The organism is Leclercia sp. LSNIH8, assembly GCF_002920195.1.
Lineage (GTDB): Bacteria > Pseudomonadota > Gammaproteobacteria > Enterobacterales > Enterobacteriaceae > Enterobacter.
On sequence record NZ_PQJY01000006.1, the window covers coordinates 114,244 to 171,914 of the forward strand.

Consider the following 57,671-nt stretch of genomic DNA (forward strand, 5'->3'; position numbering starts at 1 on the left):
TTAAACGTTGCAGTTCTAAAGGCATATCAAGGATTTTAAGCTGATTGCGAATCGCTGTGCCAGACCGCTGATAGCGCATAGCAAGGGATTCAACGGTAGAGCCAAGCTTCAGGGTCTCTGCGAGTGCGTAAGCTAGTGCAACGGGATTGAGACTGTTATTCCTGTTCCCATCAAGGTTCTCTAGGTATTCTTCGATTTTATCCTTGTAGTGCATAAGTACGACTGAAAAGAGCTGGATGTCAGCTCCTTCCGCGAGAGCAAGCAATAATGCTCTGTAACGACAATGCCCTTGCCGGACAACGTACTTGGAGTCCTTCTTTACTACCTTAATTAAATCAACACGTCGCCCCTCTTTATAGGCTTGCTTGAGAGAAATAATTGCCGATTTTACTGGCTCCTGTTCGTAACAAAGATCACCGATTACCGCTTCCCGTGGATTAAATCCAGGCTCGATAATAAGATCTTTTGGGCTGATTTCAATAATCTGATAGTCGCAATGATTCATATAAGCACCTTTTTTTATTACATGATACATTAATGCTCTCAGATTCAAACAACTCTGAAGGCATAAAAAACAAAATTTCTTTTAGTGGTTAGGTATCTTACTAATTCAAAAATAGGCTGTTTTAAAAATTAAATTAAAAAGAAAATCTGAATAGTTTGAATTTATCTTTCTTAATAACTTCATGCTAACTGATATTTTTCCCGGCTGCATTCTATACAGGGTTTGTATCCAATCCTAAATTTGTAGGGCCAGAGCTCTTTCTCAGAGGGAATTTATCCCCGTTTTCCACAAGATAGATCAATTCTTTAGATCAATAGAGATCAATAGAGAACAATAAAGATCACGACCATTGTAACGTGATGATTTTTAAAAGAAATAGCAATGATCCGGCATTCAGGTGCATGCGAAAAGCATTTGATCGAATAAGAAAAGCATTTACTTGAATTGAAAAGGCATTTAGTTTAATGCGTGAAAAGCATTTGGACGAATAATCTATTCACAGCTAAATGTAGAAAGGGAAAAACATGGTGGGTAAGTTTAAATGAGTGATAACAATGAGTTAGCACATCCGTTTGATGTGACCAACACGGATACAGGGAGGACTTATCAACTGAGTCCAAACTCTTCGAAATCGGTCCAACCCATTGCTTTACTGCGCTTAAGTGTTTTTACCCCGGTGGGAACTAAAGAGAAGCGATTCAGAAATTTTGAGGTTGATGCTTCTGATGAGTTGTCGAGCATGGAACTGGCCCGGTCAGAAGGATACGATGACATCCGGATCACTGGCCTTAAGCTTTCGATGTCCACGGACTTCAAGTGTTGGCTTGGGTGCATTATGGCGTTCAGTAAATATGGATTCGCCTCCGAGAAAATAACATTGTCGTTCAATGAGTTTGCAAAAATGTGTGGTATCAGTTCTACAAATATCAACAAGCGAACCCGTTCACGATTTCAGGAAGCGCTGGCAAACCTCGCGTCCGTTGTTATTTCTTTCCGTGATTCTAAAACTGAACGCTTCACTGTCACACACCTTGTGCAGAAAGCTATGATTGACCCTAAGAAGGACACAGTAGAGCTCGTGGGTGATCCCTCGATGTGGGAGCTTTACCGGTATGATCATAAAACCCTATTAAGCTTACAGGTACTGTCGGTTCTCGCCAAAAAAGAAGCTGCACAGAGCCTGTACATCTATTTTGAGGCAATGCCTGCCGGAACGTTATTCGTTAACATGAAGCGTTTGCGTGAGCGGCTTCTTTTGACGACTCCAGTACGTACTCAAAACCAGATCATCAGAAAGGCTATGCTGGAGTTAAAATCAATAGGATACCTTGAATATCAAGAGGTTAAGAAAGGTAGAGATATTCAGTTCCAGATTTTTAAGAGAAGTCCAAAGCTTGCTCTGGCAAAACAAAGCTGATCCTCTGGTTCAGTTCGCAGAAAAGTAACTTTGGATGTAATGAGGCGTACGGGCATTCATCCAAATGCTTTTTTGGACGCCTCTGCTGATATGAATACCCTTCCCTGCTTCCCTGCTTCCCTGCTTCCCTGCTTCCCTGCTTCCTTTCTTACTTTTGCTTAAGCACCCTGGGAATTTTGAGCATTCGATCGAATGCTTTATTTAACTAATTTTCACTGAGTTAGATAACGAATACTAAGCAATTGATTTTGAATGATTTAATCAGAAGTCATTCATCCAGATGCCTTTAGATAAAACTACCCATCAACGTTTGTGCATAGTGGCTATACGTGAAAAATCCCTGTCCTTCTCATGTCACACTGAGATTTGCACAGAAAATTAAAGCCTGTAATTGTCTGGGACATGATTAGAACAGAGGCGTTTTGATAAATATCCAGTTCAAAACAGAGGTCCCATAAGTAAACATAACCTCATGAAAATAAAAGCAAATCGTTTAAAAATCCCATAGTGGTGGTGAAAAGCATTTGCTTCAATGGGGGGAGAAAAGTGACCTTTGTGAAAAGCACTTGCTTCAATGGCGACAGAAAAGTGCCTTTTGTATAAAAGCATTTGCTTGAATGAGTTTGTGTAAGGTGCCTACGTTGGAAACCCCTGGCATGAATGAGGCGGGAAGATGCCTTTAGCTGAAAAGCATTTGCATGAATGGGACAGTAAAAAGGTGCCTTTAGCTGAAAGCATTTGCATGAATGGGGCCGCAAACGGTGGCATTGGTCGAAAAGCATTTGCATGAATGGTGCAGCAAACGGGGCATTGGTCGAAAAGCATTTGCATGAATGGGATAGTAAAAGGTGCTTTTGGTTGACAGGCATTTGCATGAATGGCGCCGTAACGGTGTCTTTGACCGGAAAGCATTTGGATGAATCGACCTGAAAAGGTGCCTTTGGACTGAAAGTACCTCTCTTAATGGGATTCGATAGCTGAATTTCACCAAAAAGCATTTACATGAATGGAATAGTAAAAGTTGCCCTTGGTCGAAAAGCAACTGCATGAATGAGCCCGGAAAAGGTTCCTTTGGTCGAAAAGCATTTGCATGAATGGGTTTCGGATATGTGTCTTTGCTACAAAGGCATTTGCATGAATGAGGCTGGAAAAGGCGCATTGTTTGAAAAGCATTTGCATGAATGGGGCGACACACAGGATGTGGCTGAAAAGCACTTGTATCAATGGGAAAAGTGACTTTTTTAGAATGACATCCTTACACAGAGCTTTCTCAAATATCGGACTGGATGGTTATCACAAAAATGGTGAAGAGATAGACGATGAACTTCTTCCCTATAAAGAAAAAATAACCTGCCTCACCTTCTTCAATCCGATATACACACGGTATTCACATGTGACATTCATAGGCTAAAAAAACACCAGGCGCAATTAAGGGAAAAAAAGGGTGGTTAACAGAAAAATGAAAGAAAAATAAAAAGTATTATGCAAATGCGTTTACGTGAACTCAAATCAACACGGAGTAATTATGGAACTGACATTGAATACTAACGTTGAAAGAGAACAAACTAACGCTTTTGCATTTCTGAAGTCTAAACATGCAAAAGTGCCTTTGTTTATTCTCCTGTTTTTAGCAAGTTGCGGTTTAGCGTACGCGGGTTCCGACGACGGAGCCTTCGGCGATATCTGGGCCTACATGAGCGAAGCATTAACTGGTGCGCCGGGTAAAATCATCGCTTGCGGCATGTTGTTCTCCGTAGCTTATTTCGGCGTTGTAAAACCTAACCTTGGTTTGGCGCTGGTTTCAGCATTAATGATGCTGATTATGGCAAACGGTGAAAAAATTATCAGCACGTTCCTGGATGCTGGTATCCCGCTGTGATTTGTTAGAACAATAACGATGAGGGGGATATTCCCCCTCTCTGGAGTTTTTATGACAAGTCAGTACGAGGTACCTCCACATACCTATCGTTTCCCTTACAGAATTAATATGCCTTTGTTGATTCTATTCTGGGATGCAAAGCAATTGGGTATAACATTCGTGACTATCGCGAGTGGTAATATTTTTGATTTCTTTATAACTTCTGTAGTTGTTGCGGTTGTGTTTTGGTTTGCATATAAAAAAGCAGCTGAAGAAGGAGTTAGAGGAAAACTCAAACACAAACTGTGGTGGTTCGGCTTGTTTCCAGGGAAATCAGTGTTTAGTAGTCGTTACTTTACCGATCCATTTATCAGAAACCTCTATTCTTGATGGAGCTAAGAATGAAACTTCTCAGCAAGCTTAAAATTCCATTCATTAAAAGTGCCAGTAATGGCGATTTTGATAAAAAGGACGAGACTTCGCAAAATGGAGGCGAAGACTCAAAAGGACGCTTTCGGGATTCTAAAGCTCGCTTTAGTAAAGAGATTGAAGCTTCTGAAATTGGAATTACTTATAGTGCATTGATTAAACGTGACGAAAAACTCTTACGTGTGAATTCAATTGCTATATTAGTCATCGCAGTTTTAGTGGTAAAAAATCAATTTCTTACCGATCCTGTGACTATTGTGCTTCCGCCTAATATGACGGAAGAAGTTAAAGTTGTGGGAAATAAAGCCTCAGAGTCATATAAAACTCAATGGGCCTTATTCTTCAGTACTTTAATTGGGAACATAAACCCAACAAACATAGGCTTTGTAACAACAACCATATTGGATGCGCTTTCTCCGGATTTACAGGCGAAAACCCGTGAGTCATTACAGCAGCAGACCAATATTATGCAAGCTCGTGGTGTTGAACAGTCATTTAAACCGATCGATATGTATTATGACACCAAAAATGACATGGTCTATGTCTGGGGAACGAAATCAACGCGTTTGATTAATGTTCCGGACAAAACAGAATCATCAAAATGGACGTTTGAATGGGTGCTGGGTATGAAAAACGGACGACCACGCATAGCCTATGTAAATCAGTATTCTGGTACACCAAATATTAAGAAAATTACAATCAACGGCAAAGAACAACTGGCAACACTCGATAATCCCCCGCCGTCTACAGGTAACTAATTATGACTTCTAAAAAGGGCTTTCGCTGTCACGCGATTACAGCAATGATCTTGCTGGCAACTTCGAATGTAGTCTTTGCTGAAGACTATCAGTTACCGGCGACAGTAAATAACCCGGTTGTTATGCCTGTCGGGGCAGATGAATTTCAGAATGGTGTGAAAAATGCGATTATTAAAGAATCTGGCACCGGCCCCGCGCCTGAGACGTCACAAGCAACAAAACCGACCACTGAACTACCAAGTCTTTCACCTGCAAGTAGTGCCTCCCCAGCTGTCAATGAGATAACTGGCGCATTGTCAAAAAACCCTACGCTTGTCGGTTATCAGCAACAGGTTAAATCCGGAAATTTTGATAGTTACGGAAGACCGGCAGGGAAAGAGCCTCAACAAAATGCACAAAGCACCGGGGCCCCTTCAAAAGCAGATGAGTTATATGTAGAGGCTCGTAATCGCTACAAAGAAGTGCAGCGAGTAAACGTCCCACCGGGTGGGAATATTGTACTGCCAGTTTCACGGGGTCTGCAAAACAGAATTTCAACTTCATTTAAAAACGCATCTGTAAGTACTTCAACGCCAGGTGATGAAGCCAGTATTTTCGTTAACGGCGGCGATGTATTTATTTCAACAAACACGGATAAGCCAATTGGAATAATGCTTTCAGAAGATTCAGTGCCTGAATCGACTTATAACCTGACACTGGTTCCACTGGATGTTCCTGGTGCAATGATTTCGGTCACAACTTCTTTGAGCCCGACAATGCAGGCGAAACGTGAGACATCTTTGGATAAACATAATTATGATGAGATGCTGGCACGATCCCAGTCAGAAGAGTTGGCACCATCTGACCCTCGTCAGGATGACCATAAACAGCGGATCATTGATTTACTGACTCCGGTTGCGCTAGGTGAGGTTCCTTCTGGTTTTAGTTTACAAGAAGACCGCTTGTCACGTATACCGAGCTCAGAGCAGTCCCCGTGTAATTTCAATATGTATTCAAAGTTAGGGCAAAGACTTGTGGGATCTAGGGAATTGATAGATGTCATTCTTGTTAAAAATGACAAGCCTTACGGACAAGTTGTCGCTGATCAGCAATGTATAACTGAAGGAGTAATTGCAAGTGCTTTGTTCGATAAAGCATTTCTTCAGCCTGGAGAGGAAACCGAGCTTTACATTGTGCGGGATAAATTATTTAAAGAGCGCCAGACTCGTGTAACCACACGACCAAGCCTGATTAAAAGATAAAATGAGAAAAGCTACTTTTCTTACAGGGGTCTCATTTGGACTAGTCGTTTTTTTGGGTACCAGTTATTACTACCAAACTGAGTACATTCCAAAAGGAACAGTGAATATAGTTCCCGATGACCACCGACCGGGTGAGACAGTTGACGATGCGTTTGAAGAACATACGATAATTATAAGCGACCCTACCCTTGCGCAAAAATTCGTTGGAAGCTCAACCGAGTTTGAAAGTCGGCGCGGAGTTAAGGAAATTAAAGAAGTTGGTTCGCTTAATAATGGTAAGGATTTTGCCCCTGTTGAATCCGATAATTCAGGATTGAATTTTAAAGATAAATGGCCCAGGGCGGGTGAACCTTATATCGTGCCTCAGATGACAGAAAACGAACGAAATTTGAAAGTTAAGCGCTTCCAGCAACCAAAGAGTGGAGTTAATAATGGACATTAAAAATGCCTGGGAAAATAAAACTGTCAGAATCTCAGTAATTGGTGCTGCGTTGATTGTATTGATTATCGTTATTAGTCAATCAATTTTTTCCACTCCGGTTAAAAAAGAGAAGAAAACCCAGAAAAAAGATATGCAAACTGGGTTCCTGATTGATGATTCACAAATGACTAAGCTGAGTAACGAGGAAAGCCAGAAGACTTATAACGAAATGGTCAGGCAGAACCGCATTGATCAGAATGCGGCAAAGGCAGATCGTGATAAAGCTGAAAAGGCCCAGCAAGAAAGCAAAGTACAGATTGCCAACCTTGCTTCACAAGTCCAGCAGCTCTCGACGCAGTTGACTGACATGCAGACCTCACGAAACGGTAATCGTAATCTCGACGCAGGTGGGTCACGCAAAAACGTCAATGAGCAGGCCCCAGCAACGCCATACCAGCTAAATCCAAATGCTGCGGTGAATGGGGCTAGTTCCGGATACGCTCCGATCACACCGACCCGAAATAGCCCAATGCGGACTATCACGCAGAGTTCAATTAAGACAAATGGTTCTGATGGTGTCATTCAGGTTATGCCGATATCCGAAAGCCGGATAAGAGAGGGGCGTGAGGTCGTTGCTGGCGGTGACAAAGCCCCGACACGAACTATTCGCGGCGACGGGACCGCTCCTGTAGACAGTAAAGCTCGGCATGCGGCACGTAAAGACGAAATGTTTCTCCCAGCGACGTCAATTATCACAGGGGTGCTAATTAATGGTCTGGAAGCCCCAACGAGTCTGTCGTCTAAAGCTGAACCCATGCCAGTCACTATGCGTATTAAAAAAGACATCATCATGCCAAACAATTTCACGATGGATTTGCGGGATTGTAATTTGTTGGGTTCAGCTGTGGGTGATCTGGCGTCACAGCGAGCATACATTCGGGCAACATCAATATCTTGTGTGAACTCGAAAGGAAAAGCTTTCGACGTCAAACTGGAAGCATACGCAGTTAGTGAAAATGACGGGAAAAATGGTATTCGTGGAAATCTGATAAGTAGAAATGGAAATGCGATCGCAGGTTCTGCTTTTGCAGGAGGCCTGTCAGCACTGGCTGGTAGTCTGAGCCCATCTAAGGTGTCTTCGTTAAATATCGATCCTAACTCAACGGCTGAATACCAATCGCCGAACATCGGGGCATTAGGAGCGTTGGCCGGAGCCGGAGCAGCTCAGGGCGGTCTAAACCGTCTTGTGGACTACTACACATCAATTGCTGAGCAGCAGTGGCCAATAGTCGAAGTTAGCCCAGGGCGCCCAATTACGTTTATCGTTCAATCAGGCGCAACAATACCTACAAACCTGACGAGTCGCTGAGGTTAATTATGGAAAATAACATTGAACCAGGAACAAAAAGTGATTCTGCTGAAAACGTGAAGCTTGAGGCGGCTAAACCTGTTGGGGGTATACGTACAACCAAAAAAGTAACTTTGGAAATAGATATCGAGAAAACCCTCAAGTATTTGATGCTAGCTGGCCTAGCTGTGCTTTTCGTGATCTATGGATACAAGGGGGCGAGTTTTGTTTATGAAAGCGTCAAAGCAATGTCGAATCCGTCCTACCAAATTGCAGTACTTGATATGCAAACTTTAAGGAAAGAATTTAATAAGCAGAATCCTGAGCCGGATTTGGTACAGTCTAAAAACAACTTTGAAAATTACTTTAAAGCATTAATGAAAGTTTACCGTTCTCGTGGCTATTTGGTTATTGATGCATCATTAGCAGTAACAATTCCAGATAATGTTCAAATAGTCTCTTATATCGACCTTGGTGGAAGTTTTGGTGAGGTACAATCTCTACAAGGCGAAACAAAAGAAAGTGAGATACGATAATTGAAAAAGTTACTTTTATCTCTGCTGGTCTCTATGATCACAGTGTGTCCACCCCTTACAAATGCTGCTGAAAATGTATTAAACAACACTGATGCAGCTGCATTAATGGAAAAAGCAAAAGAAGGTGGAGTGTCCACGAAACCTTTAGAGGGCGTACTGGCGAAAATGCAAAGCTATAAGCCTAAAGATGTTATTTACATCCCGACTGGAGGTCTTTATCTGTTCCAGGATGAACGTTCGCAGTTGATGGCTGTGACCACTGATGGACGTTATACAATAACGGGTGGTAGCGTCATGGACATTCTTCAGAGAAAGTCAGTCTTATCCGTAGAAGATGTACGAAAATCCTACTTTATTAATTTAGACGACGCCCCCTTTCCTCTTGATACTGTGGCATTGATCCCTTTAGGAAACCCAAAACTAAAAAGACAAGCCGCTATTTTTATCACGCTTGATTGTGATGGTTGCCAAGATTTAATAAAAAAATTCTATGACGAAAGAGAAAAATACCGGGTTGACATCATTTTAATCCCCTCCCCCGGTGAGCCAAAGCAAGAATTACGTCAACTATGGTGCAGTAAAGAAAAAGGCAAAGTGAATGACCTTGATATCTTGCGTTGGCTTATGGGAAATAAGACCGATATAGAACAAAGGCTCCTGACAAAAAAAGAGGCAGAAACATGTCCGGCTGAGCCATTGGTAGGATCTCTGATGCTGGCAGGTATTTATAAATTACAGGGCGTACCTTCAGTTGTGAGACAAGACGGACTTGCCGGTAATGGCATACCGAAAGATTTTGATTCATGGTTAAAACAAAGTGTCGAACCCTTACTCAAAAACCCATTTGCTACTAATTAAGGTAATGAAATGAACATTAAAAAAGTTATTTTCAGCGCTCTGGTTGTTGGTTCATCTTCATACCTAGCGGGTTGTACTATCGGCAGCTCAGAATCAGAATGTCCGGGAATTGAAAAAGGGGTCGTTTGTAAAGGCCCTCGTGAAGTTATGGAACTAACGAATAACCGTGATGATCTTTCCGGCCTTGCGGAGGAAGAAGCTAATTCGGGAAAGGAGAAATCGGCTGTCAATGACAGCCAGTACCCTGCCCAAATTTCGCCGCCTGGCGCTGTGCAATACCCTAAGTCTGCCGTCTTGGTAAATAAGCCTGTGACATACAAGACGACGCAAATTAAACCTGCTGGCCAAGTCCCCGTTATGTACGATGAGACATTAAAAATGGGCGCGCCAACATCAACAATCGGGCCACGGCCGATAAGCGGCGTTCCAGTTAATTCTAATGTAAGGATGACAACGAGCTACAGCTCAACAGGTGCATCCGGTAACCCTTTTATCCATCCGACTGCTGATGTCATGAAGCAAACAACACAGGTTGTATCTCCGGCACCTGTACCGCGCTACGTTGCGCCAAATTCCGATATCAGTGCTAGTAAAGACCTTTACTCCGTTAATAATGGACAGCCTGTAAACCCTACGCTCAGCTCTGGCCAGATCCAGCAATACCGTACACAAGGGTATAAACAGGCTGTGGTAGCTCCAGAACCGCTTGCTGTACTTCAGCAAGGCCGCGTCATGAGAATCACCTTTGCACCATACACGGACGATAATGACGCTTTAAACCTGCCTGGCTTTGTCTATGTGAATGTCAAACCCCAAACTTGGATTGCGGGTAAAAATTCGACATCAAATCCGGCGCGAATAGTTCCTTTGCAAGTTCAGGATGCCGCTCGTGAAAATATGCAACAGCAACAGCGAGCAACGAAAGCAGTTTCGTCTAACGGTATTATCAGACAACTCTGAGGTCGCGAATGAAATCTGCTAACATCTATAATAAAGAATTAAGTCGCCACCAGTTTGGTGGGTTTATTCCTGTATACGACCAGATTCCTGGCACGAATTATTTTCTAATAGACGGTAATCGGCTTGGGTTTATGTTTATTTGTAACCCCTCACCTGGTGTTTTTGATAATCAGCAGGATGTGTTAGCTGAATTATTTAAAATGGATTTTCCTACTGACACTATCTGTCAGACCTCATTAACAGCACTGCCGGACCTGACCTTGCATTTAAGTGCCTGGTCGGCAGTTCGTGGTGGTCGAATGGAAGGACATGATAAGCTTAAGGGGGACTTACTCACGGCCTACCAGCTGGATTATTATGATAGAAGTCTAAATGAACCCTTAAAACCGGATCATGATAAATTAATGCTTCGTGACTTTCAGATCTGGATGTCATTTTCTATTCCGTTGAAATCTGCGCTTCCTACTGAAATTGAAATTAATCGCATCGATGCACTGTACTCTGACCTAATCAGTAAGTTGAACACACTGGGCCTTTTTCCACATAAAGTTAGCGCCGAAAACTGGCTTTATTGCATGGATAAATTAATGCATCCGGGAAAAACATCACGTTGGGCTGAAGGTCATGTTGAAGTCAACACTATGAGGCGTCTTAACGAACAGCTAAATGTTCCGGGGCGAAAATATACAGTAACTGAAAATAATTTTTCATCTACAACGCAGAGTACTGATGTTTCTGAACATCGTTATTTCAAACAATTATCTGTGGTCAAGTTCCCAGAACATGTAAATTTTGGAAGCATGTATGAACTTGTAGTGAATTGGATGAATGGGCGTAAAACTATATTTAGCCCATTTATGATAACTCAAACAGTCCATTTCGCCGATCCCTTAAAATTAGCTAGAGATAACGTCAGATATAAGGCAATTACTAACAAACAAGCTAGTATCCCAACCGTCTTAACGTTTTGTCCAAGACTGAAGGACATGGATAATGATTACATGGCGGTAACACGTGAACTGGAAGATGGGGCCCGTCTTTTACACAGTTATCTGACATTTACCGTCATGGGGAATTCAGCATTAGATGTCCAGTCTGCCGCAGACCAGTTAAAATCATTTTATCTGGAAAGTCGCGTTAAAGTGGCTGATGATTCATACATCATCTTTCCATCTTTTGTCTCTTGCCTTCCAATGTGTAATGACCCCAAGACGATACTAGATCTGGACCGTTTTGAGGTAGTCAGTAATACTGGTGCAGCGCATATGACCCCTCTATTCGGCCCATGGAAAGGTAATACTGACAGACCTGTACTTAACCTCGTCTCACGAGAGGGCCAGCTGTTGGGGCTTGATATCTTCAAGACTTCTGCCAGCTATAATATGGTTGTTGGGGCGACTTCTGGTGCAGGCAAATCGTTCTGGGTTGCATACATCATTAATAACTATCTTGGTGCAGGGCCGCGTTCTAATAATCTGATCCATTATCGTGATACTTTTGAAGGTTTCAAAAACAATGCTTATGATGCATTTGACCCTGATGGAGCCCAGATTTTTGTAGTTGACGTTGGTCGCTCGTATCAGGGTATTTCGGAGCAATATACAAATAGTCAGTTTATAGATTTTGGTAAAAAGCCTGATTTTACTCTGAATCCGTTCGCATTTTTGACCGATGTCACTGTTGCAGACCGAGTTTTTGATGAAGCGCCTGTTTTCAATGACGACTCAAATAATAACGATGAAGAAAAGGATAAAGTTGCACAGACCATTATGGTCCTGAATCAGTTAAAAATAATGGCATCTGAAAAAGGAAATATTGACGACTTTCAACAATCGGTCATGCTTCAACTGATTGGTGATGAATATAACGAATCACGTAAAGTCGGAAGTACAGGCTCTATTACAGGATTTGCACGCCGCTGTTCTGCCCATGAAGATAAGCGTATTAAAGATATCGGTGAGCAATTAGGGCAATGGTGTGAAGGAGGCATTTACGGAAATCGATTTACCGAAAAGCTCCCGCCAATAAACTTCGGTAGTCGGTTTATAGTTCTTGAGCTTGAAGAGTTGAAGGGTACCCCTCACCTCCAGACAGTCGTGCTCATGTCGATCATTCAAGCTGCTCAGCATGCAATGTTTATCAAAAAGGACGGTCGCCGCCGGTTGTTCATCCTTGATGAGGCATGGGAGTATATTCGCCCGGATAATGCTTCAGGCTCCAGTAATCAGTCAAATCAGTTTTTCTCATCTTTCCTTGAAGCTGCCTGGCGCCGATTCAGGAAAACGAACTGTGCTGGTATTTGTATTACCCAGTCCTTTGAAGATTACTTCACCTCCTCGGTAGGTCGAGCCCTGACGGCCAACTCGCCGTGGAAGATCATCATGAAGCAGGAAAAGGAGAGCATAGAAGCCATGAAGGCTAATAACTACTTCTCCACGACTGATGCTGTATATGAGCGTATGAAAAACATACGAACGATAAAGCGTGCATTTTCTGAGATGCTCGTCCGATTCGAGAATTTCCAGGAGATATGTCGCCTCTATGTAGACAGGAAAATGGAGCTTTGTTTTACGACTGACAGTACCGACCGTGGAAAGCTATGGGAAATACAAAGCCGTCTTGATTGCTCTTACGGCGAAGCAATTGAGATACTGTATGAACAGGAAGTTGCTAGCAATGCAGCTGCATAACGTTTAAGTAGTACTGGATACCTCATCTTTACTGGATGAGGTATCCGTACTTTACTCAAAATACAGGTTTTTAACTGTGTTACACTGCCCTCCCCCGCAACAATTGTTCAGGTTCAGAATTTCTGGATCGAATTAACTCCCCTAAATATCCCTAAATATCCCTAAATTTTATTTGTAGATACTGTTGATTGGCTTCTCTGGGGCTTCTACTTAAGTTGATTGGTGATGTAGCTTTTATACGGCTGATGTTTAATCATGCTCGGCCTGTGCTGAGCTAAATTTCCTGCCTTGGATACGGATGTTGTGGTTGCAAGTGATAACCAAATTTGTCGCGCTACTGTATATTAGATATAAACACTATCTTTATGGTTAGCTAAGCAACCCATAATTTCTTATGTATCGATTTAAAGTTTGGTAAGGCATTGAAAAACAAACAATAACTCATGTCTTGTTGGTTTGTTTAACAAGTTAGAGATAATATTTGTGAGTTGGTTTCTTTTTGTTTTGTTAGTCAATTTTCGTATTTGTGGTTATCTAAACCAACCATAACTATTAAGTTGCAGTTTTGTTTTGAACTAAAATGAAATGCCTTCTATTTAGGTTGGTATAGTCAACCATTTTCAGCTTCAAGTGATTACTAGAATATGGTTAATCGAGATGTTGTAACTGGTTGCTATCTGTAAAACAAGCGTAGTGCCATTTACCAAAAAACCTGAAATTCGCATCTTGAAATTGGGGAAGTTTATTCCTAATAAAACAATTTACTGACGATCCAACCAATTCGCTCCGCCGGGTATGTGCGCCTTAATCTCCAAAATTGGTATATAAACACCTTAAAGTTTATCCCGGGTGTTGAGTAACATTGCTTTGCATAATTTAGCCAAAGGGTTATAGGCTCAGATTCGGCGTGCTTTCTTAGTATTCTGAATGCCATCTTTTGGATCACGAGGTAAGCAGGAAGGATTTAGTTCATTCCTGAATGGCGCCTTAGCCGTCGAAAATTTTGCGGGGGCCTGGCATATTCTACTCTTTTGCCCGGTATTAGAGTCCAGGCTTTAAATTCCAACAAAGTTCTAGCACACCGAAACCTTATTTCGAAAACACTAGAAAAGGTAAAGGAAATTAAATGTTAGTAACATAGAGATAATTAGAACGGCCTACGAGATTTCAGAAGAAGTAATCTGCACAAGTCTCCACAACTTTTGTGAGAACGCCCTCTTATTTTGCTGCGAAGAATTAACATTATTGTCTGGGTTCACGCCGAACCACACGGTACTCTTTCAGTCTGTGCGCTTCAGACCGGACGTCGTCTAACCAGCTTCCCATAAATATGTAGATTTATGTTTGCACCATAAGTCATTACCACTAACGTTAGAGAGGTCCAACCCGCGTTTCATATTTCAACTTTGTACTTTTCAGTTCTTACAACCAAACTTTAATGTTGTTTTGCTTTTATCGTAGGTCATGTATAGATCCCTCCCGGGAACTGATTCATATAACCCCTTAATCGCCAGCTCTAGGCGGGATACTGTCCGGGTGCCGGAACACATTTAACCCCCTTAATCGCCAGCCCAGGGCGGGATGCTGTTCGGGTGCCTGTATATTTAACCCCCTTAATCGCCAGCTCAGGGCGGGATACTGTTCGGGTGCCTGAATATTTAACCCCCTTAATCGCCAGCTCAAGGCGGATACTGTCCAGGTGCCGGAACATTTAACCCCTTTAATCGCCAGCCCAGCGCGGGATACTGTCGGAGCGGCGGTACATTGAACCCTCTTAATCGCCAGCTCAAGGCCGAATTCTGTCCGGGTGCCGGAGCATTCAACCTCCTTAATCGCCAGCCCAGGGCGGGATGCTGTTTGGGTGCGGGAACATTTAACCCCCTTAATCGCCAGCCAAGGGAGGGACGCTGTCCGGGTGTCGGAACATTTAACCCCCTTAATCGCCAGCCAAGGGAGGGACGCTGTCCGGGTGTCGGAACATTTAACCCCCTTAATCGCCAGCCCAGGGCGGGATGCTGTTTGAGTGCCGGAACATTTAACCCCGTTAATCGCCAGCCCAAAAAGAGATGCTTTTGAATACAGGGGAATTGACGTTAGTTGCCACATAGCTGACTCTTGTTAAGTCGGTAGTTTGCTATCGCCAATGTTGAAAGTCATTCCTTATAACTCTCTTTTTACACATAACAAAGTAAACCGATGAGGCTGATATCCCATAATCGACGAAAAAGAAACAGAACGTTAGCGTATAGTTAGAATTACGGTTACAATTAAACGCATAAGGCACGAATGTACGCATTATGCGTAAAGTGTACATATATGCGTTTAATTTCATTATTTAGGTTAAAAGGGATCGGAAGAGAATGAATCTAATTGATAAGATCGCCCTTGTCGGTCAACGAATGAAGAGCGAGCAGATTTCCCTGAAGGAGTCATTATTGGTCTCTTCAAGGGTTTCGGTCTCGGATGATAGTGTTGAAGGTGTAGATCGCCTCATCTATAACCATTGTTTGAATAAAAAAAATCTGTCAGATTTTTTTGGCAAGTCACGCGTCACCTTTAATAAAATCCTTGCCGATCTTGAAGATAGAGGTCTGGTTGGTGCTCCTATCTTTCAGAACAAAAACCATCTCTATACCAGGTGGGACGTCCAAAAAATCATGGATGCTCTGGGCTGTCCTCGGTACAGCGACTATTACCATAGCCGTGCAATCGTAACGCAGAACCATAAGGGCGGCACGGGTAAGAGTACAACTTCAGGGGCTCTTGCTGTAGCCGCAGCGCTTGATATGCATCTAAACGCAAGGACACTTTTGATCGAATGGGACCCACAAGGCTCAATTGGTAGCGGGATGATACAAAGTGTAGCGGAAGATGATGTTTTCCTCACTGCTATTGACGCCATCTTAGGGGTTTATGAAGAGGACTCAGATTACAAAAAATACCTTGATTTAGGGTATTCGGAAGAAGAAATCATTGAGAGTATGCCTTTTTCGACACACCTACCGAATCTTGATGTTATTACAGCATTTCCTACAGATGCGCGATTTAAAGATAAATACTGGCAGTGTTCCAGAGAAGAACGAACAGAGCTATTACTTCGATTCAAAGAAGTTATTCTGCCTGTTTTGAAGAAAAAATACGGCCTGATTATCATCGATACTCCACCAGAGGATTCGCCAATCACTTGGGCAGCTGATGAAGCCGCTGATGGCATTCTTGTTGCCGTATCACCTCGTGAATACGATTATGCTTCCACAACTGATTTCATGTTGACCATCAGCGAGCGTTTCAAACAATCGCCGAGCAAGGGCGAAAATCTGAGGTGGTTCAAAGTGCTGGCTGTTAACGTAGACGATAAGAGTCCATATGAAAAAATTGTTCTGGATAAACTGGTAAGAACAGTGCAGGAACTCTTTATGTCTGCAAATATTAAAAATTCCGAAGCGTTTAAAGCCGCAGCATCAAGGGGCAGAACCGTATTGGATATTAAAAAGTCTGAAGAGCTTTGCTCACCTAAGCAGCTTGATGTGGCTGAAGAATCTGTAATGGCGGTCTACCAGCAATTTATAAATGAGATTAAGAGTTTTTCTGTGAAAGAAAGGAGTAACGCATGAGTGATGAGCAGCATATCGGGAATGACAAATCCCGTTATATTAATGCACCTAAGCGTACTGAAGTCAGCCATCGCTCCGGGCTTCCAGGCCTGAAATCACAGCCTCGACTGAGGAAGCTGTTTGCTTTACATAATGGACGTAAGCTGGAAGCTGAACACATCATTGTACCGGCTGAGAAGGTGGAACTGGAAACCGCAGTACACCCTATGAACCCACGAAACCAGGAAGCTCTCACTGTAAATGCAGTTCGAGATATCCTGGAACAAATTAAGGTACGTGGTGTTGATACAGAAGGCGTTGCTGTCAAACGAAATGGGGTGTATCTGCTTATAGAGGGCAGTCGTAGGCGTTTCTGTTGTATTCAATCTGCGAAGGATTTGCCACTATGGGTGTTGCCGGATGAATTATCCCCGGAAGATATTAATTCCATCATTACAGCAGCACAGACATCACGGAGATTTTCTTACCGTGAAGTTGGATTCCAGTATTTACAGAAAATGAAAGACCTTGGATTTGCAACTAATGAAGAGCTTGCTAATTATCTCGGAATCAGCCATGTATCTGTTTCTAAGCGTATCCAGGCGGCGAAGATAGATAATTCTCTTATTGCTCTCTTTCCTGACTATGAAGGTATTCCTAACTCGTATTACAATCGCTTATCCCGACTACAGAAGTACGTCGAAAAGAATTTATTCTCTCTTGAGGAAGTTGTAGATAATGTTCGGGAGGAAATAAGGAGCTTGGATGTAACCGATATTTCCGAAGCACAGAAGACAGTAATAGATAAAATTACTACAGTAGTTGAACAGCTTGACATAAAACCTCCTAGCAAGGGGTGGGAAACTCGTGAATTAGCCGTGTTTGATAATAAAGATAAATATGCAAGGATTAGCAAAAATGCGTCTGGAAGAAAAATTAGGTTTGAATTTAATAGAATTAATAGCGAATTGATCGCAGAAATTGAGGAGTTTATAAAATCGAAGTTGAAAGAAAAAGAATAATTAAATTTTGCATTAACCCGCATCGCAAGGATGCGGATTTATTACTATGTTGACCTTAATTTCATTCCCTCCATTATCAATACTGTAAAGCCTTAATCATTCTAGATGCGTGTAACTGCATGATCTTTAGAACAAATATCCTTATAAATGAGATTGCAGGTCCCCATGACAGGGACCTAAATTAACTATTGAATGGGTTGATGTACAGGTTCAGAAAGAAAAGGCCTGAGATCTATGTGAACTGCTGCTGCATTACTGTCATTAATTACGTTTAAAGGGGCTTTACCTGGTAAAGACATTGTTGCAACGTCGGGACCTGAAACAGTAAAGTTATTTTCCGCGCTTGGCATTACTGTGAATATTTTTATTGCAACATTCTCATGCCGATACATAGATATCCCGAACGTGGAGCCTGCTTCAGTATTACTGACATCAACTTCAACCGGTGTCCTACCGATCACTTCATTGGTCAGTATATTTTTCACAATGGCACCATCAGGTGCTGTGTAGATGCGATAAGGATAAGCAAAAGCCACCTCGCAGCAGCAAATACAGATGACGGCCAATATAGATTTCATGATTGCTCCTGTTCCAAAAATGCAAGACTTAATGATTGCGTAACTAGCGTTGTGTTTGTTTCACCCGAGCCGGGAAATTCATATCTAATACTGAACAACAATGGCAATGTGGGTCCATCACTCGACTTTTGTGAAATTTTGGTAAATGCGTTATTAATAAACGTTAATTGGTCAGTGTTGTCGTAGCAAAGGCCGAGTAAACCAACAGTCGGAACAGTAAACAATGAAACTGAACCAGGTGTTAATAACAGTTTCCCACGCGATGAATAGGTGCAACGGCTTCCGGCTAGATTTAGATCCGATAACTCAATAAATTCCTTGGTACCATTCTTGGCGAGCAGCCAGACATCAGTGCCTGAACTCTCAATCAGAAAAGTAACTTTTCCGTCGGTATAGGATTCACTTTTGTTGCTCATCACAGGGTCGAAACCTACTGAGGGGAGGTCTGCAATTTTGCTTCCAACCGACTGACAGCCAGTCAAAAGACAGATAAAAATCACTCCGGCTGCTTTAATCATTACTAGCCCTCATAATCGTTTTCTGTATGGTGCTGATATCGAATTCTTCACCTGGGTAAACCGTCAAATTTTTGGAGAAATAATTAGAACCAACGAGGAAGCTGTTACGTTTACCAACCCAAACAAACTCTGAAAACATAAAAGACCTGAGTTTATCAGTCGCTATAATCTCGTAGGTATGTGAGGACGGTAATGATGCAGTCGCGACATCTGGGATTGTGACGGAAGAGTGAATTTTTTTGGGCACATTGAGACGTAGTGCGACTTCTGGTGAAGGGTCATACTCCTTTGAAAAATCCTGTGATTTTGAAGTTTGGGGGAGGGTGAATTTTTTACCCTGGTCTGGTCCAAAAATCGCAATAACGCTTTTATTCAATTTACTTACGGACACTATCGCCTGTAATGGGGTACTGGATAGGTCATTGACGAAAGAGATTGTCAGGCTGGAACCCGGCTCTAACCATAGAATTTTTTTACCGGCTGCATCTTCATCCAGGGATACAATATTTGATAACAAAACGCCATTTTTGGCTATAACGTCAAATGCAATTTTGGGTATCACAAGGTTCAAAGGCGTAAGTGTTGACTGATTTGCGATCTGGAGATAGTTACGCTTAGTCATGCTTGTTTTAATTACAGGTCTTTGTTGACCATTAACAAGCCACATACCGTCGACATATTTTGCAGAAATAGAAATAAATTCATAGTTAGCCTCAGATTTAGCAACTGACTGCTGAGAAGTAGGCATTGGTGTTTTAGTCGATGCGGTTGCATTGATTGATGGCCACACAAATGCCAGCACCGGTAAAATTATCAGTTTTAATTTCTGCATTATAAAGCAGCCTCTATGTTGTTATCTTTTAAATCCAGGTCAAGTGGTGTTGTGTTTTGTGTGTAAATGCCGTTCTTATTAAGGATCATTTGGTGGCAAATTAGGGTTGGTGTTGAGGCCAGTATCAACTCGACCAGCGTTATTGCCGGAACTGTAGTACGAGGTATACCTGGGGCTAGTAGTGCTGGATCGCTAATTGCTGACATGAACAGCGAGCCAGTATTGATATGGAGACAGTTGCCGACGAGTACAGGTAAGTTAGTCAAAGGTAACCCATGAGCCTTTCTGATGCTATTGACCGGATTCCGACCCAGTACAACGAGGTTGACATCGCTAATATTCATTGGGCTGACTGCGTGATCCATACCAAAAAGAAACTGACTCTGAAAGATATTCACGTTTGCCTGATTAAACGCGAGGAGAGCGTTATAGGTATTGTCGAAACCCTGTCGTATGTCCGTGTAGTCGGATGGACAAACACCGATAGTAATATTTCCTTTAAAAAGCACCTTCATCACCGTGGCCAGCTGGGTGGAGAGCAGTTTGCTGATCTCCTCTTCAAGATAACTGCGGTTAATTTGTTTATGCCAACGTCCGCCTCTTGCACACCACCGTTCGTTAAGAAATGTGCTTGGGTAATAAGTCCTACGATCATTATTTGTGGGTAAGAGCTTCTTCATCATCTCTTCACCAGCCCCGGCTGCTGAGAACACTCGCACAGAACGTCCATCAAAAATACCAGTGTTTATCGCTGTCATTAACTCCATGGGCTCAGGACCATAATCAAAGAGATTCCCGGTAGGGAAAATGATTAGTTCCTCATCTGGGCTCGATATCGAATGGATAAGATTACAAAGCGTCGAATAATGTCCATGGGGGTCTGCCAGAAAGAAAACCCTTCCGGAATAATTAGTCAGGTCAATTGTCTGGACGTGCTCAGATGCCATAAATGCCTCTTCTAGAAAGTACAGTAATAATACCGGATGAGTGTCGGCAATATTTTCGTTAAGAGGGCTAATTTCTGCGCTTAGGCAAAATAGAAGTTGAATTCATCTGTAGTATCCGCACAGAGAGACTTTTAAGTGCCGTCTTTGGATAGGATTTTTTAGTGTCGTAAAGCTGAAGAAAACGTCATTTATGTGTGTTTTTATCAAGTGTACATAAAGTAGAGCAAGACAATTTTTAAAAACGAAGGATTCTTTTTTAACAATAACTTACGTGTGTTTCTTGCCTCGTTTTTGTTGACCTAAAGCAACCATTAGTGTATAAATCCCATATCAAAAGTGGTGGGTTAATTAAACCAATTCGAGGGGTTCTGCATGACTGAATTAGTAAAAACAAAACTGGCTGTAGCTGAATCAAACTCTACTGAATTAGAGACACTTAAAGTTGTTATTGATGATGGTAGTAAAGCGGCAAAACTGGTTTGTGTTAACAATCAAGGTGACCTTGTTCCCTTATTGACTCAAAATAGTTTCGTTGCAGATTTCCGGGTAAGCCATGACGGGCTTATTCCGTTTAATTACCTTATTGATGGCCTTCAACGATTCTCTCATCACAGTGAATCTAGTAATGCCCTTGAAACTACCGACGTTGCGCATCAGTACGATGAGATCAGTCGTCTGAATGTTCACCATGCTCTTCATTCCTCTGGTTTAGAGCCGCAGGATGTTCATCTCTATGTAACATTGCCACTTAGTCAGTTTTATACCGCTTTGGGTGAAACCAATGACGAAAACATCCAACGGAAAAAAGACAACCTGATGAAGCCGGTTGAACGTTATATTGATGGTAAGCGTGTTTCATTTAATGTTGTTTCAGTTACCGTGTTTCCTGAGTCACTTCCGGCGGTAACTCGTGCAGATGAAATTGAGTTAATTGAATCTTTTGAATCAAGCCTGGTTATCGATTTAGGTGGGACAACACTTGATGTAGCAAGCATTACTGGTCAGCTGGAACAGATCTCCCGAGTCAAGGGTTTTGACCGTATTGGTTGTTCTATCGTATATGATGAAGTCCGTCGTTATCTGGATTCTTCAAAGCTGAACGCAAGCTACGCGTATATTCAACACTTGGTCGACAATCGTGATAACAAAGCCTCACTAAAGGTTTCTTCCGATGATCTTGATGGTGTCTTCCAAGCCGTAAATAGTGCCGTAGCGCAACTTCAAGAAAAAGTGATCAAAGCAGTCACTCAGGTGGAAGAACGTCCGCACAATGTATTCCTAGTCGGTGGGGGTTCTTACCTGATTGAACCGGCAGTGCGTGAACATTTTGATAAATCGAAAATCATCATGGTAGATAATCCGCAATTCGCTCTCTCACTGGCTATTGCAGATACTGTTTTTGCGTGATGATGGTTTTGTAAAGGGGGGGGGGTATGACAAAAAAAACTGAGAAGGAAAACGATCGCATCCAGATTAGCGCGTTTTGGTTATCGGAAAGGCAATCTCCGTATGCCTATAATTTTCTAAAAAAAAGTGACTTAACACATCGTGGCGAACAGCTTTCCATAATAAGGTCTGCAATCACTACGGGGTTAGTGCTAAATAACCTCTTCCCCGAGCTATCAAGTTTTATTAATGGACTGAATGAGAGATTAACGGCTGCTGATCTAAATCGGTTTTTTAATGATGAATTTAAAAAGAGTGATTTAAGTAATGAACAGTTGAAAGAACAAATAAGTCTTATGCTTGATTCGAAATTCAACGATTTAATTTTAAAGATTAATAATTGCAAGAATCCTGCTGCTGTATTTTCAACTAATTGTCAAACTGATGTCAGTGATGCAGTAAAGCCTGAGACAGCAAAGGAACAGCGGTTGGAATTAATGTCTACAGAACTGGCCAAAAACTCCATGCCTGTGACTGTAGAGACCTTGCCGCCTGTTGCGATCGCAAATCAGAATGATTCAGTTCTAAAAACTAATCTTGGTTCTCCGGACGTTAACTTAGCTCAAACCGAAACCATGGCGCTCAGTGAACAAGCGCAAGTGCAGGGTGTGACAACAAAGCAGAAGAAAAGGGCAAATGCAAACCTCGCAAATCTTGCAAAGTAAATATAGAAGTATCAATTGATTAAAATTTGTAATCTCTCAAAAAAGTCAGCTTACCAGCTGGCTTTTTTGTTGGTATATTATTAGTAGATGAGGTTGGATGGTGAACCGGTTACATGTAGTTAATGGAACACTCAATGCTGCATAGCAAGTTAAATAATTTCGTAGAATTATAGATCCAACTCAAAAACTCATTATGAACCTCTTTGGTTGTTTCAGGTCTAACCAGTTTGTTTTATGAAACCTAATTTTAGTTATGTATACTACTAAAAAAAAGGTGGTTTAGCTCCTGTTTATGGTTGTTCGTTTGCACGATTTAAGAACAGGTGTTAAAACGGGTACAGATTTGTCCTAAAGTATTGGTTGAAGTAAGAAATATCTTACTAAAATTGGTACTTATTTATTATTTTATGTAAAAAATCTCTATGCTTTACTGGTCAAGTTAGGTTTTTTTGTTACCCTAGCACCCTATGATCCTAAGAGTTTCTGCCGTGCAATCTGGATGAGCATAAAGAAACTAACGGCATCATGTGTAACTGTTTGATTATTATAATGAAGGCTGACTGAATGTTATCACGCAACTCACTAATACATGGTTTACGTCGAGATCAGTTAATCGAAGTTCTGTCTATTTCTGAATTCCCAGTTGTCCTGGTCGAGAATCCCTTCATTCAGCCTGAATCAACGGGCAAAAAACCTGTAATTTTTAATATTGATGAATTTCATGTTTCTATCGCTCCAATTTCCTCCCTTAAGTACGACTGGGAATGGGCTCCAATTGATACAATACTCATCGAAGTGGTCATTCCACCTGCGGAAGCAGACCTCGTAAGCGCCGAGAATGATTTTCTTCGCGATGCGGGTATTGGCCATATTCAATGCGAGCCTGGTGGTGTATCGATACGCCGTACAGTGACATTTGTTGGTGGTATCACCGCCGACAATTTGCTGTATCAGCTTAGGCTTATGTGCGTGAGTGCTTTACACCTGATTGGAGAGGAACTGGAGGATGAAAGTTAATTACAAGAAACTATTACCTCTGGTAGTGCTCGGTTTAACAATTGCGGGGGCTTACTCGCTTTTCAACGCAAGACCGGCGGAGCCCGACTTGTACGATTTTACTGGCAAAGTTCTTAAAGCCACGTCTGTTTTCCAACCCTGTGATAAAGAATCCACACCTTCGTTAAACGTTAAAATTGCAGATAACGGAAACATACATATCAATGGTGTTGCATCAAAAGTTACTTTTGTTGAAAAAGTTTCGCCTGATGAAATTTCTGTTAAGTGTGCTGGGTTACCAATCAAAAATGCTCGGCTTGTGCATACGAGCTCTTACACCATGATAATTTCGGAAGGAAAAGGTGGTTTTGTTATTTCGGATTTGATACGCATCCAGGATAATGAAGTCATCTCCGGTATATGGTTCTTTAAGAAGAGAGCATAGCAATGAAAGAACTGGAAGCTATTGGAACGAAGGCTCTACGGGCTAGGGTCTTCAGCCAGTCAGTGGCGATGGCATTTGAAGTGAACGTCGACATAAGTCGGTCTGCTGATAATTCAGCCTTCATAAGCGAGGCTGAAAAATATTACCTTACTCTCCAATTCGCCCCTCCGGCTGACAATAGAGAATATGGGTGGAATTCAGAGGGAAGTATTCTCATGAAACTATCCCAAAACGAAGCCATGGCGCTGGCTTCTGTCTTCCTGAGAATTAAACCTACACTTAAAATTGAAAAGAGAAAAACCACGCATCGCACACACCAGGCTTACAAAAATATCACTATCGGCCCAAATGACCGTGGGGGCTTGTTAGTCACGTCAGGCATTGTTCCGGTCGAAAGGGGTTCATTTAAACCCATAAATTATAATCTTCCCGTAACGCAAATGGATTGTGTTTCAACAGGACTTTTTTTGCTTGGATTCTTGACGCTTAAGATGCCATGGGTATCCTCAGAATCGATAATAACTGCTCTGCGCCTTTCGGAGTCGAAAAGCTGTCAGTGAGTTAAAAATCTTCAATTTTTAGCAAAAAATTAATATTTTTTTTTCCTCTTAACGAACAAGATTTCAGATTTTTTTATCGTAGAGTAATTTTAATTCTGCGTAAAAAAAACAGGTGTTCGTCATGAGAAAATCAGGTTTATGTTTAACCCTGTTGTTTTCTTTAATTGCCTCGATTAAGTCGGTACATGCCGAGGCAATTATGATTTCCGGAAAACTCCAGGCTGATATGCCTGCCGTCACGTTTAATCCCGGCCCGGGCGATTTTGTTGCATTCGTAAACAATAATATAATTACTGCCTCAGGCTCTGGAACCGCATGTAATGTGACGGTTGATGATCGTGCGACATCAACGGTGGATAATCTTGTCTGCTTCTTTGAGTGGCTTCCAAATAGCTCTGGATTTACTGCTAACGGGTTCACGTTAACCGGGATTCCAAACAGCTCAGGAGACCTAAAACTCCCTTACAAAATTTCCTATTTTTCCGGTACAGAAAGGCAAAAAGTAGAAGTAGTGAAAGGGGAGTATACAGTTAATGCTCTCGTACCGGTTAAACCGACGATCACCGGCCTAAAGTCGTCTATGAATGGGCTGGTTCAAGAGGGTTACACACTTAAATCTTATATTAAGGATGAAGTGATCAGGAGTTTTGCCGTCTCAGTAGAACCCCGCAATTTTGTGCAATATATTTCTATCGGATCGGGTTCTGCCTGTGAAGTCCCTATTGGTGGGACCAGTTGCACGATCGATGTAGGAAGTATTAAAGTAAGTGATTCGGATTTATTGATAGGTTCACGGGAAATAACTGTCACCGCTAATTCGAAAAATAATTACTTTGCCCCTCCTGAAGCGCAAAAGCTTACGCTGACCTGGGACTACCGTCCTCCTGTTGTTGACCATACTCTCTGGAATTTCACTGATGAAGCTAAAACTATCAGTATTGGCGGTCAGCAAATCTATACCGGCGCTAAAACGGTAGCTGTAGCCGTCAAAGTGCCCCAGGAAGAGACTGAAGGCGAGTGGTGGCTACCAACAGCTATGACGCTGACGATGGTGCCGGACGGGGTTTTCAAGCCGACAACAAAAGTAACTTTGGATGACGGTACGGTTATCGACTTTAAGCAATCCTGGGTAACACCGATACGGCGTACCCTCCAGCCCGTGAGCGGACCCCAGAAGGTCGGCGATGAGTATCTGTATATCTTTGACTTAACAGACCTGACGAATGGCTCTTATGCCGCCACGTTCACTATAGAGAATACTAGCAAGAATACGTCTACGTACAATGAGCCCGAAAGCAAACTGATGCTTTCTGATAACCCCACACTCATGGTACTTAAGGATGGGGCAGCGCTGGCAAAACGAGCACCTGTTTATTTCTTAAATGAAATTATTGTTGCCGCATTCCAGGGGCAGGCCGGGGTTGCGGATATTAAAGCCGTTACTATCGATAACAAAGTTGTTGAACTCACCCCAACGAACTACAAAGGCATTTATTATCTGCCGGTGGGGGATGATCTAGATGTGAATGCTGACCACGAAATCACAGTCGTGGCGGAAAACCTGTATGGCAAGATTGTGACATTCAATACCACTTTCACGTATCAACCGACAGGGTTTGCGCTTAAAAACTTAGAAAAAGACGTCACCTTGTATTCTCGCGTTCGGCAATATACCGATCTGATGAGTCAGACAGCCGGTGATAAATGCACTCTCTTTACTACGGAAGAGAACGCGCAGGCTTATCTTGAGTGGTATGGCGGCAAATCTGATATCACTGCCTGTTACCCTCAGTGGAACAATGTACCGGACGGGCTTGAATTTTACTTTAAAGGCAGGACGCCAGGACTTACGGGGTTCTTCAATAAAACTGGCGAAAACCTGCTCGATTACCAAGTCTATATGATAAACGGTAGAGGCTCTAAAGCTGTGTCGGCCAAATACCGCCGCGTATTGACAACTCAACTGCCATATAACCCAATCCTTACTTACAAGAAAAAAAAGTTGGTAACTGGGATCAACCCTAACACTGCACTAGCGTACACGACAGGTGGGGAAGCTGCTCGCCTCTTGGCAAAAGTGGTACCTGCTGATGTGACAGTCTATGTTTCGCAAAACGGGGGTGAGAACACAAAAACGACGTTTAAAAACCGTTCATCAAACAACGATGCAACTACATTCGTTCAGCGTCTGAAAGTAGCCGCAGCCCCACTGTGGACGAAAAATGTATTCGACATTGCTGTAGAGTACTCGAAGGACCCGACAATGCGGACCGCCGATACACTTAACGTGTATACGGTCCCCGACTTCAGCATTCGGGCTACGATGGAAGTCGAAGACAAAAAGACGGCTACTACAATGGAATTACCGTTGAAGGTGTCAGTTGGGCGCTATAACAATTCAACTCGCAAAAGCTCATTTAGCCGGACGACAATGGGTGACTGGGATGTAACCATTTACGCTCAGAAAAGTATCTATGGTAAAGATCCAGAAACAGGCCGTTTTAAAACGACGTATGAACGTACCCCATTAACCGAGGCATTGCCGGTGAATGATGCCGGGGTAGTCGAAACAAAAATCAAAATCGAGAATATGGACCTTGGGAACATGCGTCTTGTCGGGATAGCTAAAGTCCGTTCGCCTTTCGCTGATTTTGAATTGACCCGGGAAACAAGTGCGGTCGGCATACGTGTGTATAAGGGTGAAGAGCTGGAGGGTAATCTCTCAAAGAGCCTGATTATCGGCCGTATCCCGCTCAGTACGCTTGTGAACTTCAAATCGGCCAGCACAGCTAACTCTGATGCGCTTGCTCCTACCGAGTGGCAGGAGTCGTCAGACAATGGGCAGACATGGACGATGCTTTCGGACATGACTGGGAAGAGAAGTATTTCAATCAGAAAAACTGACGTCGGTAAGTGGCTCTACAGGGCCAAGATGACCAACAAGTTTACGTCAAAAGTGTCTTATAGCGACGTGCTGACAGTTGTAACGTACAAACAGCCTAAGCTAAGTATTGATGTTGCGGAAATTCTTGAAGGCGATGATTTACCAGTCTCGTTGCTGGATAATGATGAGCCGATTCCGCAGGGTACGGCTGAAGTAATGTGGTCGGAAGATAAAATTAATTGGGTCGCGGGTGACACTACCTATACCGTGACTGCCGCTGAGAAGCTTCCGCCAACTATCTACGCCCGGATGCGCTATCTGGATTCAGACGACCTGGCTGAAGAGTCCTCCTGGAAAGAGACGTCTGCGCGGTTAACGGTCGCTAAACCCAAGCGCCTTTCCGTTTCAGTGAGCAGCATTTCAAAGGTAGAGGTGGGAAGTAAAGTTACTTTAGATGGTAAATACTCCAACCCGAACAGTCGGTACCAGAACGGAAATGACGTCATTGAAGAATGGACTGCCCCTGACGGACAGAAAATCAGAGGGCCTAAGTTGTCGATGACGCTGACAGAGGAGATGCTGGATAAGCAAGGCTATGCGGCATTTACATACAGTGCATGGCTCGCTGACAGCAAGGAAAGTACCATTTCCACGCGGAAAGTATCGATTAAGTCCTGGGTGTATAAGTTCCCTGAAATGAAAGTCAGTACGAAGCTAAAATACACTATGGCCCCGTCGACCTTACACGTCGCCCTGACCGGAATAAAAGACGGTGACTATCCGGGAGTAACTTATTCACGGGAGTGGATCTACGATAAGGAAAATATCTCCATTTCAAAAGATGAAGGAGATACGAAAGAGTTTGCAATTGCGAAGCCGGGTAAATATACGTTGATGATCGTTTTCCGCGATAACCGTAATAACGAACAGCGTATTGAAAATACCTTCGTCGTCGATGAGCAAACTCCGATGACTGTTGAAATGACCCCAAAATTCTCTAATAAGTTCATGAGGGCTCCTCTTGATGTCACACTAAGATCTAATATTAAACTGGCGCACTCTGCTGACAGTATTGATACGGTGACGTATAAAGTAAATGGAGAGGTTGTCCAGGGTAGTAAAAACTATTGGGCTCAGGGAATTCCCGGTCTTACTGAGAAAAAATATGAAATCACGCTGGATGTTGTCAGTAAAATGGGACAGCGTGGTACAGCATCAGTAGATTTTGATGTTGTAAAAAACGCCGCTCCGCAATGTGTGCTAAGCCATACAGAATCCAATATGAGCTGGAGTTTCACAAATAAATGTGTCGATACTGATGGCAAACTGGTTCGTTATGAATGGTATATCAATGATGAACTAAGGAATGTTTTTGGCAGCACTGCGACACTATCGAAAAATCTTAATCGTGGGAAGCAAGATATCCGTGTAGTCGCATATGATGATAGTGGAGATTCAGCAACACAGCGCACGGTCGTATATGGCCCAGATGAGGAAAAATCAAAGGCTGTAGAAACAACTGGTACATCGCAGTAAGACAAATTTATGTACTGAAATAGAAGCCGGGACAGTAATGTCCCGGCTTTTTGTCTTTGGTCTTTTGAATTGATTTCGTCGGAAAAGTTACTTTGCATGAACGGTGATACAAGTCTCATGAATCACCAATCAATGGCAATAATGAAAGAAAAAGAGGGGCGTAAATTATCAGAAATAACTGGCTTTGTAGAAATAATGACGGTCCAAAACATGGATAATAGGTATTAAGGTAATGTAAAAATTAGTCCTTTGGTTCCGGTATCTGAGAGAAGCAGGTTATGAGCGAATACATACCTAAGAAGCGTGGGTTACTGAGTTTTGATTGGTACGTGCCGATCAATTTGGCAATTCTGATACTGGTACTGGCCATCTTCTTTACTCGATTTACATTTGGACATGGGCTATTAAATGGTTGTTTACCTGCTGATTTTTACATGATTGACTTGAAGGATAAATCTGTCAAGGCAGGAAACATCATTGCATTTCATATGCCAAAATCAGTCCGATTTATACGTGAAAATGAGAAGGTTATTAAAATTGTGGCGGGGGTAGGCGGAGATCGCCTAAGAGTCACAATGGATGGCGTTTATAACGGGAGCAAGTTTTATAAAGCTAATGCCAGACGTATTTCAATGAAATACAACATACCTGCTGAGTCTATTGAAAGAGAATTAACTATTCCGAAAGGAGAAGTTTTTTTAATTGGCCAAACGGATCACTCATGGGACTCACGATTTTGGGGGCCGGTTAAGTTGACTTCAGTTATTGGGAAAACATATGCGATCTATTGAATTAAAAACAACGATTAAGCCTCTGGCCACCTGCCTGGCGTTTTACGCCTTGATGTCCACCGCTACGGCTAGCCCCCAGTATCAACAGGTTGCTGACGACATTGCTAGGCAAGCTCAAGTATTGGGCGCTCAGTCAACGCCGCCGGAAACAGCAGAAGGCCCGCTCTCGTCAGGCTCTCTGGATTCTCCGGATGTCCAGAAGTACGTCCGCCAGGCTGAAGCTTTGAAGCAAAACAGGGACATCAGTCAGCCAACGAATCGGGGCTATGTACCGGGTATGAATGCTGACAGTGTGCAGGCGGTTATCGATCATACTCAGGCTATACGCGCTCAGAATAATAATTCTGAAGCAGTTAATGACATTATTCGCAGACGTGATGAAATTCAGGGAAATATTCAGCTGAACGACTCAGCACTGAAGTCTGTCGAAAATAAACCAGAAGTAATGCGCAGCCAGTCGACGAATATCGAAAAAATGTTTGGTACCTCAGGGATCACCGCCGCTGACTTCGAACGAAAAATAGATAGCAGACGGGAAGAGGTGCTTTCGACAGAAAACGGTATCACTATCTTTGCGTCATTTAGCCTGCCTGATTACGTCCTAGAAGATCTACTCCGTACCGCGTCACAAAATAAGGCGAGAGTGGTTTTTAATGGTCTGAAGAAAGGCACGACGCGTCTTCCGGAGACTCAGGCTGCAATCAATCAGTTGGTGGTGAAGGGGAAGTTTGACTCTCCACTGATTACGATTGACCCTGATGCGTTTGACCAGTACCAGGTCACGCAGGTCCCGACAATTATCTCCCGTGAGGAATCCCGATTCGCTAAAATGGTCGGTTCGTTTAACGTTGATTTCTTCCAGCGAGAACTGGCCAGAAATCCCGATCAGGATATTTTACCTAATGCTGGTACGACCTATCCGGTCGAAGAGAAAAGCATTATTAAAGAGCTCGAAGAGCGAGCACAAAAGTATGACTGGGAGGGCGCCAAGAAGCGAGCTGTTGCAGACACATGGAAGAACCAATTCATGGTTAATCTGCCTCCGGCTCAGGAGCACAAGGAATGGTTAATTGACCCGACTATCAGGGTCACTCAGGACGTGAAAGATAAGCAGGGCCGCGTCATTGCTTCTGCGGGCGAGCTGATTAACCCGCTGAGCAGGTTCCCGCAGAACCTCACCATGATAATTTTTGACCCATTGAATCCGGGGCAGCTTGATTGGGCTGAGAAGCAATATCGCCAACTTCTTGGCAGCGGACAGGTTATGCCGATGTTTACGCGAATTAAACAGGAAAATGGTTGGGACCATCTGAATGATCTGCGCGAGAAATTTAACGGGAAAGTATTCAAAGTCAATGAGCAAATTATTTCCCGCTTCCAGATTAAAAACACTCCAGTGTTGATTTCAACTGAAAAAGATAAATTCCGGATAACGCAATTCAGTGAAGCTGAAATACGTGGTGTTGGAGAAAAAATCTCGGCAGAGGAGAACTGATATGAAGATCGGATTTATTTTAGGGGCGCTGCTGGCCACATGGCTGACTCTGAATTACCCGGACCTGATGAGAGAGTATTTCAACAAAGTGGTTACGTATATGGAAAGCGTGACAACATTCATTACTAAATAGTGAGCGTGCCGGTGAAGAAGCTAAAAAAGTTACTTTTGGAAATTTTGGTTGCTGTCATGCTGTCATTTTCCCTGCCTGCAATGACCATGGCCGCAGATACCGGCGTCCCGGGAGCAATGTGCCAGTCAGCTGGTGTGTGGCAGGGACTAATCAAAAATATCTGCTGGAGTTGCATCTTCCCGATGCGGATCATGGGAATTGGTGCGGCACCTGAAGGTGCCGCACCCTCACGCCCCGGCTGCTATTGCACAGACCAAAATGGGATAGCAGAAATCGGATGGCAGTTAAGTTTTTTCCAGCCAGTTAAAATCGTAGAAGTAGTGAAAAGCCCATGGTGCAGCCCATTTTTGGAGGGAACCATGTTGCAAAAATCACAGTTCGATATTGGCAAGAGCAATACTAACCAGCCTATGACTGCTACAGAAGCCGGATTCTACGACGTACATCTCTGGGAATTCCCGATCATGACAATGTTGAAATTGCTGATAATCGGTGAATGTACAGCAGAACCTTATATTGATGCCAGTCTGACGTATATCAGCGAAGTTGATCCAATGTGGGAAAGTGATCTGTTGACGCTCGTGCTGAACCCCGAAGCTGTGGTATTTGCAAACCCTATTGCCTCAATGGTATGTGCTGCTGACTGCGTGGCAGTGACTGCCGGAAAGGATAATTTGGCTGCCTATTTTTGTGCCGGTTGTGATGGTAACTTGTACCCGCTTACAGGGCACGTCTATGCGAATGATGATGCCGTCAGAACCAGTTCCCTTATTACACAACGACTACTAACTAAGTTACATCGGCAAGGAATGCTAATGAGAACAATGGGAGCAGATGCAATGTGTGAGAAAACATGGGAATACTTCACTCCTCGTTCACAATATAGACTTTCAATGCTTTACCCAACGCCAGAAGCTAAAGGGCCTGATTGCTGCCATAGGCTTGGTGACTCCGTACATGATTGGTCAACGCTGAAAGGTGGACGAAAGAAAATAGGCATAGATAATTATGTCTATATGCTATGGAGATATAATGACTGTTGCGTGCGTTTTAATCCCGGCGCTTAATTGCAGGAGGCTTTTAATATGAAAACTAGGAAATTAATTGCTTCAACAATTATTGCGTCTATGCTCGCAAATACTATGAGTTGGGCATTTTACGTTTCGCTCATTAACATGGTTATGACACCAAAAATATACGCAGCTGATGCGATATTTGATCAGTTGGAAAACAATTTTGACCTTGCGAACCCCAACGCAAATCGAAATGCAACAACAAGTGCTCAGGATATTGTAGAGAAGTACAAGAATGCTGATTCCGGGGAAAACCTGAGCGGAAAAATATCAGATAAATATGTAGGTAAAGCAGATTCAATAAACTTAGACGTTGGGAAGTACGGGGCGCTGAACTCAAACGAAAGTGTTATGAGTAATGCTGCATCTGACGGCAAGTCGATCGGTAAGACCGTACAGTTACCGAGCATGACGGGCGGTACGATCAACTCTAATTATACGAAAGAGGGGGCAAAGTTACTTTCCAGAGACAGTAGCGGTAACATTGGTATAAGTAACAACACGAATACAACGGCAGGAACCAAAACCAGTACAGGAGAGCTATTCAGCTCAGAGCAGAAGCACAGTGATATTCAGTTTAATTCCGGTGGCCGGTATGGAGATGAGGATGGATTCATCAATGACATCAAAAATCGAAAAAGTCAGCTGTTTGAAGCGCAGAGTTACGATGGGGTTGCCTACCGTACACTGGTGAATGCAAATAAAGACAACCCAGCATCTAATATTAAACCTAACGACCCTATGTTCAATGCTGGCCGAAATGAAATTGGTAATGCTGTAGCCGGTACAGGCAACTGGCTACAGAGTTGCAATACGGAAACAAAAAAACAAACTATTACTACACACTATCCAGATTATAAAGAGTTTTACTGCAACTCACCCAAGAAAGATAACTTTAATAGTTGCACAATAACTCGTGATTTTTCCGTACCTGTTTATATCTCAGGTGGTAATGGTGATATGTCTATGTGCGGGGATAATTGTGTGAGGGTCTGGTTCGGCAGAAGAGACGACAACTATTGGAACGATGGAGTATATGACAACTCATTAACCTTAAAATTTCATCCTGATGCAAAGCTTGCAACTGCGAAAATAATTAATGCAGAGTGGGATGATCATATGAGGGTCACGCTTGATGGAACGCAGATTTTTGCTCACATAGATGGAGAATATAGAAGTAGCAATTATCCATCACCACAAGGGCCATGGGAGCTGAAAAAATCATGGAAGCTTGACAAAGTCTACGATATTACCGACCAGGTAAGAAACTCTGTATATCAGGAGGTGGACCGTGAAGTGACAATGGCGTCACGCGTTTGGGTAGGTGGCGGTGGGGAAGGCTATTTTGAAGTTGAGCTGACTTTTGAAAATATGAAGCTGGAGGATAAACATATACAGGAACCCGCAGGTTGTTTTGATGCAGTACAAACGCCGAATTCATTCTGTCGGTTTGACCGGTTTGTGAACATGGATGTCGGTACAAAGCGGCTCCCGGAAACTGTGCTTAAAATGGCCACACCGCTTTATAAAGGCGATACCGGGTTCTTAACCTGGAAAACAAACCTTGAAGGTTACTTCTGTGATCCCCTGGCGAAGGAAAAGCTGTGCTCATATGATGCGAAGGGAAACATCATGAAAGACGCCGCAGGAAAAGACCTCTGCTACAACTACGACGACATTAAAAATATGCCTGACGCTTGCGGCACATATAAAAATGATGCTGCGTGTGTGCTCGATACACAGACTTGTGCAGAAGGTTGGTTCGATGAAGGCACAAATACATGCTACATGTATGAGCAGAAATATACGTGTGACAGAGGTAAGGACGTCGTCAGAGAGGTAGAGTCACAGACTAACGCCTGTGTAGGTATGATCCCATGTTCTGGTGGAACATGCGAAACCGGCCCAAAAGAGGAAAACAATGATTTTGGGAAAGTGGCCGCGTACTCAAACATGGTTCAGTACATGCAGGGTGAGGCAAAATGCGAAGATCCCAACGACCCTAATTCCTGCTCCGTCTTTGAGGGGAAAGCAGAATGGTGCGGCAGGTCCGTTGGTTTTGTGAACGGGCTGGCCAAAACAGATTGCTGCGAACAGCCACAGGGTACCGCTGGCTCACTAGAGGCGATTATGCTGGCTGGGTCGATGATCCGAAACACGAACTGGACACGAGTGAATGCTCAGCTGGTAAGCTGGACCGGTGGGGAGAGTGGAACCTGGGCTTCAATGGCTAACTCGGTTGGTGAATGGACAGCATCGGCAGGTAAAACTGTTGGTCAGATGTGGAACAATGTCACCAGTTCGCTAACCAGCGTCTACGAAAATGTGGCCGGTAACCTTGGGCGAACAGTAGGTTCATCCACTGCTGGTGGAAGTGGTCAACTTGCTAAGGAGACAATGAGCTCTTTCGGGCTTGGTACCCTTAAGAAGATGGCCATGGAAAAAGCATATGACTTGCTTCCCGATACAGTAAGGGACTTCGTTTTTAAAAATGTAGCGACAACGGGTGGCGAAGTAGTCTTTTCAGCAGCAATTCAAAACTTTATGCTTGCATTAAATGTCATTGGCTGGATTTATACCGCATATCAAATAACAAAAATGTTGCTTGAAATGCTTGTGGCCTGTGATCAAAAAGAAATGGAAGCGTCTATTCATAAAAATCAGAAATCCTGTTTCACACTGGATACTGAACGCTGTGTTAAATATCTCAATATGGGATTTACAAAGAAGTGTGTTAAAAAAGCAACAGACATGTGCTGCTACAATTCAATGTTATCTCGCGTGATTATGCAGCAGGCGTATCCTCAACTTGGAATAGATCCGGTTGCTTCGAGTTGCGTTGGATTATCAATTAGTCAAATACAGAGATTAGATTTTGATAAGATCGATTTAACTGAATGGATTAACGATGCCGTCCAGGTCGGAGAAGTTCCTGATCAGTACGCTACATTCTCCGAGTCATCGATAACAGAAAATTTGCCATTTAAAAATGAAAATTACCAACTTCCATCCCAAAGAACGAAAGAATCAATGGGTGGTGAGGATAATATGATAAAAGCTAGACAGGAAAATAATCAGGCAATTAAAGAGGAGAATGTGGACTGTAGCTATCTACCACGGCCCGCGATTTGTGAAGTTGGGTCAACTTATGTAGACCCAATTACTGGGAAGGAATTACCAAAATACTAAATGTAGGGGCTGTAAAGCCCCTTTATTTTTATTTTGCTTTAAGAGTTTTTTCAGGGAAACCCTTCTGACCATATTCTCCTGCGAAAAGATAATAATCTTTACCGTTAATAGATGCAGCAACGCCACCTGGGGTAGTGAATTTTGGACTGTCAGAACGGAAAATAATACCTGAGAAGTTAGTACTAGATTCATTGCCTTTAAATGGAATGAATACGTAACGAACTACTGAATAATCACCGGCAGGTAGATTAAGTTGAGGGATTTCAGATCCAGACGCTGGGCGAATAACCTGGAAGCTGTACATGGACTTAGTCGGCATTACGTCGGCAGCTGGCTTTGAAGGGAGGTCGCAGGTACTCCATTTATTCATCACTGCCATATCAATCTTGCATGAAGCCAGAGCCGCACTTTGCTTCGAAGGATTGAACCCGAGTGCCACCTGTGACTCTTTGGTGTGATTATAAACATATGCAGCACCGGCACGTACTAAGCTTTCATCGTTATAAGGAAGTTTTTTAGGGTTCGGGACAAAGACGACGTATTGGTTAACCTGGATATATTCAGCGTCAGAGGAGCTGTACATTGATCCCAAACTCATAATACTTAATCCACTGAGCCCTCCTGTAACATAGCCCATAGAGCCACTAATTAGCAGTTTGGAAAGCAAGTTATCTGCATCGCCACCCGGCTGGACTGTTTCTTCATTAAAAGTAACGTCAAAACCGGCCAAAGAGTAAGCATTTTTGGCTACCGAGTCTTTAGAATTAGCATGCCAGTAGAGCCCATGAGTGTCGCTGTGCTGTGCAGAATTCGGGGTTTTACCAGCATCCCGGGCACAACCAACCAGCGATGCACTGGCAACAAAAGCAGAAACCAGAGATACAAAACGTTTAGTTTTCATTTGAGACCCTTCTTTGAATGATTTTTTTGTCTAGAAGCATTATTTCATACTCGTCAGTTTCTCAAACAACCAAAATGCAGAAAAAATGAAAAAATGTGAAGCGAACAAAAACCAGCCTTGTAAAGAAAAATCCCTCTAAATTAAATCGTATAATCAGTGGGACTAAATATTCAGAGGCTTTTATGGGTAAACCAACAGATGAGCAAAGGGTCATCATTGAAAATGCAAACGCAAATAATATGGTTATTGCAGCACCAGGGTCTGGGAAGTCATTTACGATGATCGAGGCTGTGATCTCAATCCTCAGGCAGTTCCCATATGCCAAGGTTGGAATGGTCACATTTACTCGCGCTGCAACAAATTCATTGGCTGAAAAGCTGAAAAGTCGGTTAAGTAAAAAAGACCAGGATAGGGTGCTGGTAAATACTTTCCACGGCTTTATCCGGATGCAACTGGACATGGTCAACTGGAAGGGCAAGATGCTGATTAGCTCGGCACAGCGTTCTGTAATTCATCGTGCGTTAAAGGAGTCAGGCGCGCCTTTCCGTTACCCGGAAGCTGAATTTGCTATTGATGCGATTGGAAGGGAAATGGATACAGACATCATTTCAGTTCGCCATACGCGTCAACAAATCCACTTGTTCAACACATACCAGGCAATATGTCAGAAAGACCACGTAGCTGACTTAAATGCACTCTCACGTTTTGTCGTGGGCCAGATGCACTCAGGAAAAATGCAGCCACTAAATTTGACGCATTTAGTTGTAGATGAGGTGCAAGACACCGACTCGATTCAGTATGCCTGGATCGCACTACATACAAGGGGTGGTGTTAACACGAGCATCGTAGGGGATGATGATCAGGCAATCTATTCTTTCAGGGCCTCCGGCGGGGTAAAAATATTCCAGCAATTTGAAAAACAATTCAGGCCAAACATATTTTATCTAAATACCTGTTTCAGGTGTGAACCAGAAATTCTTAAGGTTGCAGGGGCATTGATTGAAAAAAATGTTTACAGATACGTTAAGGATCTGCGTTCAGCTAAAAGTGGTGGTGGAAAAGTTAATTTCCGCTCATATGTTGATATGGATGAACAGATTCAAGGCATCCTCAATCTAATTAACCAAGACCCAAATGGCTGGGCAATCCTTAGCAGAGGTAATGCACATCTTGATCAGCTTGAAAGCCTCATAGAGCAGCCGGTTCTTCGTTATGGAGGCAAGTCCTTTTGGGATGAGAAAGAGACGAGCGACGTACTGCATCTGATGGCTTTCTTTCGGCAGTCCAACGATGTTCGATTAATGAAGAGGGTGCTGGCGCTTTTCGGTGAAAATGAAGAAGTTTTGGATCAAACAGCATTTAGCATGAAAGGGAGAAAAGTAACTTTTGGTGAACTGAGCATCCCAGATGCAAGTTCCCTGGAAACAAGAACACTTCACTCAAACTTCACCCGGTTTACACAGGAGACTCGGGATAAAGTTGAAATCGAAAAGCGCTTCGCAAATCTGATTAAATGGATGGAATTGTCATCAATAAAAATGAGGACTCAGAAAGGTTCACCTTCACTGACACGAATTGCGTTAGATACCTGTAAGCAATGGGCTGAGAAAAATGGCTGGCAAAACATGATAAATCGAGCTGCGGCGATGTGTTTGGGGCCTAAAAAGAAGGATGAGGAATATACGCCGGATAAAGTAGTTTTATCGACATTGCATGGTTCGAAGGGGCTAGAATGGAAAAAAGTCATTATTATGAGTTGCAATGCTGACCAGATCCCAAGCAAGAGATCAGTGGGGCAGGAAGCGATTGAAGAAGAGAGAAGACTTCTATTTGTAGGATTTACACGAGCAGAACAACAGCTGCATGTAATGTGGTACGGTGATCCGTCCTTCTTTTTAAGCGAATGCGCCGAAGAAAAATTGAAAGAGGCAGCGAATATGAGAATAGAATCAAATTTAACAGAAGAATTTTCCAATCAGTATTTACAATAATGACTCTATGTTGTATAAGAATATTGAGCTTTGTATTATCGCTCCCACATTTCAAGTAACTGACAAAAGTTACTTTGCGCATTAAGCGCGGATTCAGCCGTGAAAAGCGGCCAGCTTACTTAAGCTGCAAGGCACCACCGGCAAAATGTCACCTTTGTCGCTGGTGCCTTTCCTATGCCCGTAAAAAGGCAAACCGAATTTACCAAATCGTAACTAATTTAGCTCTTGATTGAGCTATTTTCGTTGCGTACTTCTAATGCCAGAAAGTATAAATCAGGCGGTTCATAGCTTACGGGAGATGAATGACAGGCTTTGCCTTTGTGTTGGAATATTCCATTATTCCTTCCTTCTTACTATATATAGGTGACCCCAAATGTCTAAAAGCAAAGCACGCAGTAAAGCCCTTCTTCTGGCCTTCGCCGATCTGATTCCGGATATGGACAAGGCAGTTAACAAGAAGTTATTGGAATCTCTGATTATTTACTCAGGGCATGATAATGACCTTATTGTTATTTTGAATGAAGACGGACCAACTATAATTGAACTGAACTCTTTAAAATCGGTTTCTATGCTGGCCCAAAAGCTTTCAGCTTTTTCAACTTATTATCATGTAGAAATGCAGCAAATTCATGTCAATCCAATTGACTTTGAGAAGGCTTATAAGCTACTCAAAGAAGCACCTGCAATTCCCATGTTTAAAACTTTAGCTGAACTGGATAAGTTTTTAAATGAAGAGTTTGAAAAGTATGGGTTGAACACATTCCTTGATGTGGATGACCTAGATTATTCACTCGATAAATCCAGAGAGTTAAAAAATGATCAGTTGATTGCCTGGGTTTCTGAAATTATTGTGAAGCGCGATAAATTAGCATTGCGTAATCGCTTTAATGAAGTGACAAAGGCACATTATGAAACTGTAGATGCATTGTATGCAGCCGTCCGTCCCTTAATGAAAGAATTAGGTTTTCCTGATGAACTCATGCTACATACCTTTAGTGAATTGAGCGTTTTCGATTCCAAAGGCTGGGACCATGCTATCAAATCTAAAATTGAATTTCTCACAAAACGAGAAGCGCAATATTTAGATGACAAAATGAAGGCAGAAAAACGGCAGTTAACAATTGATGAACTTTTGACTCAAGTCAATAGCGCTAAAACAGCTAAAGAACCAAGACCTTTTGGTCAGACGTTTTGTTTTGCTGTTCTTGGCATGATGTCATTGATGTTCATTGTAAATAAATTTATTTAATCCTGTTAAGGGGGAACCCTGACAGGGCTTCTCTTTGATTAAAATGAGGAGAGAAGAAATGTCACATCTTGAATATGTTAATGAAGTTAAAGTGTCCGGGATAGTTATCAGTGCAATGGAGAAAGAAATGACTGACGGTAACGTTGGGTTATTAATAAAGCTCAAAAACAGAATGAAGACTGAAATTAATGGTGAAATCGCTGAGAGAGAATTTTCTATTCAAATCAAAGTGTCACCAGAAATGTATTCAGGCTGTTTCACTGGTATAAATCAAGGTGATGAGTTAATGGTCTCCGGTTATCTTGTTGTGGATATTGTCACGTTGGAAGGGAGAGAGCACCCTCTTGACTACATGAGAGTCGTTGCAACAAGTAAGTTAGCTCACATACCTAAACCCCCCAAGGGTTTTGGGCAAAGTAGCTTTAGACAGATCTGACATTTAAACCACCCTAAAGGGGAGAAATCCCTTCATGGGAGATCTCCCTTTGGAGGCCCCATGAAACAAAAAATTAGCTCGACATCATTTATTGGTAAACAAATGGATTTTTTCTCTATATTCGATTTTGAAGAAGAGGAAAATGAAATAATACCCATAGTTGAGTCTCCGCTTGAATATATAAATAATGCAATAGCCCAAAAGCAAAGCATGCAATCAGAAAAAAAACATTCTGGCCCGGAACTGGTGCCTCATGTGTCGGATGATGTTGCATTGCTAGGTCATTGTTCCAAATTACTCAACAATCAAATTCTGCATGGAATTAGTTTTGCTTCTGAAACTGATTATCTCTTCACTTTAGAAGAATACAATGCAGAATTAGGTGGTCTGGTTATCGACTGGGCTCCTGAAGATGTATATCAGTTATACGTCGTCGCAATGGAAGAGTCGTTGGAAAACGTTAAATATCTTGTCTTTACAAAATCACTCTATACAACTGATGAATTCGGAAATATCAAAGTGAATCCGCTTCTTGAAGCAGAAACACGTTGGTATATGTCGCAGTCATTTGAGCTTACATGTGCCACTCATGGTATAGATGCTATTGAGTTTAGGTCAGAGCTTAAAAAAAGCTTGTATGAATACACGCACAGTTTTGAAAGTGAAAATGTTAAATTATCTCAATATCATCAGGATAAAGAGATTATTTTGCATGATTGTAAGGAAGATATGGGATGGGATATCTTTTTCGACCGTGACTATTTATTGGCAGAAAATAAACTGGCAGTAAAATGGACTGATCGGGATATAATGGATGTCTATTCTAAAGCATTTAAATCAACAATTAATTTGTTTGAAAAACTTGTCGTAAATAACAAGTTAACATTAAGGGATACATCAGGTTGGGTTATCGTAAACCCTACATTTGAGCGCCAGTTCGAATGGATTGAATCTGAAGTATTCGAAATTGTAGGGACTCATCTTGGTTACAACGTTGATGCTATCAGAAAACAGATGGTTACAGCGTGTAAGATGACCTTCAACTAATATGCCACTGGCAAACATCTGCCAGCGGGCGGTGTTTGCATTTTACCGGAGTTTTAAAAATGACTAACGCCGCAACTATATTAGAAACCGAAAATTCATTACTGGAAGAAAATATTGGTAATCTGTTACCCGCAAATGTTATATCTACAAAAGCATATGCGAATAAGGAACAATATTACCTGGTTAAGGCCAAAGATTTGTTTGGTATTCCTGAAATGTCCGAGGATATGATAGTTCCAGTATTTAAACGTTTATCTCCACATCGTGCAAACCTGAATAAGGATTATATACCGAATGCTCGTATACTTGAGCAAGTAGTACAATTGCTCGTAAGTAACGATATAGATTTAAGTGTATGCCTGAAAGGGGAGTCTGGTTCTGGTAAGACTGAAATGGCAATGTACATTAGCCATATGCTGAATTGGCCGCTAACCATAAAGCAAATCAACAGTAATATTCGTGCTGATGAACTTGAAGGTGAGCGTAGTCTCATTAACGGAAACACCAGTTTTGTGCCCAGCGAGCTTGTAACGGCGTTTCAGGAAGGCCACCTCATTCTTCTGGATGAAGTGGACAAGATTGACCCTGATACCGCCGCGAAGCTGCATATGCCTATAGAGCGTAAGCCCTGGTCACTAGCCGCCAACGGTGGCGAAGTGGTTAATGCCAATAAGTTTACGCGGTTTATGGGTACAGCAAACACAAACATGAGTGGGGGATCTCGTAAGTTCGTTTCATCACAGCGGCAGGATGCAGCGTTTATTAAACGCTTCCTGATTGTGGAGATGGAAAGGCCTTCAGAGGTTGCATTAACCAACGTTTTGCTTAAACGCTACAATAGCCTGCCTATGCTGGTAATTGAAAAATTCGTTTCGGTAGCCGTTGCAGTAAACAACATAGGAACTGAAGACATTGTAATGGATATTCGTCAGCTTGTGGCATGGGTTGGAACGTCGATGACGTTAAAGACCATGTCCTTACTGGATACGTTTAAAATTGCTTTTGCGTCGGCTCTGCCTGCACATGCCAGTGGTATGGTGCTGGAAGCCATCGATTTAAAACTCGGTGACGATAAGAACCGTACAATGGAGTATTACACTGCAAAAAAGTAGTTATAGATGGGACGAGTTATCAGAAGGCTGAATGCCTTGTGACAGACTTTGCTCATCTTTCGTTTTACGGTTTTTTGAGTGCAGACGGGGATGAAACTTTCGCGATTGCACAGGAAGGAAATCAATATATAGGTCTTAAGCAGCACAATAATGACTATTCATTTATTTGTTATCAAGATTGTGACAAAGATATGGAAGCCATGATTAAGGGCCTTGAATCAAAAGGATTCATGTATCAAGGAAGTATTCAATCGACGTCTGTCGAGAGTGAATTTCCTGGAATTCTTTTAACAACACTTGAGAAGTAATAATCTTAACCCTATCGGGAAATCTTTCCCGACAGGGAGGTTTTCCCATTTTTTTAATCTGGAGAAAACCTATGACTTTCAATACTTCTAAACTTAATAAAGTTTCCGCTAAGCAAATCTGTGATAACTTTGTAAAAGCACATCCTGATTTGTTGGAAGGTGCTGTTATAACAAAAATCGAAATCAGTGGTTGTCAGGGCTCTCGGCGTACCGATAAAATCGAACTGTCCTATGGCGGCGATGATATAACGGACCAGAAGAGCGTGTCTAAAAGTGAAGTTCGCTGGATAGACATAAAGGCACTGAGTTTCAAAAGCACTATCACTAGTCGAATTTCAACACTCTGTTCACGGTTGTGTATCCGCTATAGCAATATGTGGATTTTGCCTGTCGAAAGAATGGAGGAGTTTCTGGAAGAGGCACAAGAAATTGAACGTGAATTTCAAGCCGGTATCCAGAATGTGGTTGATAACTATGACACTCATATTCAGGCTGAGAAAGATCGCAGTCCGTTGATGTCAGATTTAATCGACCAGTTGAAATTAACGAAAGATGATTTTATTAAATCATTCCGGTTTAATCTGGCGCATTTCATTCCGTTTTCACCGATTAGTGTGGAGGGGGATGAAACACAGGACTTTTATCAGGAACAACTGATAATCGATTTGGCCGATGAAGCTATGAAGGTTTATGCAAAAATCAGTAAAAATGATAATTTGCGTTCCAGCACGATTGACCGATTAAAACAGATGCAAGATAAAATCATTAGCTTTATGTTCATTCATAAAGAGGCGGTTGTTCTTGCAGAAGCTATCAAGCACGTCATGAATAATTTACCCAAAGGCGCCATTTCTTCTCCCCGTGATGTTGCGGTGTTAAAGCAATGGTTCTATTTCATGAGTGATGCGTCAATGCTGAAACGTATTATTTCTGGTGAGCAGAAAGTAACAGATTGGCTGGATTCCATTACCCGGTCATTCAATATTGATTCACAGGATAATACGGCTAACTCTCAGAATGCTTTTGAGGATGATGTTTTTTCTTCAGCAAATGTGTTCAGAGAAGATCCGCTTGAAGAAGTTGAGAAAAACGCAGTAACTGCACCTTTGTCTGCTGTTGTCCCTGAAGAAGATGTTTCCCTTCAGGCCAGTGGTAGTAATAGTGCTTTTAACAGCGAACTCGAACTGAACGGCTGGTGATTTAGTCTTGTAAAAATAACCCCAGATGGGTACTTCACCATCTGGGTGAGTACCCTTTATTAATTAAAGGTACTCAAATGAAATTTGATTTGAAATCTTCACCCCGCCATATTCAACGCCTGACGAATATAGCCAGCGTGATAAGCGGTATAAGTGGTCTTAATGTTGTAATAGACAATAAGGTACATACACCTTATTTCAACAGCGAAAAGAACGTTTGTGTATTACCTAATGGTGATTATAGCGATGAGAAATTCGTCAAGCTAATTGAAGGGTTTATATGTCATGAAGCTGGACACGGTCGCTATACAGAACATGAAGTATACCGTGAAGCTTTTGTTGGGGAACTGATTAATGCAGATGGCTTCATCAGTATAGATGATAAGCTGAACGCTGAATTTCAAACCCTTAAACAAAAGAAAATCGCATATGCCAGGGCTTACCGTCTACATGGACTTATTAATCTCTTTGATGATGTCCAGATGGAAGAGAAAACGGGTATTAACTATCAGGAGGCAAAAAAGCGCCTCGCGGTAAGTTATGCCTTGATGGTTGAAGCTGGGCGAATGACGGTTGATGTTTCTTCAAGCCCTCAAAACCCTGTTCAGTTTATTGAAATGTTCCTGCTTAATACATTGCGGGTTAACGTTCTCCAGCAAGAAGGGCATAAAGAAACGCTTGATCCATTTTTCGATTATGCAAAGAAAATCCTTGAGCCTGTAATTTTAGAAGTTGATGAGATTATTCATCAGGCTCTAAGTTGCAAAAGTACGCAAAATTGCGATTCTCTGGCGCGTAAAACCTTGGCTCTTTTAGAGCGTTTACGGGATGAAGCCAAAGAGAAACAGCAAGAAGAGGATCAGAATAAAGACCCGCAAAACGACACAGACAATTCATCTGGCTCTGAGAATGAACCTGATTCCGAAACCAATGGTGACAACCAGGGTGAAGGGGATGGAGATTCCGAAGAGCAAGACGATGATGCTGGTAATGGTAAAGCACCTATGGAAGATAATGAGCCGTCAGAGCAATCTAAAGGGGATGAAGAAAGTGCTGAGAGCGGTAACGGTGAACCTGATGGAGAGCCCGAAACCGATGAATCGGCTAACCCTGACTCGTATGATGCTGACGGAACTCCTTCCCAAATCGACAGTTCCAATGGAAATCCTTCCGATGGGGAAAGTAACTTTTCTCCTGAGCAGTGGAGTATCCTTGCCAAATTGCTGGATGATTTTCTTAACAGCGATGAGGAAAGTGAAGATTTTCATGAGGCTCTTGCAAATGAAATCTCCGTAATTGCTGCCAGTGTGTCGGATGAGGTTAAAGCTGAATTTGGTGCAAATGAGTGGGATCTTCCAGATTTGCTTATTGATCTGAATGTCTACAATGAAGCATTAAATATCAGTCAGACTCTTGGGGCAGACTTATCTGTTTTACAGCAGGTAAAAATGCGTGGTCAATTTAAAACCCGTGATAGAGGCTTGTCATTCGACATTAATCGATTGATCCAGTCTCCGATGGGTGTGAGGGATGTATTCCGGTCGCAAAGCGAATCTAAAAACCGGGGCCACGTCGGCTTGGTTATTGTTCGTGATATTTCAGGTTCTATGATTCTGGATCACCGTTATATCCACGCAATTAAGACTGACCTTGCATTAACTTTGGCGATTGAAGCTAATTCAAAAATGCACGTTGCTAATGTGATTTATCCGTTTGTCGACAAAGACTTTGAAGTTATCAAAACGTTTGATGAAAACGCGGAAGAGACGCTTTCAAAATTTTCACTCGGCTGTAAAGGGAATAATACCCCAACGGGTTCCGCCTTAATGGCTGCTGTAGAATTGTTACTTGAAAGCCAGTTTGACAGGAAAATTGTTTTCCTTATTACTGATGGTTATCCGACAGAGTCTGATTACACCATTAGTGATGTTCTTACGGTAGCTGAAAGTAACGGTATTGAAATCGCTGGTGTAGGCATTAAAACTGATGAGTTAATTGGTTTTGATGAGGGCACCTTCGTAAATGTTGATGATATTTCTTTACTGCCGAATGTGGTCAGTAAATTAGTACATCAAATTCTATCTAATTAACTCTACCCAATCGGGGCAAAATGACGCCCGGTTGGGTCGTTTTGCTCCCTGAAGGATTAAGGAGCAATATATGACTCAGATAAAGACTTACCGTGTCGAGTATGAAAAAGTCGGGATGATGCATCGTGTCCGTATTTTTGGTCGCATGGGTGAAGTTGTCAAAAGTGAATTGCCAAAAGAAGTAATTCTCCGGGATGTATCTATACCGGAGGGTAATGTAAAAATGGCAACATCAATGGTTGATGGTTTTATCCAGCGTCTTGAAAATAATGGCTTCAAGTCTGAAGCGTAATTGTTAAGGGCCATTATGGCCCTTATTCTTAGATTCTGCGTTGTGGGTTTCTCCCTGTTTTCTGCATCGCAGAGGGCATTGAGAAACCCACAATGCCAGATAAGAGAGAACAAAATGACTTATGCATCACCGGCTGTTAAGCGTACACCACATGAAGTATCTGAGCACTTTATTAAAATGGTTCACGCTCGTGTTGCGGAAGCCTCTGGCTGGCGCTATGTATTCGATAGAATACCGGCATTTAAAGATGCTTGTGATAAAGCACCTAGCCAGGTTCCTTGCCCCTTCACCGGGGACGGGAAATCAAAGTTCCGTTTCCGAAAAAAAGACCTCTATACCGGTTGTGCTATTCACAATGATTTCCCTGTGAATGCATTTTGTGACGGTATTGATGTGCTGGCAGAGTATTACAAGTTGAGCAAAACCCAGACTTGTAAGAAGATCTTGACTGATTTCTTTGGTATGGATCTGTACGCTCCGTTAACTGATGCGGATCTCGAAAGTGAACGGCGTTATAAATCAACAGTTCGTGCAACCGAAACGCTTGATAGCGATGAAGTTGAAAAACGGCTGCGTAAACTTGAAGTGTTATATCACTATACAGGTGAAATCAAGCCAGGGAGTCCTGTGGGCATGTATCTCCGAAATCGTGGTCTTAAACGAATTCTGAGTAATCTGCCTAAGGATCTTGGTCTGAACAACCGACTTTACTATATGGATAAGTCACTAGAGAAACCGTCAACTTACCCGGGAATGATCGCAATTTATCGTGATACACGGGGACGTCCTCTGACAATCCATAGAACGTTCGTAGAGAAAAATGGTGATAAGGCTCGGGTAGAGAATCCGAAACTGATGATGAAACCGCCTGCCGATATGACCGGCGGCTCAATTCAGCTGTACGACCCACACTACAACTCAGGTACCCGTACCTGGACGTTAGGTGTGGCTGAAGGCATAGAAAACGCGCTGTCAGTAACTGAAGCGACTTCAACACCGTGTTGGGCTGCGAGCTCTGCCTGGTGTCTTGAAAACGTTGAAGTGCCGGATAGTCTACTGCCTCCTCCGGATGTGAAAGAAATACAGTTTTACGTCTGGGCGGATAAGGATGTTGTGAATTCAAGAGGCGCTTGCCCGGGTATGGAGTCAGCAATACGACTTCAGGCCCGAATGGAAGAGTTTTTTGCAAAGCGATATCCCACTTCAGAGCTGACAATTAAAGTCTTTGAACCAGATTTCGATATTCCTGAAGGGACGAAAGGAATCGACTGGAACGAAGTATTGAAATTAACAGGACCTGATGGCTTCCCAGTAAAATGGGCTCCTGAATGTCTTGCTCAGCTTTAAACCCGATAACTCCCCCGCCTTTTTAGGTCGGGGGGGGTTATCTCTTTAGTGTTTAATTTCATAAATACTAAACAGATAATTAGATTTCCTTCGTGAAAATCACCTGTTATTCAGGTTTTTTTTACGGCTGAGATGCTTGCTCAGTTAAATAAATGTGCGGTACATCTGGCTACGGTCGGTTGTATGACGTGGTATATCCATATAACTCAAAACCCCTGACGGGAGTATTACCGTTAGGGTGATGCTCATCGTTTAATATAAGAGAGCATTGTTATGAAAACTGAAAATCAAGACTTATTTAATAAGTTTGCTGCTGTGATTTCATCTCGTATCGTTGAGCAACCATCATCATGCTATTATCTTCATGATAGTGAAGTTGACCTTACGATTTTAAAACACAGCATAATAGATAAGGACAAAAACCTGTTGTATGTAATTCGCCCTTCAGGTACATGTTTGTTACGCTGTGATAAATATTTTTTTCCGAATTACTATCTTACCTGTCGTGGAGATTATAAAGCATTCATTTATGTGCATTTTAATCTTGCTACAGGAAAAGCGGAAGATATCACGTGGCAACAAGCTTTAGAAGTTTTGTCCAAACCGGGAAGGCCCCCATTGAGAGGTTCTCTTGGAAGATTTGATTATTTAAAACTTGTGGTTGATGATCTTCGTACCCGTGGTTATGCCGATTTTCTACCGGCATATAATCTGGATGGACTTCGTCATTTTGCAGTAAAGGATGAGCGACCATCTCTTGTCAGTTATATCGACAATGTCATAGCTCTTTGCGCATAAACATATCACATATTTTAACTACATCCCTGATGGCCAATCCCATCGGGGGGGCCCTCAGCATTTAACCTGGAGGCCTTATGAAATTAGCTACAGATCTTGTCAATGCAGTTCTGATAAAGGATGGTGTTGTACCGGTTTCCATTACTGAGATGCCTGTACAGTCTCTTGTAAATCCTTTGACACAAGTGCATCTCAGCCTGTACCTGAAAACAACGCATTTATCGCGGTTCGTCCCTGACTATGTCGAGACTCTGAAAGATTGTCCGGTATCGTATGATATCGGCCTTGAACTTCAGCAGTGTATCAGCAGTGCTGAATTGCTCTGCGAAGACATGGAATCGCTTGAATTTATCTCTGTATGGATAGAACTCTATACGTGTAATTCAAAGCAACAACGGTTTGAGGAAAGTAACTTTTCTCTTCGTTCCGAAGATATCGAGCTGGCTAAGATGCTAGCTTGTTCCCATGATCTCTTGATTAGCCAGGCTGCTTGTTTCTGGCTTTTATATTTTGATGACTTCATGAGATATGTGCGTAATAGACTCTGTACTTTACTCAGAGAAGTTTTAATACTGATTGCCGGACTGCGGAATGCATTCTTGCACCGTAATGAAGATCAGTTAATTAAGAGAGTGAAGTACGGGAATGAAATGCTGGAGGTAACTCTTAAAGCTATTGCACTATGTTCAATGGACCGGTATCTGAAATCATTTACCTCTTTACGAACAGAAGCGGCAGCTTCGGGTTTTATCAAATGTGTTAAGTCTTATATCAGTACAGGGTGGAGACATGGTTATATAGTCTGTCACTATTATCGAAATGGACAGTCTCTTGGTAAGTCATTACCACTTTTTATAAGTGAGACGTCTGAATACAGTATACAGAAACGAGTAAATCGTCTTATATCTTCCACGATATCAGGGCGAAATAAAGATTTAGGTCTTTCTGATTTCTGATTAACACTACCCATCTGGGGATTACTCCCCTGATGGGCGTAATCCCTTTTTATAACGAGAGGATTACATGAAAATTATCGAGAAAATCATTAATGCATTTCTGATGTCACGCAATCACGCTGTGAAGGTCAGCAATGTTATCTGCTTAACTGGTTGTGACGGTAAATTTACTGGTATACGCTGTGACGCCGATGTTTCATTTGATTTTCTTCATTCGTATGCTAACGCATACAGTTCAATATTTTTAGATATCCCGTTCCCTGGGTTCGAAGACCAGAACATTACGGATTGTGTTAAACGTCAGTTAGATGTAGTGAAAAATAAGCAGAATCGGTCTTTCTTTATTGACCATATTAGATTCCCGGTTACTGTCAAGGAAGGATTCACTCTACAGCGCGGTGGTAGTTACGACGTGACTGATAGTGAATATAACAAGCAACGATTGCTGCATTTAACTCGACATGGACGTTTTGGTGAAGACTATCTCACGTACAAAGAAGGACTGAGTCCCTTCTTTTCATTTGTGAATGTAGAATTACATGAAACTATGAAGGAAGGTATTCGTTTAGCACTTGATGTTTTAAATAAGATAACAACTGACCAACCTGACCGTCTTATAAAGGACTTTAAATATCATGACTGTTACAATAGTTATAATGTTCAAATATTTTGTAAGGGGTTGCCAGTTGATATTCTGGAAACGATGATCGCACCTGACTTTTTGTCATCCGACATGTCTGGTAGTCGTCAGATCATCAAAAATGCACGCCGCTATCTTAAAGGCTTTGCCCACAGTAATCGTGTTTACATGAAGTACGGTTGGCGCTTAGCGGATATCGACACGTCTGATTATGCTAAAGTCATGTCAGATAAAGAAATGCATGCCAGAGATGATCTTAAAATGTTTTGCGGTGTCTTTGTTAAAGAGTGCTTCGCATCCGGAAAAGATGAATACGAAGCCTACCTTCAAGAAAGACAACACGCTATTCGTTACGGGTATTAAAACTTATTTTCAACTTATCTAATCCCTGAGGGAACTCTTCCCTTGGGGAGAATTCCCTCTTAACCGAGGGCAATAAAATGAAAGCTATTTATAAATTAATTGAAGCGATGCTGGTGAAGATGGGTTTTGAAGGTGCTGCGATCCAAAGTGTCAATCTGGAAACCGGAGTCATTCAGAGTCTTGTTGTGAAGGTTGATATTCCAGTCCGGACTTTAAAACCGCATTTAATGCGTTATCTGCGCGACTGGGAGCCTTTATGGGGCCCTGACGTGGATAACCATCCTGTTGCACAATATTGCTCAGGAGCTGCGTTGTTGAAGGCTGGGCCGGTCACTCTTGAAACCTTGCAGTTTGAGGTTTCAGTGTCAGCAGCTCACCTGCGTCTTGTTGATGTTGAGCCAGACTGGCTGAATGAAGGTGTGAACCGTGAAAAACTGGACTATGTCTATTATCGTTCCAGCAATGCAGACAAGGATTTAATCCTTGGTATGGTTGAAAACGGTCACAATTTCATCAGCCATCTTCATGGCCAGTTACGGTCACGCTTATCTCAGGTTCTTCCGCTTATTTTCGCAGTTACAGAAAAGGTTGCGGAAAGTTCAGTTCCACAAGTGTTAACCAGGTTCTTCAGTGTTGACCATCAAATCAATACTCAGATAGTAGTTGAACCGGTACCCGTTTCAGTTGCAGACCAGATAATTTCTGCCAACTGGGATGTGAGTAGTATTTCTGGGGCTGACAAGTTCCTGAACCATGTTAATCGTTACCTGTCGGGTAGGGTGATGAAGCGGCGCATTTACGCTGTTATTGAATCTTGCAACGATGGCCCTTTAACTCTCGACGCGAATCTAGGTTGCTTTACTTCACCTCTTCTCGTCACTGAGTACAAAATGGTTCAATCGCATTCTTCATCGCTGTACAGAAAGGCTATAAATAACTCGCTTAAGCAAATCAATTCGTATGCTCCAGAGCATTCGGATGATCTGCTTTACATGTAATTAATAAATAACCCTAAGGGAAGCTCAATCCCTTTAGGGGATGCTTCCTTTATTCTTTCAAGAGGAAGTAGATATGTTTAATGAAAACGATGATATAAATTTTGTTAGCGCCATGCTTAAAAAACAACTTGGTCTGACAGTAATTCAACAGGATATTAAACTGTTTGATAAGTCTAATTTCTTTGAACAACTCTCATTCAAAGCAGAAGTGGCGACTGATGATTTGTTATTCTATCTTGATTCATATATCGAAGAGTTGATAAAACATAAAGCGCCGTATTCTGAAACCGAAGTTCTCCGGAATAAAATCAAATACCTTTTTAAAGTATATGAAAAGTCTGGGTTTCAGAAAATAACAATTCGTGGTTATCATAATGCGCATAGCACTATGAAATTTTTCGATATAGCAACATCAATATTGGCGGCCTCAGAATCGTTGCCTGAATATGATGAATTTCAGAAAGGTCTCAGAAAGGAAATTTATCAGAATAGAATGAGTGTTGACGGGAAAGTTCTTATTGCCCGGTATGCACTGAAGCAATTTTTCCATTCTGATTTTGGCGACTTTATCTATGAGTTTGAGAAAAAAATAACAGAGTGTCTATTTAATTCTCTTCAGGTTATCAAGTCTGTTAAAAATTCATTTCATAGTTTAGGTCAATATCAATATCACCGTCGTGTAAATCATGAACTGATGTTGCATCTTGAGCTGAACACTGATGAATACCCGGCTTGCATGCCTGATCTTTACATTGGTTTCAATGAGTCTGAAGGCACGACGGGGGCGTATTGCGATGATGAAAAACTCATTCGTCTTTATACCTGCGTAAGTTCCGGACACGATGTGCCGGTTATGATGAACGTTCGTTTCACTGGCAGTGATGGGAGTGTTAAGTGTGAATCCTCGCACGGAACCTTCTCTTCTGTGGGACCTTGTGGCCGAGTACAAATCTGTGACAGAGCAGCGTTGATCCATGAAGCGATTGAAGAGTTTCGGGACGGTGTTTAACCGGTCCTCATTCTCACCTCATCGTAAAAAGTAACTTTGTTCGACTAAATGATTGCGTTCACTTTCCTGTTTAACTGGCAGGATAGAATGATTTAGAAAAACATATTTTTATCCACCCACTGGGGAAGTTGCTCCCCTATGGGGCACTTCCTTTCAATTTTCCTGAGGAAGTGAAAATGACTAATTATACTGATAATCAAAACTACGTTCGTGCAGTACTGGCAGACATTGGCATTGATTTTGATGAGACAGAGATTCATATCAATGTCTCTCACTGCCAGGGCGACGAGGTTTCTTTTTCTTGCAGTATATCAGCCAGTGAATTAAGACAGTCTGTGGACCATTATGCGGAAACGCTTAATGCTACTCAACTGGATGGACTGGATGCTAATACCCTCAAGAAGCGCCTGGTTTACTTCCTTGAGGTCTTCGACCAAGTTTCCGGTCAGTATCTGGATATCTCTGGTAAACACTACGCGACTAGCCGCTTTGAATACGATGATGTCTGTTGTGATATCCTAAGTCTTTCTGCGGATAGCACACAACCTGGTGGCTATGATCGTGAAGAATACAAAAAACTGATGGAAGTTGATGGACAGGTTTTAATCGCCCGTTTTGCACTGGAACAATTCTGGAATACGCATTTTATTGGGCTTATCAACTATGTATCAGATGAAATAACATCCGGTCTTCATGATGCTTATCGCACTTTCAGTGATATAAGCATGGCCGCTTATACATTTAGTGAGTATTCATATTCACGTCGAATTACCGACGAACTGAGTCTGCATATTTCACTTCAAGAGGACGATTTCGACGATCAATTAACCGATTGTTATATGGATGAAACAACGCTGCCGTCCGGCAAAGTAGTTTTACGTCGTAATAATGAATCGATTATTGATATTTATGAAAGTTATGCTGCAAAATCTTACTTTCATATGGTTGCTCATGTTCGAGTCCTTGATCAAGATGGTGAAGTCGTTAATGAACTTTACCAAGGGGTGAATGTATCTGAATTGACTGGTGGCCGGGTTAAAATCCATGACCGTCAGGATCTAATTTATGAAGTATTCTCCACATTACGTAAACTCATCCCCGCTACAGAGGTTAAAGTCTCCGTTGCGGCATGAGTGCTGAAGATAGTTTTATATCTTCAGTTTTTTATACTCCCAAGAAGGCACGGTTATCCGTGCCTTTTTTTATTCCTCAAATCTGTTCTTTAATCCGCTATATTTCAACGTACTCATTGACCGATATGATTAACTGCATTGCTCTCCGGTCACAGCTCTTCATAAACCATCCGTTACCTTCCGCATCAACTCCAATCCAAAATGACACTCTTTCTGCTGCTTCCTTTCCTGCTCCGGTTAGTTTCAATTTTTTGACACGTGTTTCCGTTTCCGGCCGCAATCAGTCTACATGCTGGAGACTGCATAAATAAAATTTACTTACTTTGTTTTAGTTTCGCGAAAATAGGTCTCTTATCCGAAAAATGGAACGATAGAGATTTGTATACTGTTTAAAACAAAGGAGTGACTATGCCTGCCACCATAAGTCTGAGCAATATCCCTGTGAACTCGGTCTTTTCCCACGACCAAAGCCAGTTCTCTTATCGGCATGTTGATTTCAGTATTGAGTTGCTGCTTTCTTCGGGAAGTGACTCACAGCTGGAGTATCTTTTTCTCAAACCGGCAGCTGAAGTAAAGGCCGATCTACAGCGTCGTTTAGGCCGTGGGGAACTCTTTGTGACAACAGACAGTTGCGACAATTTTAGCGAAGTCTATGGCTGTATGGGACACGATTGCTGAGGGCTTTATAAAGGCAGGCGTCCGATTTTATAACAATACGAGACACAAGCACCTAATGATGACTGAATCGTTCTATGACTGGGTTGTGTACTGCATCACGGGCGTAATAATGGCGTCGGCGCTCCTCGAAGGAAAAAGAACCCGTTTCCCGGCTGCATTTTTTTACGGAAGCATTGTGCTTCTGGTTGTTTTGATTGTGGCCGGTGGCCTGAACTGGTGGTTTTACCGGTCAAAATTCGGCTCAGTCGTCGTTATTTTTGCTGCTACAACACTGTTAATGACCCGATTCAGGATGGTCATTTATGCGCTCAGGTTTCGGTCGCTGGTTGCAGGTCTGCAATCACACGTTAACAAGGGGTTCAGGATAATCCTCGTTTTACCCGAAAATGAGGACGAGAAGATCGTATTAATGAGCATGTTGTCTAAAAAAATACCCGCAGGCGCGTTGTTTTATACCCAAACTGCTCTGGGTCCATATTCAGGGGATCTACTGCATGCATTGGGACAAAAGCATCTTATGGGCGAAGGTTACCTGCTTCTCTGTGAGCAACAACTTCCTGCCCGAACCTGGCTAAGCACTGTGGAAAACGGTGAACCAGAGACGTCTCTTGCAGTCAATTTTCATTCGATCCCTGATATGGAGTGATACCCCTATGTACAATACCGATTCACAGACCGTACCAGCTGACACCCTGTGTGAAAGCAGTTCTCAGGTGAAAATTCAGTTAAGTCGAAGTGCCTCCCGGGCGCTGACGACGGCGAAAGAAATTCTTGAAACCCGGGGACTGGAATCTGTATCAACTGAAGATCTCGTTCGGGCATGCCTCGAAGAAAATCATCCTCTCGATCTGGCCAGCATCTATCTTGAGCATCGACTAAAACAGAAGGGGACCAGCATCTGCGAATTTTAGCGTTTTGCAACCTATTGGGGAAAATCCGGAATGTGTTTAAATAGCTGTAAATAAAGCAATCTACAGGTAAATCATGAAAAGCAATCTTCATCCTTTTGGAGCGTCTGGCACGAAACGAGTACTCAAAACGGACATTGCGTTGTCGCTGCTCTGTTGGATGTTTACCAGTCCCTTTAGCAACTGGACCGAAAAATATTTTACCGGCACAGAGGTGCCTGAAGCACCGATGCCCGAGTTGGGTCAGGCACCTGAGGCTATCTTTCGATTTGTGCTTAATGATGATGGTTTTGATGTTGGTTATGACGCTGTGGGTATGGATCTCTGCTGTTTCTCTATCCCACTATCTGCAATGCCAACAGTAAATCTCGACGAAGAAGAGACGTTATCCAGGCTGACTGGCGAAATGATCCACGGCGTACTGCTTTCTCTGCCTGAGTACCTTGAGATGCCAGACAGGCTTGTCTATCAGCTAAATGATGAGGTAATGGCGTTCAATTCACACTGTGGCAACGGAATTCTCCATGGATGGACGTCAGCGCAAGAGCTGTGGCGAAACGAGATCTTGCCACGCACACCTATTTTGATGCAGCACACCTCAGTCATTCACTGAGTTCCGGGGGCTCTGGATGAAAAAGCGACTTTACCTGTTGGAATGGAAACTTTGTGAGACACGAGCCTGGTTAGGATGGATGGTTTTTTGGTTGATCATCAGTTTTATGCTGTTATCTGCGATGTTGATGACAGGGCATTTGCTAAACAAGTTTGTCCTAGCGCCCGTCTGGCTGTTTATCTGGTGCTCTCCCTGGTTATGCTTCTTGTTGAAGGTACGCGTGACCGAGATTGATAAAGGGCTGGTGAATACCCTTCAGCTCGGAGGTTTACCGGTTTGTCGGTGGAGCCGTCCTGTAGTTCCCGGCATTTGGTCTGTTGATCGAATGAACGGCCGCTACAGGCTGAACCGTATTGGCACGGATGGCCTAACGGTACATTATCCGTGGCGCTTGCATTATCAGCCTTTGTTCCTGACTCCGGATAACCAGATTTCTGATATTAACGGGGGTAAACATGAATGAAAAATATGACGCTGTAGTGAGTGCAGCTACCTCCTGTCTGTTGTATGTCCGTGAAAACGGAAGGTCAGGCCTCGGGGAATGCCCGGTGGCGTATTCGAATGAACTCATCAACAGATGGCTTAGTTCGGCTGAACGTCGTAATTTGCATTCTCGTCAGTGTTTGCGTTCGATCCGAACCATTCTGAAGCAAGCCAGAAAGTGTCGTCAGCCTGATTTTAAGAGCGTGATGCATTTGCTGGTGGAAGGTAATGGCGTTATCCCGGATGTTACAGTATCGGATTTGGGTAATGTGCAGAGTATACGAAATGAACTTATTGGACTGGGCTGGTGGGTGAAGTTCGGTGTACCGCTGGACTGGCAGCGTATCAATCTGCAACACAGGCCTGTCAGTTTTGGCCTTTTGTCCGACCTTAATCGTTGTTTCAGGCATGACGGCCAGCAGGCTGAACCTCTGCCCCTTTATACAACAGGCAATTCCGATGAACTGCGGAAGGTGTTGGAAAAGTACAGCTACCGGCTGCGTATCGCATCTTCAGAAGTGGTTGAGGATGTAACGGTGTTGCGCTGTTTTATTGAAACCGGAGTGATGAATGTCCAGTGAAAATTTACCTTTCTACCGTGATCGGATTCTGGAGCGAATTGAACAGCTCAGAGCCTTTCTGAATAACCATCAGCCGGTGATGGCGGAACTGATGACTGTGGGGGCCGTCACGCGCCACGAAGAGCGGCTGAAAGAGGTTACCCCAATTGAGGTGAGTACTATTTCTGATGCCTCTGTAGATGACATTATCCGTGTATTTCAGGATTTTTGTATCGATGACATCGATGTACTCAGCAGGAATTCAACGAAAGTAACGACCAAATATCCGGGGCTGATTATTGTTCCTGAGGGTGCCGAACTGCTGAGCAGAATTATTCGCGATATCAACGACGCCAAAACTGACTTTGCCTCAGCTATGAAAAGGGTAAATGATCAGAAACACATCCGCTTTGAGGAAGTTCACCGTAAACTTCCCGGCCTTGTGACAGTGGCGTCTACTCGCAAAATTATGTTTGTGGAGGCACGGCTTAAAAAAGTTACTTTTTGCTGGCGACTAAACCGGAACCAGGTAAAAACCAACGCCAGTGAGCTCATCGCGATGCTGGATAAGCGTCGTACGGCAGCGGTCAAATCGCCAGCGACCACTGACCTGACAGTGGTTGCGAACATCGATAGGGCGAAGGCATTACTTGAAAGAAAGGTCCTACAAGACGGGGATGCGTTACGTCTTTGTCGGACCAATACCTTCCCGGTTCCGATCGCGCATCTGTTCTCATACCGTCCTGAAGGCACGGAGCGTGGAAGTAGCAAATACGCCGAGACGGATTACAAGGTGGTGAAAGCCTCACTGCCCATTTTCGCTGTTGGACAAAAGC

Annotated in this window: 53 protein-coding genes (2 of these 53 only partly in view); 47 read left to right on the plus strand and 6 right to left on the minus strand. The window is 42.6% G+C overall.

Annotated features, from left to right (window positions below; genetic code table 11):
• A protein-coding gene (locus C3406_RS17720; protein ID WP_022652149.1) for a hypothetical protein crosses the window boundary here: on the minus strand, positions 1–505 show its 5' portion. It extends 569 nt beyond the left edge of the window; 505 of the gene's 1,074 nt are visible here — the first part of the coding sequence; it begins with the start codon at positions 503–505; the stop codon falls past the left edge of the window.
• Between the two features lie 541 nt (positions 506–1,046).
• On the opposite strand from C3406_RS17720, the gene C3406_RS17725 reads away from it, so the two are divergent.
• The 14 genes from C3406_RS17725 to C3406_RS17795 all read left to right on the plus strand — a co-directional run bounded on the left by C3406_RS17725 (position 1,047) and on the right by C3406_RS17795 (position 17,636).
• Complete coding sequence (locus tag C3406_RS17725; RefSeq protein WP_015063098.1) at positions 1,047–1,922, plus strand: RepB family plasmid replication initiator protein; 876 nt, start codon at positions 1,047–1,049, stop codon at positions 1,920–1,922.
• 1,050 nt (positions 1,923–2,972) lie between these two features.
• Positions 2,973–3,158, plus strand: a complete 186-nt coding sequence (locus C3406_RS26200) for a hypothetical protein (protein ID WP_032610388.1) — start codon at positions 2,973–2,975, stop codon at positions 3,156–3,158.
• 289 nt (positions 3,159–3,447) lie between these two features.
• Positions 3,448–3,801, plus strand: coding sequence for a hypothetical protein (locus tag C3406_RS17735; RefSeq protein ID WP_015063100.1), 354 nt, complete (start codon positions 3,448–3,450; stop codon positions 3,799–3,801).
• Between the two features lie 51 nt (positions 3,802–3,852).
• Positions 3,853–4,170: a type IV conjugative transfer system protein TraL gene (locus C3406_RS17740; RefSeq protein ID WP_022652151.1), complete on the plus strand. Its 318-nt coding sequence runs from the start codon at positions 3,853–3,855 to the stop codon at positions 4,168–4,170.
• 11 nt (positions 4,171–4,181) lie between these two features.
• Positions 4,182–4,967 carry a TraE/TraK family type IV conjugative transfer system protein gene (locus tag C3406_RS17745; RefSeq protein WP_022652152.1) on the plus strand — a complete coding sequence of 262 codons (786 nt, stop codon included), beginning with the start codon at positions 4,182–4,184 and terminating at the stop codon, positions 4,965–4,967.
• A gap of 2 nt (positions 4,968–4,969) precedes the next feature.
• Positions 4,970–6,208, plus strand: coding sequence for a TraK domain-containing protein (locus C3406_RS17750; protein WP_015063103.1), 1,239 nt, complete (start codon positions 4,970–4,972; stop codon positions 6,206–6,208).
• 1 nt (position 6,209) lies between these two features.
• Positions 6,210–6,650: a plasmid transfer protein HtdO gene (htdO, locus tag C3406_RS17755; protein ID WP_015063104.1), complete on the plus strand. Its 441-nt coding sequence runs from the start codon at positions 6,210–6,212 to the stop codon at positions 6,648–6,650.
• Entirely contained in the window at positions 6,640–7,998 is a 1,359-nt protein-coding gene (trhB, locus tag C3406_RS17760) for an IncHI-type conjugal transfer protein TrhB (RefSeq protein ID WP_022652153.1), read from the plus strand. The genes htdO and trhB overlap by 11 nt, the downstream gene beginning before the upstream one ends.
• A gap of 8 nt (positions 7,999–8,006) precedes the next feature.
• On the plus strand, positions 8,007–8,513 hold the full coding sequence (locus C3406_RS17765; RefSeq protein WP_015063106.1) for a hypothetical protein: 507 nt from the start codon (positions 8,007–8,009) through the stop codon (positions 8,511–8,513).
• Positions 8,514–8,618: 105 nt separating this feature from the next.
• Positions 8,619–9,371: a protein-disulfide isomerase HtdT gene (gene htdT, locus C3406_RS17770; protein ID WP_185757620.1), complete on the plus strand. Its 753-nt coding sequence runs from the start codon at positions 8,619–8,621 to the stop codon at positions 9,369–9,371.
• 9 nt (positions 9,372–9,380) lie between these two features.
• Positions 9,381–10,331: a TraV family lipoprotein gene (locus tag C3406_RS17775; protein WP_015063108.1), complete on the plus strand. Its 951-nt coding sequence runs from the start codon at positions 9,381–9,383 to the stop codon at positions 10,329–10,331.
• 8 nt (positions 10,332–10,339) lie between these two features.
• Positions 10,340–13,021: an IncHI-type conjugal transfer ATPase TrhC gene (trhC, locus tag C3406_RS17780; RefSeq protein ID WP_040113303.1), complete on the plus strand. Its 2,682-nt coding sequence runs from the start codon at positions 10,340–10,342 to the stop codon at positions 13,019–13,021.
• A gap of 2,360 nt (positions 13,022–15,381) precedes the next feature.
• Positions 15,382–16,635 (plus strand): ParA family protein, encoded by a 1,254-nt coding sequence (locus C3406_RS17790; protein ID WP_015063110.1) that lies wholly within the window; start codon positions 15,382–15,384, stop codon positions 16,633–16,635.
• The gene (locus C3406_RS17795) at positions 16,632–17,636 is read left to right on the plus strand and encodes a ParB family protein (RefSeq protein ID WP_022652164.1); all 1,005 of its coding nucleotides are present in this window, start codon (positions 16,632–16,634) and stop codon (positions 17,634–17,636) included. The genes C3406_RS17790 and C3406_RS17795 overlap by 4 nt, the downstream gene beginning before the upstream one ends.
• Before the next feature lie 185 nt (positions 17,637–17,821).
• Here C3406_RS17795 and C3406_RS17800 read toward each other — a convergent pair whose 3' ends face one another.
• The 4 genes from C3406_RS17800 to C3406_RS17815 are packed head-to-tail and all read right to left on the minus strand — an operon-like array spanning position 17,822 to position 20,511.
• Positions 17,822–18,214, minus strand: coding sequence for a hypothetical protein (locus tag C3406_RS17800; RefSeq protein ID WP_022652165.1), 393 nt, complete (start codon positions 18,212–18,214; stop codon positions 17,822–17,824).
• Entirely contained in the window at positions 18,211–18,732 is a 522-nt protein-coding gene (locus C3406_RS17805) for a hypothetical protein (RefSeq protein WP_015063113.1), read from the minus strand. The genes C3406_RS17800 and C3406_RS17805 overlap by 4 nt, the downstream gene beginning before the upstream one ends.
• Complete coding sequence (locus tag C3406_RS17810; RefSeq protein WP_015063114.1) at positions 18,725–19,564, minus strand: hypothetical protein; 840 nt, start codon at positions 19,562–19,564, stop codon at positions 18,725–18,727. The genes C3406_RS17805 and C3406_RS17810 overlap by 8 nt, the downstream gene beginning before the upstream one ends.
• On the minus strand, positions 19,564–20,511 hold the full coding sequence (locus C3406_RS17815; RefSeq protein WP_015063115.1) for a metallophosphoesterase: 948 nt from the start codon (positions 20,509–20,511) through the stop codon (positions 19,564–19,566). Before C3406_RS17815 ends, C3406_RS17810 begins: the two co-directional genes overlap by 1 nt.
• Before the next feature lie 372 nt (positions 20,512–20,883).
• On the opposite strand from C3406_RS17815, the gene parM reads away from it, so the two are divergent.
• The 10 genes from parM (at position 20,884) to trhN (ending at position 35,724) form a co-directional block, all read left to right on the plus strand.
• Positions 20,884–21,918, plus strand: a complete 1,035-nt coding sequence (gene parM / locus C3406_RS17820; protein WP_015063116.1) for a plasmid segregation protein ParM domain-containing protein — start codon at positions 20,884–20,886, stop codon at positions 21,916–21,918.
• 26 nt (positions 21,919–21,944) lie between these two features.
• The gene (locus C3406_RS17825; protein ID WP_103826495.1) at positions 21,945–22,622 is read left to right on the plus strand and encodes a hypothetical protein; all 678 of its coding nucleotides are present in this window, start codon (positions 21,945–21,947) and stop codon (positions 22,620–22,622) included.
• A gap of 564 nt (positions 22,623–23,186) precedes the next feature.
• Complete coding sequence (locus C3406_RS17830; protein WP_015063118.1) at positions 23,187–23,639, plus strand: hypothetical protein; 453 nt, start codon at positions 23,187–23,189, stop codon at positions 23,637–23,639.
• The gene (locus C3406_RS17835; protein ID WP_022652166.1) at positions 23,629–24,063 is read left to right on the plus strand and encodes a hypothetical protein; all 435 of its coding nucleotides are present in this window, start codon (positions 23,629–23,631) and stop codon (positions 24,061–24,063) included. Before C3406_RS17830 ends, C3406_RS17835 begins: the two co-directional genes overlap by 11 nt.
• 2 nt (positions 24,064–24,065) lie before the next feature.
• Complete coding sequence (locus C3406_RS17840) at positions 24,066–24,623, plus strand: hypothetical protein (RefSeq protein WP_022652167.1); 558 nt, start codon at positions 24,066–24,068, stop codon at positions 24,621–24,623.
• A 121-nt stretch (positions 24,624–24,744) separates the two neighbouring features.
• On the plus strand, positions 24,745–29,043 hold the full coding sequence (gene rsp / locus C3406_RS17845; protein WP_103826496.1) for an IncHI-type conjugal transfer protein RSP: 4,299 nt from the start codon (positions 24,745–24,747) through the stop codon (positions 29,041–29,043).
• Positions 29,044–29,321: 278 nt separating this feature from the next.
• Positions 29,322–29,834, plus strand: coding sequence for an IncHI-type conjugal transfer protein TrhF (gene trhF / locus C3406_RS17850; RefSeq protein ID WP_015063122.1), 513 nt, complete (start codon positions 29,322–29,324; stop codon positions 29,832–29,834).
• Positions 29,821–31,329, plus strand: coding sequence for an IncHI-type conjugal transfer protein TrhW (gene trhW / locus C3406_RS17855; protein ID WP_015063123.1), 1,509 nt, complete (start codon positions 29,821–29,823; stop codon positions 31,327–31,329). The genes trhF and trhW overlap by 14 nt, the downstream gene beginning before the upstream one ends.
• 144 nt (positions 31,330–31,473) lie before the next feature.
• Positions 31,474–32,529, plus strand: a complete 1,056-nt coding sequence (trhU, locus tag C3406_RS17860; protein ID WP_199182742.1) for an IncHI-type conjugal transfer protein TrhU — start codon at positions 31,474–31,476, stop codon at positions 32,527–32,529.
• A gap of 18 nt (positions 32,530–32,547) precedes the next feature.
• Positions 32,548–35,724, plus strand: coding sequence for an IncHI-type conjugal transfer protein TrhN (gene trhN / locus C3406_RS17865; protein ID WP_015063125.1), 3,177 nt, complete (start codon positions 32,548–32,550; stop codon positions 35,722–35,724).
• A 28-nt stretch (positions 35,725–35,752) separates the two neighbouring features.
• Here the strand turns inward: trhN and C3406_RS17870 are convergent, their stop codons facing one another.
• On the minus strand, positions 35,753–36,625 hold the full coding sequence (locus tag C3406_RS17870) for a hypothetical protein (RefSeq protein WP_015063126.1): 873 nt from the start codon (positions 36,623–36,625) through the stop codon (positions 35,753–35,755).
• A gap of 182 nt (positions 36,626–36,807) precedes the next feature.
• Here C3406_RS17870 and trhI point away from each other — a divergent pair, with 182 nt between their 5' ends.
• The 23 genes from trhI to C3406_RS17990 all read left to right on the plus strand — a co-directional run.
• Complete coding sequence (gene trhI / locus C3406_RS17875) at positions 36,808–38,616, plus strand: IncHI-type conjugal transfer helicase TrhI (RefSeq protein ID WP_015063127.1); 1,809 nt, start codon at positions 36,808–36,810, stop codon at positions 38,614–38,616.
• Between the two features lie 373 nt (positions 38,617–38,989).
• Positions 38,990–39,865, plus strand: coding sequence for a hypothetical protein (locus tag C3406_RS17880; protein WP_015063128.1), 876 nt, complete (start codon positions 38,990–38,992; stop codon positions 39,863–39,865).
• 58 nt (positions 39,866–39,923) lie between these two features.
• Positions 39,924–40,301 carry a hypothetical protein gene (locus C3406_RS17885; RefSeq protein ID WP_022652171.1) on the plus strand — a complete coding sequence of 126 codons (378 nt, stop codon included), beginning with the start codon at positions 39,924–39,926 and terminating at the stop codon, positions 40,299–40,301.
• 60 nt (positions 40,302–40,361) lie between these two features.
• Positions 40,362–41,348, plus strand: a complete 987-nt coding sequence (locus C3406_RS17890) for a hypothetical protein (RefSeq protein WP_040113305.1) — start codon at positions 40,362–40,364, stop codon at positions 41,346–41,348.
• A gap of 59 nt (positions 41,349–41,407) precedes the next feature.
• Entirely contained in the window at positions 41,408–42,460 is a 1,053-nt protein-coding gene (locus C3406_RS17895; protein WP_103824215.1) for an ATP-binding protein, read from the plus strand.
• A gap of 38 nt (positions 42,461–42,498) precedes the next feature.
• Positions 42,499–42,768: a hypothetical protein gene (locus tag C3406_RS17900; RefSeq protein WP_032610391.1), complete on the plus strand. Its 270-nt coding sequence runs from the start codon at positions 42,499–42,501 to the stop codon at positions 42,766–42,768.
• 71 nt (positions 42,769–42,839) lie between these two features.
• Positions 42,840–43,967, plus strand: coding sequence for a DUF3150 domain-containing protein (locus C3406_RS17905; RefSeq protein WP_015063132.1), 1,128 nt, complete (start codon positions 42,840–42,842; stop codon positions 43,965–43,967).
• Between the two features lie 77 nt (positions 43,968–44,044).
• The gene (locus tag C3406_RS17910) at positions 44,045–46,057 is read left to right on the plus strand and encodes a vWA domain-containing protein (protein WP_022652174.1); all 2,013 of its coding nucleotides are present in this window, start codon (positions 44,045–44,047) and stop codon (positions 46,055–46,057) included.
• A gap of 70 nt (positions 46,058–46,127) precedes the next feature.
• Positions 46,128–46,349: a hypothetical protein gene (locus C3406_RS17915; RefSeq protein ID WP_015063134.1), complete on the plus strand. Its 222-nt coding sequence runs from the start codon at positions 46,128–46,130 to the stop codon at positions 46,347–46,349.
• A gap of 114 nt (positions 46,350–46,463) precedes the next feature.
• Positions 46,464–47,696, plus strand: coding sequence for a DUF7146 domain-containing protein (locus C3406_RS17920; protein WP_032610499.1), 1,233 nt, complete (start codon positions 46,464–46,466; stop codon positions 47,694–47,696).
• A 273-nt stretch (positions 47,697–47,969) separates the two neighbouring features.
• Complete coding sequence (locus C3406_RS17925) at positions 47,970–48,494, plus strand: hypothetical protein (RefSeq protein ID WP_022652175.1); 525 nt, start codon at positions 47,970–47,972, stop codon at positions 48,492–48,494.
• 77 nt (positions 48,495–48,571) lie between these two features.
• Positions 48,572–49,450 carry a hypothetical protein gene (locus C3406_RS17930; RefSeq protein WP_015063137.1) on the plus strand — a complete coding sequence of 293 codons (879 nt, stop codon included), beginning with the start codon at positions 48,572–48,574 and terminating at the stop codon, positions 49,448–49,450.
• Positions 49,451–49,517: 67 nt separating this feature from the next.
• Positions 49,518–50,453 carry a hypothetical protein gene (locus C3406_RS17935; RefSeq protein ID WP_015063138.1) on the plus strand — a complete coding sequence of 312 codons (936 nt, stop codon included), beginning with the start codon at positions 49,518–49,520 and terminating at the stop codon, positions 50,451–50,453.
• 77 nt (positions 50,454–50,530) lie between these two features.
• Positions 50,531–51,451: a hypothetical protein gene (locus tag C3406_RS17940; protein ID WP_022652176.1), complete on the plus strand. Its 921-nt coding sequence runs from the start codon at positions 50,531–50,533 to the stop codon at positions 51,449–51,451.
• 73 nt (positions 51,452–51,524) lie between these two features.
• A complete protein-coding gene (locus tag C3406_RS17945; protein WP_022652177.1) occupies positions 51,525–52,460 on the plus strand; it encodes a hypothetical protein in 936 nt (311 codons plus the stop codon).
• Positions 52,461–52,636: 176 nt separating this feature from the next.
• Positions 52,637–53,593 carry a hypothetical protein gene (locus C3406_RS17950; protein WP_022652178.1) on the plus strand — a complete coding sequence of 319 codons (957 nt, stop codon included), beginning with the start codon at positions 52,637–52,639 and terminating at the stop codon, positions 53,591–53,593.
• A 408-nt stretch (positions 53,594–54,001) separates the two neighbouring features.
• Positions 54,002–54,271 (plus strand): hypothetical protein, encoded by a 270-nt coding sequence (locus C3406_RS17955; RefSeq protein ID WP_015063142.1) that lies wholly within the window; start codon positions 54,002–54,004, stop codon positions 54,269–54,271.
• A 109-nt stretch (positions 54,272–54,380) separates the two neighbouring features.
• Positions 54,381–54,917 (plus strand): hypothetical protein, encoded by a 537-nt coding sequence (locus C3406_RS17960; RefSeq protein ID WP_223203164.1) that lies wholly within the window; start codon positions 54,381–54,383, stop codon positions 54,915–54,917.
• Positions 54,918–54,924: 7 nt separating this feature from the next.
• Positions 54,925–55,182: a hypothetical protein gene (locus C3406_RS17965; RefSeq protein ID WP_015063144.1), complete on the plus strand. Its 258-nt coding sequence runs from the start codon at positions 54,925–54,927 to the stop codon at positions 55,180–55,182.
• A gap of 73 nt (positions 55,183–55,255) precedes the next feature.
• Entirely contained in the window at positions 55,256–55,792 is a 537-nt protein-coding gene (locus C3406_RS17970; protein WP_015063145.1) for a hypothetical protein, read from the plus strand.
• A gap of 16 nt (positions 55,793–55,808) precedes the next feature.
• Positions 55,809–56,255, plus strand: coding sequence for a hypothetical protein (locus C3406_RS17975; protein ID WP_015063146.1), 447 nt, complete (start codon positions 55,809–55,811; stop codon positions 56,253–56,255).
• The gene (locus tag C3406_RS26560) at positions 56,248–56,856 is read left to right on the plus strand and encodes a hypothetical protein (RefSeq protein ID WP_015063147.1); all 609 of its coding nucleotides are present in this window, start codon (positions 56,248–56,250) and stop codon (positions 56,854–56,856) included. Before C3406_RS17975 ends, C3406_RS26560 begins: the two co-directional genes overlap by 8 nt.
• On the plus strand, positions 56,846–57,671 hold the 5' portion of the coding sequence (locus C3406_RS17990) for a DNA replication terminus site-binding protein (RefSeq protein WP_022652180.1). 134 nt of this gene lie beyond the right edge of the window; only the first 826 of its 960 coding nucleotides appear in the window; it begins with the start codon at positions 56,846–56,848; the stop codon falls past the right edge of the window. Before C3406_RS26560 ends, C3406_RS17990 begins: the two co-directional genes overlap by 11 nt.

Bases quoted from the DNA above. Each gene is read 5' to 3' on its own strand.
- C3406_RS17870 (WP_015063126.1), bottom strand. From the start codon at position 36,625: ATGAAAACTAAACGTTTTGTATCTCTGGTTTCTGCTTTTGTTGCCAGT.
- htdO (WP_015063104.1), top strand. From the start codon at position 6,210: ATGAGAAAAGCTACTTTTCTTACAGGGGTCTCATTTGGACTAGTCGTT.
- C3406_RS17840 (WP_022652167.1), top strand. From the start codon at position 24,066: ATGAAAGAACTGGAAGCTATTGGAACGAAGGCTCTACGGGCTAGGGTC.
- C3406_RS17825 (WP_103826495.1), top strand. From the start codon at position 21,945: ATGACAAAAAAAACTGAGAAGGAAAACGATCGCATCCAGATTAGCGCG.
- C3406_RS17880 (WP_015063128.1), top strand. From the start codon at position 38,990: ATGTCTAAAAGCAAAGCACGCAGTAAAGCCCTTCTTCTGGCCTTCGCC.
- C3406_RS17965 (WP_015063144.1), top strand. From the start codon at position 54,925: ATGTACAATACCGATTCACAGACCGTACCAGCTGACACCCTGTGTGAA.
- C3406_RS17810 (WP_015063114.1), bottom strand. From the start codon at position 19,564: ATGCAGAAATTAAAACTGATAATTTTACCGGTGCTGGCATTTGTGTGG.
- C3406_RS17935 (WP_015063138.1), top strand. From the start codon at position 49,518: ATGAAAATTATCGAGAAAATCATTAATGCATTTCTGATGTCACGCAAT.
- parM (WP_015063116.1), top strand. From the start codon at position 20,884: ATGACTGAATTAGTAAAAACAAAACTGGCTGTAGCTGAATCAAACTCT.
- C3406_RS17895 (WP_103824215.1), top strand. From the start codon at position 41,408: ATGACTAACGCCGCAACTATATTAGAAACCGAAAATTCATTACTGGAA.
- C3406_RS17885 (WP_022652171.1), top strand. From the start codon at position 39,924: ATGTCACATCTTGAATATGTTAATGAAGTTAAAGTGTCCGGGATAGTT.
- C3406_RS17750 (WP_015063103.1), top strand. From the start codon at position 4,970: ATGACTTCTAAAAAGGGCTTTCGCTGTCACGCGATTACAGCAATGATC.
- C3406_RS17975 (WP_015063146.1), top strand. From the start codon at position 55,809: ATGAAAAAGCGACTTTACCTGTTGGAATGGAAACTTTGTGAGACACGA.
- C3406_RS17815 (WP_015063115.1), bottom strand. From the start codon at position 20,511: ATGGCATCTGAGCACGTCCAGACAATTGACCTGACTAATTATTCCGGA.
- C3406_RS17950 (WP_022652178.1), top strand. From the start codon at position 52,637: ATGACTAATTATACTGATAATCAAAACTACGTTCGTGCAGTACTGGCA.
- C3406_RS17955 (WP_015063142.1), top strand. From the start codon at position 54,002: ATGCCTGCCACCATAAGTCTGAGCAATATCCCTGTGAACTCGGTCTTT.
- trhW (WP_015063123.1), top strand. From the start codon at position 29,821: ATGCGATCTATTGAATTAAAAACAACGATTAAGCCTCTGGCCACCTGC.
- C3406_RS17835 (WP_022652166.1), top strand. From the start codon at position 23,629: ATGAAAGTTAATTACAAGAAACTATTACCTCTGGTAGTGCTCGGTTTA.
- C3406_RS26200 (WP_032610388.1), top strand. From the start codon at position 2,973: ATGAGCCCGGAAAAGGTTCCTTTGGTCGAAAAGCATTTGCATGAATGG.
- htdT (WP_185757620.1), top strand. From the start codon at position 8,619: ATGGAAAAAGCAAAAGAAGGTGGAGTGTCCACGAAACCTTTAGAGGGC.
- C3406_RS17800 (WP_022652165.1), bottom strand. From the start codon at position 18,214: ATGAAATCTATATTGGCCGTCATCTGTATTTGCTGCTGCGAGGTGGCT.
- trhC (WP_040113303.1), top strand. From the start codon at position 10,340: ATGAAATCTGCTAACATCTATAATAAAGAATTAAGTCGCCACCAGTTT.
- C3406_RS17930 (WP_015063137.1), top strand. From the start codon at position 48,572: ATGAAATTAGCTACAGATCTTGTCAATGCAGTTCTGATAAAGGATGGT.
- C3406_RS17795 (WP_022652164.1), top strand. From the start codon at position 16,632: ATGAGTGATGAGCAGCATATCGGGAATGACAAATCCCGTTATATTAAT.
- C3406_RS17890 (WP_040113305.1), top strand. From the start codon at position 40,362: ATGAAACAAAAAATTAGCTCGACATCATTTATTGGTAAACAAATGGAT.
- C3406_RS17915 (WP_015063134.1), top strand. From the start codon at position 46,128: ATGACTCAGATAAAGACTTACCGTGTCGAGTATGAAAAAGTCGGGATG.
- C3406_RS17905 (WP_015063132.1), top strand. From the start codon at position 42,840: ATGACTTTCAATACTTCTAAACTTAATAAAGTTTCCGCTAAGCAAATC.
- trhI (WP_015063127.1), top strand. From the start codon at position 36,808: ATGGGTAAACCAACAGATGAGCAAAGGGTCATCATTGAAAATGCAAAC.
- C3406_RS17920 (WP_032610499.1), top strand. From the start codon at position 46,464: ATGACTTATGCATCACCGGCTGTTAAGCGTACACCACATGAAGTATCT.
- rsp (WP_103826496.1), top strand. From the start codon at position 24,745: ATGAGAAAATCAGGTTTATGTTTAACCCTGTTGTTTTCTTTAATTGCC.
- C3406_RS17805 (WP_015063113.1), bottom strand. From the start codon at position 18,732: ATGATTAAAGCAGCCGGAGTGATTTTTATCTGTCTTTTGACTGGCTGT.
- C3406_RS17940 (WP_022652176.1), top strand. From the start codon at position 50,531: ATGAAAGCTATTTATAAATTAATTGAAGCGATGCTGGTGAAGATGGGT.
- C3406_RS17790 (WP_015063110.1), top strand. From the start codon at position 15,382: ATGAATCTAATTGATAAGATCGCCCTTGTCGGTCAACGAATGAAGAGC.
- C3406_RS17775 (WP_015063108.1), top strand. From the start codon at position 9,381: ATGAACATTAAAAAAGTTATTTTCAGCGCTCTGGTTGTTGGTTCATCT.
- C3406_RS17740 (WP_022652151.1), top strand. From the start codon at position 3,853: ATGACAAGTCAGTACGAGGTACCTCCACATACCTATCGTTTCCCTTAC.
- C3406_RS17725 (WP_015063098.1), top strand. From the start codon at position 1,047: ATGAGTGATAACAATGAGTTAGCACATCCGTTTGATGTGACCAACACG.
- trhF (WP_015063122.1), top strand. From the start codon at position 29,322: ATGAGCGAATACATACCTAAGAAGCGTGGGTTACTGAGTTTTGATTGG.
- C3406_RS17830 (WP_015063118.1), top strand. From the start codon at position 23,187: ATGTTATCACGCAACTCACTAATACATGGTTTACGTCGAGATCAGTTA.
- trhN (WP_015063125.1), top strand. From the start codon at position 32,548: ATGAAAACTAGGAAATTAATTGCTTCAACAATTATTGCGTCTATGCTC.
- C3406_RS17970 (WP_015063145.1), top strand. From the start codon at position 55,256: ATGAAAAGCAATCTTCATCCTTTTGGAGCGTCTGGCACGAAACGAGTA.
- C3406_RS17765 (WP_015063106.1), top strand. From the start codon at position 8,007: ATGGAAAATAACATTGAACCAGGAACAAAAAGTGATTCTGCTGAAAAC.
- C3406_RS17745 (WP_022652152.1), top strand. From the start codon at position 4,182: ATGAAACTTCTCAGCAAGCTTAAAATTCCATTCATTAAAAGTGCCAGT.
- C3406_RS17735 (WP_015063100.1), top strand. From the start codon at position 3,448: ATGGAACTGACATTGAATACTAACGTTGAAAGAGAACAAACTAACGCT.
- C3406_RS26560 (WP_015063147.1), top strand. From the start codon at position 56,248: ATGAATGAAAAATATGACGCTGTAGTGAGTGCAGCTACCTCCTGTCTG.
- C3406_RS17910 (WP_022652174.1), top strand. From the start codon at position 44,045: ATGAAATTTGATTTGAAATCTTCACCCCGCCATATTCAACGCCTGACG.
- C3406_RS17960 (WP_223203164.1), top strand. From the start codon at position 54,381: ATGGCGTCGGCGCTCCTCGAAGGAAAAAGAACCCGTTTCCCGGCTGCA.
- C3406_RS17945 (WP_022652177.1), top strand. From the start codon at position 51,525: ATGTTTAATGAAAACGATGATATAAATTTTGTTAGCGCCATGCTTAAA.
- trhB (WP_022652153.1), top strand. From the start codon at position 6,640: ATGGACATTAAAAATGCCTGGGAAAATAAAACTGTCAGAATCTCAGTA.
- C3406_RS17925 (WP_022652175.1), top strand. From the start codon at position 47,970: ATGAAAACTGAAAATCAAGACTTATTTAATAAGTTTGCTGCTGTGATT.